Annotated in this window: 46 protein-coding genes and 1 pseudogene (1 of these 47 running past the window's edge); 16 read left to right on the top strand and 31 right to left on the bottom strand. The window is 66.5% G+C overall.

All coding sequences use genetic code 11. The features are described from left to right. From PV773_RS03285 to PV773_RS03275, 3 genes are all read right to left on the bottom strand, one after another. Positions 1-308 carry the 5' portion of a DUF559 domain-containing protein gene (locus PV773_RS03285; protein ID WP_347964977.1) on the bottom strand. Its footprint begins 58 nt before the window's first position, so 308 of the gene's 366 nt are visible here — the first part of the coding sequence; the start codon lies at positions 306-308; its stop codon lies beyond the left edge, outside the window. A 166-nt stretch (positions 309-474) separates the two neighbouring features. Beyond that, complete coding sequence (locus tag PV773_RS03280) at positions 475-1,725, bottom strand: Zn-dependent hydrolase (RefSeq protein ID WP_347964976.1); 1,251 nt, start codon at positions 1,723-1,725, stop codon at positions 475-477. Positions 1,726-1,984: 259 nt separating this feature from the next. After that, positions 1,985-3,313 carry an aspartate aminotransferase family protein gene (locus tag PV773_RS03275; RefSeq protein ID WP_347964975.1) on the bottom strand — a complete coding sequence of 443 codons (1,329 nt, stop codon included), beginning with the start codon at positions 3,311-3,313 and terminating at the stop codon, positions 1,985-1,987. A gap of 239 nt (positions 3,314-3,552) precedes the next feature. On the opposite strand from PV773_RS03275, the gene PV773_RS03270 reads away from it, so the two are divergent. After that, positions 3,553-4,185, top strand: coding sequence for a TetR family transcriptional regulator C-terminal domain-containing protein (locus PV773_RS03270; protein WP_347965416.1), 633 nt, complete (start codon positions 3,553-3,555; stop codon positions 4,183-4,185). 18 nt (positions 4,186-4,203) lie between these two features. Here PV773_RS03270 and PV773_RS03265 read toward each other — a convergent pair whose 3' ends face one another. The 6 genes from PV773_RS03265 to PV773_RS03240 all read right to left on the bottom strand — a co-directional run bounded on the left by PV773_RS03265 (position 4,204) and on the right by PV773_RS03240 (position 8,838). Then, positions 4,204-4,578, bottom strand: coding sequence for a DoxX family protein (locus PV773_RS03265; protein ID WP_347964974.1), 375 nt, complete (start codon positions 4,576-4,578; stop codon positions 4,204-4,206). Positions 4,579-4,653: 75 nt separating this feature from the next. Then, the gene (locus tag PV773_RS03260) at positions 4,654-5,112 is read right to left on the bottom strand and encodes a carboxymuconolactone decarboxylase family protein (protein WP_347964973.1); all 459 of its coding nucleotides are present in this window, start codon (positions 5,110-5,112) and stop codon (positions 4,654-4,656) included. Beyond that, complete coding sequence (locus tag PV773_RS03255) at positions 5,109-5,636, bottom strand: Rrf2 family transcriptional regulator (protein WP_347964972.1); 528 nt, start codon at positions 5,634-5,636, stop codon at positions 5,109-5,111. The genes PV773_RS03260 and PV773_RS03255 overlap by 4 nt, the downstream gene beginning before the upstream one ends. Before the next feature lie 92 nt (positions 5,637-5,728). Then, the gene (locus tag PV773_RS03250; RefSeq protein ID WP_347964971.1) at positions 5,729-6,151 is read right to left on the bottom strand and encodes an AprI/Inh family metalloprotease inhibitor; all 423 of its coding nucleotides are present in this window, start codon (positions 6,149-6,151) and stop codon (positions 5,729-5,731) included. A gap of 9 nt (positions 6,152-6,160) precedes the next feature. Further along, positions 6,161-7,474 (bottom strand): NAD-dependent dihydropyrimidine dehydrogenase subunit PreA, encoded by a 1,314-nt coding sequence (preA, locus tag PV773_RS03245; protein WP_347964970.1) that lies wholly within the window; start codon positions 7,472-7,474, stop codon positions 6,161-6,163. 11 nt (positions 7,475-7,485) lie between these two features. Then, on the bottom strand, positions 7,486-8,838 hold the full coding sequence (locus PV773_RS03240) for an NAD(P)-dependent oxidoreductase (protein ID WP_347964969.1): 1,353 nt from the start codon (positions 8,836-8,838) through the stop codon (positions 7,486-7,488). A 267-nt stretch (positions 8,839-9,105) separates the two neighbouring features. Between PV773_RS03240 and PV773_RS03235 the strand changes: the two genes are divergently transcribed. Further along, complete coding sequence (locus PV773_RS03235; RefSeq protein WP_347964968.1) at positions 9,106-9,882, top strand: VOC family protein; 777 nt, start codon at positions 9,106-9,108, stop codon at positions 9,880-9,882. A gap of 594 nt (positions 9,883-10,476) precedes the next feature. Here the strand turns inward: PV773_RS03235 and PV773_RS03230 are convergent. The 7 genes from PV773_RS03230 to PV773_RS03200 form a co-directional block, all read right to left on the bottom strand. Further along, positions 10,477-11,052, bottom strand: coding sequence for a hypothetical protein (locus PV773_RS03230; protein ID WP_347964967.1), 576 nt, complete (start codon positions 11,050-11,052; stop codon positions 10,477-10,479). A 257-nt stretch (positions 11,053-11,309) separates the two neighbouring features. Further along, on the bottom strand, positions 11,310-13,445 hold the full coding sequence (locus tag PV773_RS03225) for an ABC transporter ATP-binding protein (protein ID WP_347964966.1): 2,136 nt from the start codon (positions 13,443-13,445) through the stop codon (positions 11,310-11,312). Between the two features lie 233 nt (positions 13,446-13,678). Next, positions 13,679-14,836, bottom strand: coding sequence for an ABC transporter permease (locus PV773_RS03220; RefSeq protein ID WP_347964965.1), 1,158 nt, complete (start codon positions 14,834-14,836; stop codon positions 13,679-13,681). A gap of 12 nt (positions 14,837-14,848) precedes the next feature. Continuing rightward, on the bottom strand, positions 14,849-15,883 hold the full coding sequence (locus tag PV773_RS03215) for an ABC transporter permease (RefSeq protein ID WP_347964964.1): 1,035 nt from the start codon (positions 15,881-15,883) through the stop codon (positions 14,849-14,851). Between the two features lie 101 nt (positions 15,884-15,984). Continuing rightward, positions 15,985-17,637 (bottom strand): ABC transporter substrate-binding protein, encoded by a 1,653-nt coding sequence (locus PV773_RS03210; protein WP_347964963.1) that lies wholly within the window; start codon positions 17,635-17,637, stop codon positions 15,985-15,987. 298 nt (positions 17,638-17,935) lie between these two features. Beyond that, on the bottom strand, positions 17,936-22,111 hold the full coding sequence (locus PV773_RS03205; RefSeq protein ID WP_347964962.1) for a translocation/assembly module TamB domain-containing protein: 4,176 nt from the start codon (positions 22,109-22,111) through the stop codon (positions 17,936-17,938). 9 nt (positions 22,112-22,120) lie between these two features. Then, entirely contained in the window at positions 22,121-24,055 is a 1,935-nt protein-coding gene (locus tag PV773_RS03200; protein WP_347964961.1) for an autotransporter assembly complex family protein, read from the bottom strand. Between the two features lie 282 nt (positions 24,056-24,337). Here PV773_RS03200 and PV773_RS03195 point away from each other — a divergent pair, with 282 nt between their 5' ends. From PV773_RS03195 to PV773_RS03170, 6 genes are all read left to right on the top strand, one after another. Continuing rightward, positions 24,338-29,797, top strand: a complete 5,460-nt coding sequence (locus PV773_RS03195; RefSeq protein WP_347965415.1) for an alpha-2-macroglobulin family protein — start codon at positions 24,338-24,340, stop codon at positions 29,795-29,797. Positions 29,798-29,969: 172 nt separating this feature from the next. Then, entirely contained in the window at positions 29,970-32,069 is a 2,100-nt protein-coding gene (gene pbpC, locus PV773_RS03190) for a penicillin-binding protein 1C (RefSeq protein ID WP_347964960.1), read from the top strand. Positions 32,070-32,376: 307 nt separating this feature from the next. Next, positions 32,377-33,402, top strand: coding sequence for a sulfate ABC transporter substrate-binding protein (locus PV773_RS03185; protein ID WP_347964959.1), 1,026 nt, complete (start codon positions 32,377-32,379; stop codon positions 33,400-33,402). A 24-nt stretch (positions 33,403-33,426) separates the two neighbouring features. Further along, positions 33,427-34,278, top strand: a complete 852-nt coding sequence (cysT, locus tag PV773_RS03180; protein WP_347964958.1) for a sulfate ABC transporter permease subunit CysT — start codon at positions 33,427-33,429, stop codon at positions 34,276-34,278. Then, positions 34,271-35,155 (top strand): sulfate ABC transporter permease subunit CysW, encoded by an 885-nt coding sequence (cysW, locus tag PV773_RS03175; RefSeq protein WP_340038671.1) that lies wholly within the window; start codon positions 34,271-34,273, stop codon positions 35,153-35,155. Before cysT ends, cysW begins: the two co-directional genes overlap by 8 nt. A 13-nt stretch (positions 35,156-35,168) precedes the next feature. Further along, positions 35,169-36,218: a sulfate/molybdate ABC transporter ATP-binding protein gene (locus PV773_RS03170; RefSeq protein WP_347964957.1), complete on the top strand. Its 1,050-nt coding sequence runs from the start codon at positions 35,169-35,171 to the stop codon at positions 36,216-36,218. Between the two features lie 67 nt (positions 36,219-36,285). Here the strand turns inward: PV773_RS03170 and PV773_RS03165 are convergent, their stop codons facing one another. From PV773_RS03165 to PV773_RS03140, 6 genes are all read right to left on the bottom strand, one after another. Next, on the bottom strand, positions 36,286-36,501 hold the full coding sequence (locus tag PV773_RS03165) for a hypothetical protein (protein WP_347964956.1): 216 nt from the start codon (positions 36,499-36,501) through the stop codon (positions 36,286-36,288). 136 nt (positions 36,502-36,637) lie between these two features. Continuing rightward, entirely contained in the window at positions 36,638-36,841 is a 204-nt protein-coding gene (locus tag PV773_RS03160; RefSeq protein WP_347964955.1) for a hypothetical protein, read from the bottom strand. A gap of 460 nt (positions 36,842-37,301) precedes the next feature. Beyond that, entirely contained in the window at positions 37,302-37,811 is a 510-nt protein-coding gene (locus PV773_RS03155) for a hypothetical protein (protein ID WP_347964954.1), read from the bottom strand. A 293-nt stretch (positions 37,812-38,104) separates the two neighbouring features. Next, entirely contained in the window at positions 38,105-39,199 is a 1,095-nt protein-coding gene (locus PV773_RS03150; RefSeq protein ID WP_347964953.1) for an amino acid ABC transporter permease, read from the bottom strand. A gap of 1 nt (position 39,200) precedes the next feature. Continuing rightward, positions 39,201-40,349, bottom strand: coding sequence for an ABC transporter permease subunit (locus PV773_RS03145; RefSeq protein ID WP_347964952.1), 1,149 nt, complete (start codon positions 40,347-40,349; stop codon positions 39,201-39,203). A 67-nt stretch (positions 40,350-40,416) separates the two neighbouring features. Further along, complete coding sequence (locus PV773_RS03140) at positions 40,417-41,436, bottom strand: amino acid ABC transporter substrate-binding protein (RefSeq protein WP_347964951.1); 1,020 nt, start codon at positions 41,434-41,436, stop codon at positions 40,417-40,419. A 331-nt stretch (positions 41,437-41,767) separates the two neighbouring features. Between PV773_RS03140 and PV773_RS03135 the strand changes: the two genes are divergently transcribed. Next, a complete protein-coding gene (locus PV773_RS03135; protein ID WP_347964950.1) occupies positions 41,768-42,559 on the top strand; it encodes an alpha/beta hydrolase in 792 nt (263 codons plus the stop codon). 64 nt (positions 42,560-42,623) lie between these two features. On the opposite strand, the gene PV773_RS03130 is transcribed toward PV773_RS03135, so the two are convergent. From PV773_RS03130 to PV773_RS03115, 4 genes are all read right to left on the bottom strand, one after another. Further along, entirely contained in the window at positions 42,624-42,908 is a 285-nt protein-coding gene (locus PV773_RS03130) for a hypothetical protein (protein WP_347964949.1), read from the bottom strand. A gap of 25 nt (positions 42,909-42,933) precedes the next feature. Beyond that, positions 42,934-44,106, bottom strand: coding sequence for a Gfo/Idh/MocA family oxidoreductase (locus PV773_RS03125; RefSeq protein ID WP_347964948.1), 1,173 nt, complete (start codon positions 44,104-44,106; stop codon positions 42,934-42,936). A 110-nt stretch (positions 44,107-44,216) separates the two neighbouring features. After that, positions 44,217-45,272, bottom strand: a complete 1,056-nt coding sequence (locus PV773_RS03120) for a sugar phosphate isomerase/epimerase (protein ID WP_347964947.1) — start codon at positions 45,270-45,272, stop codon at positions 44,217-44,219. 178 nt (positions 45,273-45,450) lie between these two features. Then, complete coding sequence (locus PV773_RS03115; RefSeq protein WP_347964946.1) at positions 45,451-46,743, bottom strand: amidase; 1,293 nt, start codon at positions 46,741-46,743, stop codon at positions 45,451-45,453. A gap of 125 nt (positions 46,744-46,868) precedes the next feature. On the opposite strand from PV773_RS03115, the gene PV773_RS03110 reads away from it, so the two are divergent. Continuing rightward, on the top strand, positions 46,869-47,972 hold the full coding sequence (locus PV773_RS03110; protein ID WP_347964945.1) for an NADH:flavin oxidoreductase/NADH oxidase: 1,104 nt from the start codon (positions 46,869-46,871) through the stop codon (positions 47,970-47,972). Between the two features lie 94 nt (positions 47,973-48,066). After that, positions 48,067-49,125 (top strand): succinylglutamate desuccinylase/aspartoacylase family protein, encoded by a 1,059-nt coding sequence (locus PV773_RS03105; protein WP_347964944.1) that lies wholly within the window; start codon positions 48,067-48,069, stop codon positions 49,123-49,125. A gap of 57 nt (positions 49,126-49,182) precedes the next feature. Here PV773_RS03105 and PV773_RS03100 read toward each other — a convergent pair whose 3' ends face one another. Continuing rightward, positions 49,183-50,097, bottom strand: coding sequence for a LysR family transcriptional regulator (locus PV773_RS03100; RefSeq protein ID WP_347964943.1), 915 nt, complete (start codon positions 50,095-50,097; stop codon positions 49,183-49,185). A gap of 84 nt (positions 50,098-50,181) precedes the next feature. Between PV773_RS03100 and PV773_RS03095 the strand changes: the two genes are divergently transcribed. Further along, a complete protein-coding gene (locus PV773_RS03095; protein ID WP_347964942.1) occupies positions 50,182-50,979 on the top strand; it encodes a phytanoyl-CoA dioxygenase family protein in 798 nt (265 codons plus the stop codon). A gap of 110 nt (positions 50,980-51,089) precedes the next feature. After that, entirely contained in the window at positions 51,090-51,857 is a 768-nt protein-coding gene (locus tag PV773_RS03090) for a fumarylacetoacetate hydrolase (protein WP_347964941.1), read from the top strand. A gap of 93 nt (positions 51,858-51,950) precedes the next feature. Here the strand turns inward: PV773_RS03090 and PV773_RS03085 are convergent, their stop codons facing one another. Then, on the bottom strand, positions 51,951-52,643 hold the full coding sequence (locus PV773_RS03085) for a YafY family protein (protein WP_347964940.1): 693 nt from the start codon (positions 52,641-52,643) through the stop codon (positions 51,951-51,953). Positions 52,644-52,745: 102 nt separating this feature from the next. Between PV773_RS03085 and PV773_RS03080 the strand changes: the two genes are divergently transcribed. Both PV773_RS03080 and PV773_RS03075 read left to right on the top strand, forming a co-directional pair. Continuing rightward, positions 52,746-53,213, top strand: coding sequence for a hypothetical protein (locus PV773_RS03080; protein ID WP_347964939.1), 468 nt, complete (start codon positions 52,746-52,748; stop codon positions 53,211-53,213). Further along, the gene (locus PV773_RS03075; RefSeq protein ID WP_347964938.1) at positions 53,210-54,109 is read left to right on the top strand and encodes a DMT family transporter; all 900 of its coding nucleotides are present in this window, start codon (positions 53,210-53,212) and stop codon (positions 54,107-54,109) included. The genes PV773_RS03080 and PV773_RS03075 overlap by 4 nt, the downstream gene beginning before the upstream one ends. A gap of 52 nt (positions 54,110-54,161) precedes the next feature. Here the strand turns inward: PV773_RS03075 and PV773_RS03070 are convergent, their stop codons facing one another. After that, a complete protein-coding gene (locus tag PV773_RS03070; protein WP_347964937.1) occupies positions 54,162-54,776 on the bottom strand; it encodes a LysE family translocator in 615 nt (204 codons plus the stop codon). Positions 54,777-54,891: 115 nt separating this feature from the next. Continuing rightward, positions 54,892-55,545 carry a response regulator transcription factor gene (locus PV773_RS03065; RefSeq protein ID WP_347964936.1) on the bottom strand — a complete coding sequence of 218 codons (654 nt, stop codon included), beginning with the start codon at positions 55,543-55,545 and terminating at the stop codon, positions 54,892-54,894. A gap of 110 nt (positions 55,546-55,655) precedes the next feature. Between PV773_RS03065 and PV773_RS03060 the strand changes: the two genes are divergently transcribed. Then, positions 55,656-57,401, top strand: a complete 1,746-nt coding sequence (locus PV773_RS03060) for an ATP-binding protein (RefSeq protein ID WP_347964935.1) — start codon at positions 55,656-55,658, stop codon at positions 57,399-57,401. A 141-nt stretch (positions 57,402-57,542) separates the two neighbouring features. Here PV773_RS03060 and PV773_RS03055 read toward each other — a convergent pair. After that, positions 57,543-57,671 (bottom strand): annotated as a pseudogene (locus PV773_RS03055) (homoserine dehydrogenase); the annotation flags it as partial.

Here is a 57,671-nt window from a genome sequence, read left to right as displayed (position 1 = left end):
AGTTCTCCGGTAGAATACCGCAATACGCGATATCCCTGCTCTAGAAGCCAAGCATCCCGAATGCGGTCTCTTGCGAGTCCCTCCGGTTCAAAATGGTGTTGGCCATCGACTTCGATCACGATGCCTTTGTCGTGAACAACGAAGTCAACCACATAGGGTCCAATCGGCGCCTGCCTGCGGACATGCAGTCCATAAAGACGGCGAAACTCTTTCAGTTCGGACCACAACTTGCACTCGCCTTCCGTCATGTTCCGGCGCAACGATCTAGCGCGCTTTATCGCTGCCGGATCGATTGCGGTTGGAGCCATGACAGAGACCCCCACCCTCAATCCCTCCCCACAAGGGGGAGGGAGGCCTGGCGTCGCGCCATCAGCGCCCGACCTGCGGCATCGAACCGATCATGCGGCGCCGACGATGGTTGTCCCCCTCCCCCTTGTGGGGAGGGGTTGGGGGTGGGGGTATGAACCCAAAAACTCACTCGACGATCTCCGCGGTCTCCACCACGGCGTGGAACAGCACGTCGCAGCCGGCGGCGGCCCATTCCGGATAGATCTCCTCGGCCTCGTTGTGGCTGAGCCCGTCGACGCACGGACAAAAGACCATCGCCGTCGGCGCCACGCGGTTGATCCAGCAGGCATCGTGGCCGGCGCCGGAGACGATGTTGCGGTGGCTGTAGCCCAGGCGGTCGGCCGCATCGCGCACCGCCTTGACGCAGTTCTCGTCAAAGGCCACCGGGTCGAAATGCCCGACCTGCTCGACCTCGAAGGAGATGTCCAGCGCCTCGCAGATGGTGGCGATCCCCTCGCGGATGCGCGCGTCCATCGTGTCCAGCACCTCCTTGTCGGGGGAGCGGATGTCGATGGTGAAGACGGTGCGCCCGGCGATGATGTTGCGCGAGTTGGGATAGACCTCCATGTGGCCCACGGCGCCCACGGCGTCGGGCTGGTAGTCCATCGCCACCTCGTGCACCAGTTCCGTCACGCGCGCCATGCCGAGGCCTGCGTTGCGGCGCTTGGGCATCGGCGTCGAGCCGGTGTGGCTCTCGCGGCCGGTCAGCGTCACCTGCAGCCACTTCAAGCCCTGGCCATGGGTGACCACGCCGATGTCGATGTCCTCGTCCTCCAGGATCGGTCCCTGCTCGATGTGCAGTTCGAAGAAGGCCTTCATCTTGCGGGCGCCGACCTTCTCGGTGCCCTTCCAGCCGATGCGCCCCAGTTCGTCGCCGAACAGCTTGCCGTGCGCATCTTTGCGTTCATAGGCCCAGTCCTGGTCGAGCACGCCCGCGAACACGCCCGACGCCAGCATGGCCGGGGCAAAGCGCGTGCCCTCCTCGTTCGTCCAGTTGGTCACGACGATCGGGTGCTTGGTCTTGATGCCGAGGTCGTTCAGGCTGCGGATCACCTCGAGGCCGCCGAGCACGCCGAGCACGCCGTCGAACTTGCCGCCCGTCGGCTGGGTGTCGAGATGGCTGCCGACATAGACCGGCAGAGCCTCGGGGTCGGTCCCCTCGCGGCGGGCGAACATGGTGCCCATCTCGTCGATGCCCATGTCGAGCCCGGCGGCGTCGCACCATTTCTTGAAGAGATGACGGCCCTCGCCGTCCTCGTCGGTCAGCGTCTGGCGATTGTTGCCGCCGGCGATGCCGGGGCCGATCTTCGCCATCTCCATCAGCGAATCCCACAAACGCTCTGAATTGATTCGCAGATTTTCGCCGGGGGCGGCCATCGCAAACGTCCTCTCATTTTCTTGTTCTGCCCGGAAACCCCAGCGGTTCCCGGCGCCGGATCTCCTTCGGTCGGCTTTCGCCCGGAGCCCCATGCCTTCGGAACGGGGCCCCTGTCTTCGTCGGAGCGATACCCGCAGAGCACGGACGCACTGCGGGTTCAAGCTCCAGAGCGACGTGCGTCCACTTTGACGCCGACAGACGCTCTGACGTCTTCAATCGCATCGCCGAAGACCGAACCCGATCTTCGGATCGGATGCGTCAGTCGATCATCCTCAGCACCTCGCGGACGTGATCGATCAGTTCGTTGATCTGGCCCTTCGTGATGATCAGCGGCGGCGACAGCGCGATGATGTCGCCCGTCGTGCGGATCAGCGCACCACGCTCGAATGCCTTCACGAAGGCCGAGAACGCACGCTTGGTCGGCGCGCCGGCAATCGGCTGCAGCTCGATCGCGCCGATCAGGCCGATGTTGCGGATGTCGATGACATGCGGCTCGCCCTTGAGCGAGTGCAGCGCCTCTTCCCAGTAGGCGCCGATCTCGGCGCCGCGCGTGAGCAGCCCCTCGTCCTTGTAGGTGTCGAGCGTGGCGAGTGCCGCGGCCGAGGCGATCGGGTTGCCCGAATAGGTGTAGCCGTGGAAGAACTCGATCATGTGCTCGGGGCCGGTCATGAAGGCGTCGTGGATCTCCTTCTTCACGAACACCGCGCCCATCGGGATGACGCCGTTGGAGACGCCTTTTGCAGTGGTGATGATGTCGGGTGTAACGCCGAAATAGTCGGCCGCGAACGGCGTGCCGAGACGGCCGAAGCCGGTGATGACTTCGTCGAAGATCAAAAGGATGCCGTGCTTGGTGCAGATGTCGCGCAGCCTCTGCAGGTAGCCCTTCGGCGGGATCAGCACGCCGGTGGAGCCGGCGACCGGCTCGACGATCACGGCGGCGATGGTCGAGGCGTCATGCAGGGTGACGATGCGCTCGAGCTCGTCGGCCAGTTCCGCGCCATGTTCCGGCTCGCCCTTGGTGAAGGCGTTCTTGCCCGGCAGGTGGGTATGCGGCAGATGATCGACGCCAGTCAGCAGCGTGCCGAACATCTTGCGGTTGGTGACGATGCCGCCCACCGAGATGCCGCCGAAATTGACGCCGTGATAGCCGCGCTCGCGGCCGATGAGGCGGGTGCGCGCGCCCTCGCCCTTCACGCGGTGGTAGGCGAGCGCCATCTTCAGCGCGGTGTCGACCGATTCCGAACCGGAATTGGTGAAGAACACATGGTCCATGCCCTTGGGCGCGATGTCGACCAGGCGGTTCGCCAGTTCGAAGACGATCGGATGCCCCATCTGGAAGGCCGGCGCGTAGTCGAGCTCGGCCGCCTGGCGCTGGATCGCTTCGGTGATCTTGGGCCGGCAGTGGCCGGCATTGACGCACCAGAGACCTGCGGTGCCGTCGAGGATCTTGCGGCCGTCGCTGGCCGTGTAGTGCATGTCCTTGGCCGCAACCATCATGCGCGGCGCCTGCTTGAACTGCCGGTTCGAGGTGAACGGCATCCAGAATGCGCTGAGATCGTTGGGCGTAACTTTTAGCCTGTCCGACATGACCAAGCTTTCCTTTCTTCCCCTGTTTCGGTACGGCCAACGCTTGGTCTTCGGTGCGTTTTCGTGCTACGCAATTTTTTGACCGATTGGACAAACGTTAGCACCGCCGCATTGGCGGTCAAGGGATTACTACCGGAAATGCGGCTTCTGAGGCGCGCTCCACAGGTCGGCAAGAACTGGTCCAGCGGATTGGTCCAGATACGATCGCTGTCCACCCTCGAATGCGGAACGTCATGACCATGGAAGGCTCGACACCGCGCGGCCGCACCCGCATCCAGAAGGAGAAGCGCGAGGTCATCCTCGAGGCGGCACTCGAGGTGTTTTCGGCCAACGGTTTCCGCGGCTCGACCATCGACCAGATCGCCGAGGCGGCGGGCATGTCCAAGCCCAACCTGCTCTATTATTTCCGCCGCAAGGAAGACATCCACGAGACGCTGATGCACCGGCTGCTCGACACCTGGCTGGCGCCGCTGAAGGAACTCGACAACATCGGCGACCCGATGACCGAGCTCAGGAGCTACATCCGCCGCAAGCTCGAGATGGCGCGCGACTATCCGCGCGAGAGCCGGCTTTTCGCCAACGAGATCCTGCAGGGCGCGCCCCGCATCATGCCGATGCTGGAAGGCGAACTGAAGGATCTCGTCGACGAGAAGGTCGAAGTCATCAAGGGCTGGATGCGCTCGGGCAAGATCGCCAGAACGGACCCCTGGCACCTGATCTTCGCCATCTGGGCGACGACCCAGCACTATGCCGATTTCGACGTCCAGGTCCGCGCCGTGCTCGGCCCGGACCGCGGCGGCGAAGGCCGCTTCGAGGACGCCGCCCGCTTCCTCGAACAGCTTTTCCTCGAAGGCCTTAGACCGAAAAGCTGAATCGGCTCTTCAGTTGGCCTACAGGCTGTTTGCGATCACCAGCAGGAAACTGCCGGCAAGCGCCACGTTGCTGACCACGCCGTTGATCCGCGAGGCGCGGTCCGGCCCCGCATGATCCCAGAAGTTGTGGAACATCAGCGTTCCGGCCACCAGGAAGGCGATCAGGGCCGCGGCCGCATAGGCTGCCTGAAAACCGATTGCCACCATCACGCCGGCAACGGTCTGCAGCACGATGCCTGCCCACAGCACCGGTCCCGCCTGCGGCACGCCGCGCGCCGTTATCATTCCCGTGAGCAGCTTCGCGTTGGCTATGTTGCGCAGGCCGGCAAAGACGAAGGCCCCGCCGAGAAGGAGGCGCCCCGCCAGGGCAAGCGCCGAAAAGTCGTTTTCCATGATGAATACCCCATGCGCGGCCGCCGGCGGCGCGCTGACAAACTGCTGTTTTGAAACGGATAAGGTCGACCGAACTCAGGCCGCCCTGGCTTCGGTTACCGGGTGGATGGAGCGGAACGAGACGCCGAGCCGGTTCCAGGTGTTGATCATGCCGACCGCGACGGTGAGCTTGACCAGCTCCGCATCGGAGAAATGCCGCAGGGCCTCGGCGTAGAGATCGTCCGGCACGCCGCCGTCGGCGATGCTGGTGACCGCTTCCGTCCAGGCGAAGGCCATGCGCTCGCGCCCGGTGAAGAGCGGCGATTCCTTCCAGGCGGCGACGAGATAGAGCCGCTGCTCGGTCTCGCCGTCCTGCCTCGCCTCGCGGCTGTGCATGTCGACGCAGTAGGAGCAGCCATTGATCTGCGAGGCGCGCAGCTTGATCAGGTGCAGCAGGCTCTTTTCGAGGCCGCATTCGTCGACGGCGAGGTGGAGCGCCCGCACCGACTTCATCAGGTCGGGGGCGGCGGCGAAATAGTTCAGCCTTGGCGTCACGATGTCTTCCTTTCACTTCTGGTTCTTGAATTCTGCGGCCGCTGGTTCTGCGCCACGAAGGTGCAGCTCGCGGCGACGACGCGCCGGTCGGCGGTGGCGGTGAAGTCGGCGACGATGTCGGAGAGCCGCGTCTCGGCGAGTGCCGCGCGATAGGCGCGCTCGGCCTTGAGCATCGCGACATTGATGCCGCAGGGCTTCACATAGGCCGACGGGTCGAGCGCCTTGGAGCCCTTCTGCCTGATCTCGCCGCAGCGGAAGGCCGGCTCCCTGCCCTCGGCGGCCAGCACGATGTCGAGCAGCGTGATCCGGTCTGCCGACCGCGCCAGCCGGTAGCCGCCAGCCGGGCCGGGCACCGATTCCAGCAGCTTGGCCGCCGTCAGCGCCTTGAGGTGCTTGAACAGGTAGCTCGGCGACAGGCCGAAGGCCTCCGCCATCGCGTTGCCCGGCAACGTGCCGTCGCCATCGATGCCGGCCAGCATCGCCGCGCAATGGATCGCCGCCTCCACGTCGTCACCCAGCTTCATGGTCAACCTTCCAATTCATGGATAGTTGTTATCGTGGATATTTATTATCCACGATAGCCGGATGCGAGATTTCCACATGTGCGGCTCGGAGATCACTCTTTGGGAAGCTGCGCGATGGTGAAGATGCCGTCGATGTCCTGGACGGCGACATAGGTGACGTCGGGCACCTCGAAGCGCAGGCGCATCTGGCGGACGCCATCGACCAGGTCGATCGCCCAGCCTTCCTTGAGCCGCCAGGCGGCGATCTCGTCCATGATCGGAAACACCTTGGCGCAGGCGGAATCTACGTCGATCTGCATGCCGCCGATGGTCGGCTCTCGCTTGAGCACCACCCGGCAACGCTTGTCGCCGGCCTCGTTGCGGATCTCCCACGGTCGCCCGAGGAAACCCTCGACCTCGGCCTTGTCGAGCGTGTCGAGGTCGAGCGGCTTGAGGTCGTCGGCAAGGGCACCGCCGGCCGAGAGGCCGGCGGCAAACGCAAGAGTGAGACTGGAAAGACGCAGCCTCCGGCTCACCGGGCTCCCCTACTCCGCGGCCGCCTTGGCCATCGGGTTGTTGGGATGCGTCGTCCAGTTGGCGTAGGTCGGCGACACCGGCTTGCCGGTGCGCTTGTCCATGGCGCCGGCTGCCAGCGGCTCCATGGTGATGCAGCCCTCGACAGGGCAGACGTTGACGCAGAGATTGCAGCCGACGCATTCCTCCTCGATCACCTCGAAGTGGCGCGCGCCGTCGACCATGCTGGTGATCGCCTGGTGCGAGGTGTCCTCGCAGGCGATGTGGCAGCGGCCGCACTTGATGCAGGCGTCCTGGTCGATATGCGCCTTGGCGACGTAGTTGAGGTTGAGATACTGCCAGTCGGTGACGTTGGGTGTGGCGCGGCCGATGATGTCGTCGAGCGAGCGGTGGCCCTTCTCGTCCATCCAGTTCTCGAGGCCGGCGATCATCTCCTGCACGATCTTGAAGCCGTAGGTCATGGCCGCCGTGCAGACCTGCACGTTGCCGGCGCCGAGCGCCATGAATTCGGCCGCGTCGCGCCAGGTGGTGATGCCGCCGATGCCCGAAATGGGCAGGCCGCGGGTCTCGGGATCGCGCGCGATCTCGGCCACCATGTTCATGGCGATCGGCTTCACCGCCGGGCCGCAATAGCCGCCGTGGCTGCCCTTGCCGTCGATGGTCGGCTGGGGCGCGAAGCTGTCGAGGTCGACGCCAGTGATCGAGTTGATGGTGTTGATCAGCGACACCGCGTCGGTGCCGCCGGCATTGGCCGCCCGCGCCGGCTTGCGGATGTCGGTGATGTTGGGCGTCAGCTTGGTGATGACGGGCATGCGCGTGTACTGCTTGCACCAGCGCACCACCATCTCGATGTATTCCGGCACCTGGCCGACCGCCGAGCCCATGCCGCGCTCGCTCATGCCGTGCGGGCAGCCGAAGTTGAGCTCGATGCCATCGGCGCCGGTCTCCTCGACCAGCGGCAGGATCGCCTTCCAGGCGTTTTCCTCGCACGGCACCATGATCGAGGCGACCAGCGCCCGATCCGGCCAGTTCATCTTGACCTGCTTCATCTCGCGCAGATTGGTCTGCAGGTCGCGGTCGGTGATGAGCTCGATGTTGTTGAGGCCGAGCAGGCGGCGGTCGGCGCCCCAGATCGCGCCGTAGCGCGGGCCGTTGACGTTGACGACGGGCGGGCCTTCCTCGCCCAGCGTCTTCCACACCACGCCGCCCCAGCCCGCCTTGAAGGCGCGCTCGACGTTGTAGGCCTTGTCGGTGGGCGGCGCGGACGCCAGCCAGAACGGGTTGGGCGACTTGATGCCGACGAAGTTGTTGCGGATGTCTGCCATCTTGTCCTCCCTCAGCCGATCAGGGCGCGGTTGATGGATTCCGCCGCGTCGCGCCCTTGCGCCACGGCCGAGACGGTCAGGTCGTCGCCGCCGGCGATGCAGTCGCCGCCGGCCCAGACCATGGCGAGCGAGGTCCGTCCCTCCCCGTCGACCTTGATGCGGCCGCCTTCCATGGCGACCGACGGGCCGCTGCCGTTGAGCGCCGACGGCTCGAAGCTCTGGCCGATGGCCTTGAACACCTGGTCGGCGGCGAGCCGCACGGTCTCGCCGGTGCCCGCGAGCTTGTCGCCCTTCATGGCGGTGTATTCGAGCTCGATGGCAGTGACCTTGCCGCCTTCGGAAATGACCTTCTTCGGCTGCAGCCAGTGGCGGATGACGACGCCGTTGGCAGCCGCCAGATCCTGTTCGAAGACGGAGGCGTTCATGTGCTCCTGGCCGCGGCGGTAGCAGATCGTCACCTCCTCGGCGCCGAGCAGCTTGGACTGCACGGCGGCGTCGATCGCCGTCATGCCGCCGCCGATGACGACGACGCGGCGTCCGACCGGCAGGCTCGAAAGGTCGCTCGCCTGGCGCAGCGTCGAGATGAAGTCGACGGCGTTGGCGACGCCGTCGGCGTCCTCGCCCTCGGCGCGCAGCGCGTTGACGCCGGCGAGGCCGAGACCCAGGAACACCGCGTCGTACGATGCGGTGAGATCGGCGAGGTGGTAGTCCCGGCCGAGCGCCTTGCCGTTCTCGGTCTTGATGCCGCCGATGGCGGTGACGTAGTCGACCTCGGCCTGGGCGAAGTCGTCGGTGCTCTTGTAGGCGGCGATGCCGTATTCGTTGAGGCCGCCGGCCTTGGGATGTGCCTCTAGGATGGTCACGTCATGGCCGTGGCGGGCGAGACGGTGAGCGGCGGCGAGGCCGGCCGGACCGGCGCCGACGACGGCGACCTTCTTGCCGGTCGAAGCGGCGCGGCTGTAGAACTGCTTGCCCTCCTCCATGGCGACGTCGGTGGCGTAGCGCTGCAGGCGGCCGATCTGCACCGGCTTGCCCTCCGCCACCTCGCGCACACAGACTTCCTCGCACAGCGTCTCGGTCGGGCAGACGCGGGCGCACATGCCGCCGAGGATGTTCTGGTCGAAAATGGTCTTGGCCGATCCCAGCGGATTGCCGGTCGCGATCTGGCGGATGAACATCGGGATGTCGATCGAGGTCGGACATGCCTGCATGCACGGCGCGTCGTAGCAGAAATAGCAACGATCAGCCTCGACCAGCGCCTCGTGATTGTCGAGCGGCGGGTGCAGGTCAGAGAAATTCTCGGCGTATTGAGCGGTGTCAAGGCGGCCGCCGACGATGCCTTCCTTGAAAAGACCTTCTGCCATTCCAGTTCCCCAGTTTTTATTGGTTTTGAGGAAGCGTAGCACGTTCCGGTTTTTTATCAATTGGTCAATTTTCTAGCCAACCAATTGAAAACGCTTTAATATAACATGACTTTCGTAGTCATGATTTGAATCGAATGTTTGCTGCGTCGCGGTAAATTTCACAATGCTGTCGGAATTCCGTCCGGGTCGGCGTCCTATGATGGTTCCGCTGCGTCACGGTGATCCATGCGCCGGCAAAAGACGGCAGCAATGCAAGGGAGCCAGATCATGCCCGATACCCCGCAATCCTTCTTCTGGTACGAACTGATGACCACCGACCTCGACGCCGCCGAGGCCTTCTACACCGCCGTGGTGGGCTGGCGCGCCGAGCCCTTCGACAAGACGCCGGGCATGCCCCGCTACATCGTCGTCAATGCCGGCGACCGCGGCGTCGGCGGCCTGATGACCCTGCCGGAGGATGCCAAGGCGATGGGCATGCCGCCCGCCTGGCTCGGCTACATCTACACCGGCGATGTCGATGCCTCGGTGGCGTCGCTGACCAAGGCCGGCGGCACGGTCCACAGGGCCCCCGACGATATCCCCGGCGTCGGCCGCTTTGCCGTCGTCGCCGACCCGCAAGGGGCCACCTTCATGTTCCTGCAACCGAACGGGCCCGACCAGCCGGCCGTGCCGCTCGACACGCCCGGCCATGTCGGCTGGCACGAGCTCTTCACCACCGACTGGCGGAAGGCGCTGGAGTTCTATTCCGGCCAGTTCGGCTGGGGCAAGGACGAGCAGTTCGACATGGGCGCGATGGGCATCTACCAGATGTTCAACGCCGGCAAAGGCATGATCGGCGGCATGATGAACAAGCCGGAGCAGATTCCGGTGCCGGTCTGGCAATTCTACTTCAACGTCGCCTCGATCGACGCCGCCACCAAACGCGTGACCGACAATGGCGGCAAGGCGCTGATGGGGCCGATGCAGGTCCCCGGCGGCCAGTGGATCGTCCAATGCCAGGACCCGCAGGGTGCCCATTTCGCCTTGCTGGCGCCGGTGAAGTAGGCCCGGTGCTGCGCCTCGGACAGGCTCAGGATGAGGGTTGTGCTGGGGGCACAACTATTCATTGCCACGCTCGCTTTCGCGCCTGGCCATTGTCAAAGAACGCTCCCGTTGCCGGGAGGTAGTTCGGGAAGCGGGGCGCGAGGCCGAGCCTGCCGATAGTCTGATAACGTGGCGCGACGTCCGCGCCCCGCCCGGCTGCTTGCCCCGCTCAGTCGCCGCGATGCGTTGCACCGCTGGCCGCCGCAAGGCCCGGGCTTGGGGGCTCATCACCCAGCGAGGAGAACCGACCTCCCGCCAGCCCGGCACCGGCGCTTCCCCCCGATGCCCGGTGCGCACCGGGGTCCCGTGGAAGATCGCGAGGAGAATGATACGGGAGGTTTTCAGGGGGGTGGAAAAACGCGGCGGTTTTTCCACGCGCTCTGCTGACAGAGATACTGACAAATTGGCGTTGGTTGTGATTCACGACCTGCAATGTCACGATCCGTCCCACCCCTCTGCCCTGCCGGCGTTCGTCGTTCGAAAAGCCAAGCAACCGGCTTTTCGTCGCCTCCAGCGACCCCTCACCCTCCCGCAAGGCTATCGCCGTGCCTCGATTCACTGGGTCATCATACCAAGGGGACCAGTGCCTTCCGTGTAGACAAGGAGTTGAACTCCAAGCAGCACCGTGAGCAACGGGAATGCCGGCGCGTTGCGATCGTGCGCGGAGGGCTTCGTGATGGCCTCGAGCAGGACCGCCAAGGCAGCGACCGCAAGCGTCGCCGCGATCATGCGATGCTGCGTCATCAGGAGCAGCATCGGGGCGCCGCCATGCTGTGCGTGCAAAGCAAAAATTCCAGCAGTGACCACCAGCGCCGCGACAAGGGGCAGCCGCCACGCGAACGATTGACCCGATCTCGCGAGCCTGACGAATTCGGCAGCAGACGCGCCGAGCAGCACCACGCTGACGATGAAGTGCTGCGTCATCTCCGCGGCATAGTTCGTCGGCATCGCCTCTCCGTGCACGAGCGGATCAAGCGCGAACTCGGTCCCGAAGATGGCCAAGGCCGTGGGAACGACATAGTCCAGCCAACGACCTTTCATCCCCGCAATGTGACGGAGAAGCAGCAACATGCCCGTCGCAACTATAACGACGCCAAACATCCAGTGGACTTGCTCCGACGTGAATCCCATGCCGGCCTCCAAGATTTGCCCGCCTGCCCATCAAAACCGAGGAGCAGAACATGCAGGCACCCCAAGATGATCAGTGAAATCCTGCCATGTTCAACGATCCAACAGAGCACTGGTTCCAGTCTAGAACAATTGACCGACTTGCGGCAATATTCTGGAGCATGAAGCAAGAGCCTGGCACCACGGCGAATACTCGAAAGGTGCCACGCCGATACGCCAGGCGCTCAGCTCAAATCTCCGACATTCGGGTCATACACTTCTCACGCCTCGGGCGTGACGTCGTGCGCGCCGGGGGCAGCGCCCTTGCCGAGGCTGATGACCGGTTCCATGGCGTCGAAGACGCTTTGCGGCAGGTGGCACTTGATCTGGTGGCCGCCGCCCATGTCGCGCACCGGCGGCACCTCGCGCTCGCACAGATTGCCCGGCACCTGGCTCTTGTAGCGGCAGCGCGTCTGGAACGGGCAGCCCGACGGCGGGTTCATCGCCGAGGGGATGTCGCCCTCGAGCACGATGTGCTTCTTGACCACGGAGGTGTCGGCGATCGGGATCGCCGACAGCAGCGCCTCCGTGTAGGGATGGTAGGGCGGCGAGAAGATCTGGTCGGTCGTGCCCTGCTCGACGATATGGCCGAGATACATGACCACCACGCGGTCGGCGATGTAGCGCACCACCGACAGGTCGTGGCTGATGAACAGCATCGTGGTCTTCGACTTGCGCTGGATGTCCATCAGAAGCTCGGTGACCGCCGCCTGGACGGAGACGTCGAGCGCCGACACCGGCTCGTCGGCGACGACGACCCGGGCGTTGCCGGCGAAGGCGCGGGCGACGCCGATGCGCTGCTTCTGGCCGCCCGAGAGCTGGCGCGGCATGCGCTCGGCAAAGGCGCGAGGCAGCTTCACGAGGTCCAGAAGCTCCAGCATGCGCTGCTTGCGCTCGCCGGCGTTCCTGCCGACCTTGAACTTCTCCAGCGTACGGACGATCTGCGAACCGACCGAATGGCTGGGGTTCAGCGTGTCGAACGGGTTCTGGAACACCATCTGGATCGACGACACGGTGTCGACGTCGCGGGATTCGATGCCGGTCGACTGGATCTCCTTGTTGCCCAGCACCACCTTGCCGGAGCTCGCAGTCTCCAGGCCGAGCAGCACTTTCGCGAGCGTGGACTTGCCGCAGCCGCTCTCGCCGACGATGGCGACGGTCTCGGATTCGCGCGCCTCGAAGCTGACGGTCTCGTTGGCCTTGACCACCCTGCCCTCGCCGCCGCCGAACACCTCGTTGCCGCCGACGCGGTAGTATTTCTTGAGGTCGTCGATCTTGAGCACCGGCGCGCCAGGTTTGACCGGCTCCTGGGCCGCCTTGGCGCCGGGCGGAAGCGCTGCCCAGTCGATCTCGTTGAAGCGCACGCAGCGGCTGAAATGGCCGTCATGGCCGGCGACCGGGATCATCGGAATCTCGGCGGCGTTGCACAGCCCCTCGACGAAATGGTGGCAGCGCGGGCCGAAGTTGCAGCCCTTGGGCCGCTGGTGCGGCAAGGGCAGCTGGCCGGGGATGGCGACCAGCGGCCGCTCGTTCTTGTCGGCGCCGGGCAGCGGGATCGAGCGGAACAGCCCCTGCGTATAGGGGTGGCGCATGCGGTCGAACACGTCCTTGATCGAGCCGGTCTCGACCGCCTCGCCCGAATACATGACGGTGATGCGGTCGCAGGTCTCGAGGATCAGGCCGAGATTGTGCGACACGAAGATCATCGACGTGCCGAACTGCTTGCCGAGCCCCTTGACCAGCTGCACGATGCCGGCCTCGACGGTGACGTCGAGCGCCGTGGTCGGCTCGTCGAGCAGGAGCAGCGCCGGCTTGGACAGGAGCGCCATGGCGATGACGATGCGCTGCTGCTGGCCGCCGGAGAGCTGGTGCGGGAACGAGCGCATCATGCGCTCGGGGTCGGGCAGCTTGACCGCGCGCACCATGTCGAGCGCTCTGTTGTAGGCCTCCTCCTTCGACACCTTGTCGTGGATCAGCGGCACTTCCATCAGCTGCTTGCCGATCTTCATGGCCGGGTTGAGGCTCGCCATCGGCTCCTGGTAGATCATGGCGATCTTGTTGCCGCGCACGGCGCGCAACTCGGCCTCGGACATCTCGCCCATGTCCCTGCCCTGGAACAGGATGCGCCCGCCGACGATCCTTCCGATGTTGGACAGGTCGCGCATGATGCCGAGCGAGACGGTGGACTTGCCGCAGCCGCTCTCGCCGACGATGCCCATGGCCTCGCCCGGCATGACGGTGCAGGAGAAATCCATCACCGCCGGGATCTCGCCGGCGCGGGTGAAGAAGGAGATGGAGAGGTTCTCGATCTCGAGGATGGGTTCCTGGGCGGTGGCGTTTCTGACGGTCTCGTTCATCGACGTCTCTCCTGGCGGTGGAGGTCCCTTGTCGCGGAATGGTCGACCCCCACTCCGTCTCGCTTCGCTCGACACCTCTCCCCCGTTCGACGGGGGAGAGAAAAGGGTTCGCTTCCTGCGCGGTCCAAACTTCTGATGGAGCTGCGACGTTGCGGCCGCCACTTCCTCTCCCCCGTCGAACGGGGGAGAGGTGGCCCGCAGGGCCGGAGCGGGGGTCGACCGAACATCAAGCTTCAATCCTTCATCGATTGTTCGCGCAGCGCATCGGCGAGCAGATTGAGGCCGAGCACGAAGGACATCAGCGCGATCGTCGGCGGCAATGCCGGGTGGATGAAGGAGCGCAGCAGGCGGCTGGCATCCTTGATCGCAGTGCCCCAGTCGGGGCTTTCGGGCGCCAGCCCCAGGCCGAAATAGCCGAGCGTGCCGAGCAGGATCGTGGTGTAGCCGATGCGCAGGCAGGCATCGACGATCAGCGGGCCGCGGGCGTTGGGCAGGATTTCCCACAGCATGATGTACCACGGGCTCTCGCCGCGGGTCTGGGCGGCGGCGACGTAGTCGCGCGTCTTGATGTCCATGGTCAGCCCGCGGACGATGCGGAATACGCCGGGGCTGGAGGCGAAGACGACGGCGACGAAGATGTTGAGCTGGTTGGGGTCGATCGAGACGATGCCGAGCGGATCGGCGTCGAAGACCAGGCCGGCATAGACCCAGCCGCCGAGGACCAGGGTGAGGCCGACCAGGACGTAGAGCCGTTCCGGCCGCGCCTTGAAGCGCGTGTAGAACAGCGTGACGAAGAAGATGATCGGGAACAGGAAGAACACGCCCGCCATGGCATAGGGGATGGGCGTGTCCATGATGCCGGGCGTGACCAAGAGGTAGAACAGCAGGATGACCGGGAAGGCCAGCACGAGGTTGGCCAGGAACGACAGGATCGCATCGATCCGCCCGCCGTAGTAGCCGGCCGGCAGGCCGAGCGTGATGCCGACCATTAGCGCGAACGCGGTGGCGGCGGGCGCGATGATCAGCACGATCTGGCTGCCGAACACCATGCGCGAGAACACGTCGCGGGCGAGCTTGTCGCCGCCGAGGAGATAGATCTGCTTCGACGTCGGCTCGATGGCGCCGGGCAGCGCGTCCTTCATCACCGGGATCTGGCTGAGCGGGTCGAAGGGCGCGATCCTTGTCGCGAAGATCGCCGTGAACAGCCAGAACAGGCAGATGAACACGCCGGCGATGCCGACGCCCGAATCGAAGAGCTGGCCGTAGAGCCCGAGATGCTTGCGGAAGTTGAAGCTGGCGACGAGCACGATGGCGAGCGCTGCCCAGACCGGCCAGAACCGCGCCAGCACGCCGAGGAAGACCTGGAAGCCGCCGATATATTCGATCTGCATCAAGCGTGCTCCCTACTGAACCCGGATGCGTGGATTGAGATAGGCATAGCCTATGTCGGAGATCAGCTGGGTGATCAGCACGATGAATACCGACACCAGCGAACAGCCGAGCAGAAGGTCGATGTCGTTGTTGCCGGCGGCCTCGACCAGCGTGTAGCCGAAGCCCTGGTAGCGGAACATCACCTCGACGATGACGACGCCGGTGAGCAGCCACGGGAACTGCAGCATGATGACGGTGAACGGCGCGATCAGCGCGTTGCGCAGCGCGTGCCTGACCACGACCGCGCCGAAGCCGAGGCCCTTGAGGCGCGCGGTGCGGATATATTGCTGCGTCATCACCTCGACCATCGAGGCGCGCGTCATGCGGGCGATATAGCCGATGCCGTAGATGGCGAGCGTCATCACCGGCAGGGTGAAGTTGTAGAAGGTGATGCCCTGGCTGGCGGAGGCCGCCGAGCCGTTGAGCCAGCCCAGCCACGAGGCGAAGACGACGGTGAAGATGACGCCCGAGACATATTCGGGCGTCGCCGTCGTGGCGATCGAGGCGACCGACAGCGTGCGGTCGGTGCGCGAGCCCTCGCGCATGCCGGCGAGGATGCCGATGAGCAGGGCGATCGGCACCATGGTCGCCAGCACCCAGAACATCAGGATGCCGGTGGAGCCGAGTGCCGGGAACAGCTTGGTCGCGACCGGGGTCTTGAACTTGGTCGAGCAGCCGAAATCGCCCTGCAGGATGCCGGAATAGGTGGGCTCCGCCGGCTCGTTGCAGAAGCGGAAGCGCGGCACCGCCTGGCCGGTGGCCGGGTCCATGTTGGGCTGCTTCTGGACGACGCCGAGCCACTGGCCGTAGCGGACGAAGAAGTTCTGGCGGTAGCCGTTGCGCTGCAGCCAGCTTTCGAGCTGGTCGGCGGTGGTGCGCATCTCGGTCTGGCTGATCGCGAGCTTCTTGAGGTTGGGCTCGAGGTTGATCAGGAAGAACACCACGAGCGTCAGGCACAGCATGGTGAGTGCCATCGTGCCCAGCCGGCGCATGATGAAAGATAGCATGTGCGTCCCCTGCCTTTGCGGGTTTGGGGTCCGGTGCGGTCAGACCGCTCGCGATGGGAGGGAGGGGTGTCGGGCACCCCTCCCCGGCTCGTGGCCTGAGGTCATGCCTCCTCGAGCCAGACCTTGCCGTAGTCGGCCTCGAAGGTCGGGTGCATGCCGTGGTTCTTCACCGCTGCCACCGAGTGGTTGTAGAGCTTGCGCCAGAACGGCTGGATGATGATGCCGGAGTCCTGCAGGATCTGCTCGATGTCCTTCATCATCTCGCGACGCTTGTCGGCGTCGGCCACCGCGAGCGCCGCGTTGAGCTTGGCGTCCCAGTCCGGGTTGGACCAGGCGGTCTCGTTCCACGCCTCGCCGGTGCGGTAGGCGAGCGCCAGAACCTGCACGCCGAGCGGGCGCATGTTCCAGTTGGTCATCGAGAACGGGTACTTGGTCCAGTCGTTCCAGAAGGTCGAGCCCGGCAGCACCGTGCGCTTGACCTTGATGCCGGCCTCGCGGAGCTGCGCGGCGATGGCGTCGCCGGTGTTCTTGTGCCAGTCCTCGTCGACGGTGATGAGCTCGTGCTCGAAGTCGGCCTGGCCGGCCTCCTCCATCATCTTCTTGGCCGCCGCCATGTCGCGGACCTGCTTGGGCAGCTCGAAATATTCCGGATGGATGCGGGCGACGTGGTGGTTCTCCGCCGCCTCGCCGGCATTGCCGTAGCCGAGCTGCAGCACCACCGCGTTGTCGACCGCCTTGTGCAGCGCCTGGCGCACCTTCTGATCGTCATAGGGCTTGTTGGCGACGTTGGTGCGCGCCACGATCGTCGCGGCGGTCACGACCTCCGACTTCACCAGGCCGAGGTCGTCGAGGATCTTGACGTAGTCGGCCGAGGTTTCGAAGTTGGTATGGACCTCGCCGGACTCGAAGGCGCTGACCATGGCGGCCGGGTCGGTGCCGTAGTCGATCATCTCGATGCCGTCGAGATAGACCTCGCCGTTCCACCACTTGTTGTCCTCGCGGCGCTTGTAGACCACCTTCTGGCCGACGTCGTAGGAGACGAGCTCGAACGGACCGGTGCCGATCGGGCAGGATTTGAAGTCGCCGCCCTTCTCGTCGAACGTCTTGTGGACCACCAGGCCCGGGTAGTCGCACAGGTTCGGGATGATCGAGATGTCGGACTTGGTGAGCTTGAGCTTGACCGTCTTGTCGTCGACCTTTTCGACCGCGCCTTCGCGCAGCTTGCCGGTCTTGTCGTCGAACAGCGTGCCGAGGCGGCCGGGCATCGAGTTGCCTTCGGCGCTCTTGTCGGCCCAGCGGGTGAAATTGAAGATCACGTCGTCGGCGGTGAACGGGTCGCCGTTGTTCCAGGTCACGCCCGGGCGCACGTGCAGGACGTATTCGGTGGCGTCGTCGTTCACTTCCCAGCTCTCGAGCAGGTAGGGCTCGAAGGTGTATTTGGCGGTGTACTTGACCAGCGGCTCGAGCGCCTGGCGCTCGGCGTTGGCGATCTCGGACCAGTCGGCCTTGCGCGGGTCCTTGGGATCCTTGATCCACTGCGCGACCTTGAGGATGCCGCCCTTCTTGGCTTCCTGCGCCCGCGCCTCGGTCGGCGCGGCAAGGCCGATCATGCCATAGGCCATGGCGGCCGAGGCGCCGAAGGTGGATGCCATCGCGAGAAACTCGCGGCGGTCCATCTTGCCGTCGATGACGTCCCGCGCCAGCTCACGGATGTGGCCGGGGACAAGATCAGAGTTGCTCTTGTAGAATGCCATTTGTTTCTCCCATTGTATTGGCCTGTTGGCTACCATTCCGCATCCAACTGCCGTTGTCAAAAACGGGTGGATGTCGTTGTTCCCGGATCAACTTTGCAATTTTGGGAGTGGAGCAGTTCGCGCGATAGCGACAGGATTGGCGCAAAAATGGTAGTGCGCGGCGGATTCCAGGGAATATTCTCCTTTGTTCATGTTCGCCATGAGACCACCCTCCGCGACAGGGCTGCGGCCGGTGTCAGACATTGTCAGCGAAGTGTCGAAACACCTCTGACAAGCCGATCTCGCGATCCCGGCGGGATCAGTATTCGCGCTCGTAGAAGATGCCGCCCTTGGCCTCGCCATCGTCCGACGCCTGACCGCGCAGCTTGACGCCGCGGCCAATGGTCAGGTCGATGGTGGCCTTGCCGGAGCCGGGCTTGTCGCCCTTCTCGATGGTCATGTAGGTCCGGTCGTTGAGGTACTTGCCGACGGCGACCGAGGTGTCGCCCTTCTCGTTGGTCCTGACATCGAGATCGTCGACGCCGAGCGTGGCGCGCAGGCTGGAGAGCAGCGATGTGGAGCCGCCGATGCCGGCCATGGTCGCGGCCGCGTCAGCGAGCTGGGCGATCTGCAGCGGCGACAGGTTCGACATCGAGCGGCCGAAGATCAGCCGCGCCAGAACCTCGTCCTCGGGCAGCGCCGGCACCGACGAGAAGGTGAACTTCGGATTGTTGGCCTGGCCGCTGATGCCCACCGTCACGGTGGCGTCGGTGGCAGTCGTCTCAGCGGCAAAATCGATCGTCGGCACCAGCGAGCCGGCGAAGCCGACGGAGCCGCGCGTGAAGTTGAGGCGCTTGCCGAGGATCGACAGGCGGCCGCGCCTGAGATCGAACTTGCCCACCGCCTGAGGCGAGGCCGACGATCCGGTCAGGCGCAGCGAGCCGCCGAGCTCGGCGTCGAGGCCGCGGCCCTGCACGAAGATCTGATTGGGCGCATTGACGGTGACGTCGAGGCTGAGCGCGCCGCTGCCGCCGCTGGCCTTGGCCGGCGGGCGCATCGCCTCCTGCTGGGCGACGACCGCCTTGGGGGCGTTCTTGTGCTTGACGTCGACGGCGGTCAGCGAGCCGGGAATCTTCTCGGGGATGCTGATGACCGTGCGCGCGAGGTTGATCGTCCCGCTCAGCACCGGCGCCGTGGTCAGCGGCCCCTTGATGGCGATGTCGCCGCCGAGATTGGCGGTGACGACGCGGCCGTCGGTGTAGCGGCCGTCGGTCAGCTTGACGGAAATGTCGGCCGGCAGCCCCTTCGCCGCATCGATGCCCACAGTACCGCTGGCCGACAGCGAGCCGCCGGTCGACAGCGAGCCAGTGAGCCGGTTGATGGTGGCCACGCCGGAGGCGATGCCGATGTCGAGGGCGATGTCGTTGATGGCGAGCCCCATCTGCGCCGCCACCAGGCGGGCGCCGGCGGAGCGGACGCTGCCGCCTATGACGGGCGACGTCGCGGGCCCGCGCACCTGCACATTGACGTCGGCCGTGCCGGTCAGCGCCATGCCCTGCGCCGCGAGCGTGCGGGTGAGGAAGGCAAACGGCACGGGCCCCGAGAAATTCAAGTCGAGCGCGACGGGTTTGTTGGTGACGACAGTGCCCCCGCCCTTCAGCGCCAGGCCCGAGCCGTCGCCGATGGTCGACTGGAAGGCTAGCTTGCCGCCGGCGAAGGTTCCGGTCGAACCGATGTTCATGGCGCCGAAACCGGCGCCGCGGGTCTGGGATGTGGCGGCGCCGGCGACCTTGAGATCGTAGCCGACCGTCGGATTGGCCGCGGCACCGGAAACCTTTACGGTGCCGGAGATCGAGCCGGCCGCGTCCAGACCCGGTGCGAACGAATTGGCAAGCGACGCAGGCACGTTGGCGAGCGCCACGTTGAGGTTGAGCGCCGAGCCGGCGGTGCCGGAAACGGTCGCCGTGCCGCCGCCGAGGTTGAGCGCGAGGCGGTCGAGCGTCGTCGTGCCGCCGGCGATCGCCACAGTGGTGGGCCGGGCGATGGCGGCGCGGATGCCACGCATGATCGCCTCGCCGGAGGCAAGCTCGATGGTGGTCGTGCCGCCGCCCACCTTGAGGCGGCCCACGGCCTTGGCCGGAATGTCGGCGACGGTCGCGCCGCCGGAGAAGCCGGTCCACTCGCCGTCGCGCTCGAGATCGACGCCGATGCCGGAAATGACGGTCTTGCCCGAGATGACCGACTTGGCCTTGACCGTTCCCGAGATGGCCGGCGCCTTGAGGTAGTTCAGCACGTCGGCGCTGACGGCGACCGAGTTTGCGGCGAGGTCGCCGCGCTTGAGCTGAGCCGTGTCGAGCGCGACCTTGACCTGCGGGACGCCGCCGCCGCGGGTGAAGTCGATCCTGCCGCGGATGTCGCCCTCGGCCTTCTCCAGGGCGAGTGCGGCCAGCGGACCGATGTCCGGGATGTCGATGTCGATGCTGCCGAGCGGGACGAAGCCCTTGTCGAGCACCAGGTCGCCCGACAGCCTGTTCTGGCCGAGCGACAGCGACAGGCCCTTGATCTGGCTCGAACCGCCGGCGGTGGCAAGCACCGCGCTGCCCTGGAGCTTCTGGCCCGCGACGTCGCCCGATAGCGCGACATTGGCGGCGGGATTGGCCGGGTCGACCTTGCCGGTGGCGGTCAGGTTCAGCCCGGTGATTTCACGCGCGGCCGCCTCGATGCGATCGCTGGTGACGGTCAGCGACACGTCGGGCGCGGTGCGCGCACCCTTGGCGGTGACGGCAAATTCGATGGCGCCCTTGGCGTCCTTCGACAGCAGCGAGACGTCGGCGAAGGCGCCCTTGAGATCGGCGTCGATCTCGCTGCCCTTCATCCGTGCGGTGCCCTGGGCCTTGAGCGCGCCGGAAGTCAGCTCGATGGCGTTGGCGGCGAAGCTGCCTTCGGCGTCGCGGCTCGCGGTGGCCGACAGCTGCACCCGCTCGGCAAGCGCGATGCGGACGCCGGCGGGCAGCGCGTTCGAAGCGACGTCGGCGTTCAGGCCCAGCGTCAGCGCCAGGTCGGCCAGCGCCAGGCGGGCGTTCATCTCGCCGTTGAGCGCATCGCTGCGGACTGTACCGCGGTCGACGACCACCGCGTCCTTGTTGATGGAACCGACCATGTCGACCGAGACGCGGCCGGCAACGAGCGGCGCCAGCGTGGCGATGTCGGTCTTGAGTTCGGCCACGCCGAGCTTGATCGATACCGGGCCGCTACGGTCGGCGATGTCGAAACCGTCGGACTGGGCCGAGGCGGCGATGTCGCGCAGCTCGGTGTTGCCGGCAATGACCGAAAGCAGCGAGGCACTGAAATCGACGGCCGGCGCCTTGCCGGCGCCGAGCGCACGCAGGCTGGCCGCGTTGATGGCGACGGTGACCGGCTGGGCCTCGCTGCCGAGGCTGAGCACGATCGGCCCCTCATTGGCCTTGACGTCGAGCGCGAGGTCGGCGGCGCCTTGCGGATCGAGCGAGCCCGTGGCGGTGGCGGTCAGCGCGCCGCTGGCGATGGTGGCGCGCTCGATGTCGAGGCCGCCGGTGGCGGTGCGGGTGCCGGCGATGTCGAAGCTGGTGCTGCCGGCAAGCAGCGGCTTGAGGGCAGCGGGCAGGAAATCCTCGAAGGCGCCGTCGCCGATGGCGGTGACGACGTTGCCCTGGTCGGTGAGCCGGTGCGTGCCGGAGACGCGTGTGACGACGTTGCCGTCGACGGCGAAGGTGCCGTTGCCGCTCCAGTCGGCCAGGGGCCCCTCGCCCGCGACGACCAGTTCCACCGCCGGCTGGTCGGGCAGCTTGAGGATGTTGGCGATGATGCCGCCGGCCGGCTCGGCGGCGCGGACGTTCAGCGTCAGCCGGTTGTCCTGGGGCGCGAACGCGATGTCGGCGTCGACGCTGCCCTGCCTGCCGTCGCTGCGCGCGACATTGAGCCTGGTCTCGACCGCCAGCGGCGAACCACCGGCGCGCAGCATGCCCTTGGCCGAAAGCTCGGCGATGCCGGCGCCGGCGAGCTCCTCGCCGAGCGCGATCTCGGGCAGGTCGACCTGCCTGATGTCAAGCGCCACCGGCAGCGAGAAGCCGCCACTTTCGCTCTTCGCCTGCCGGGTGCCCGGCCTGGGCAGCCGCGCGGCCTCGATCCGCTCCGCCGCGATGCGGTCGGCGCGGAAGGTGAACGACAGCAGCGCCAGCGGCGACCAGTCCACCGAAACCCCGCGCAGGGCGAGCCAGGCGCCCTCCTTGTCCTCGATCACGACGTTGTCGAGGCGGAGATTGCCCGACCAGATGCCGCTCAGGCCGCTCAGCTTGATCTTCTGGTCGTCGCTGGAGGCGACGCTGGAGATCAGCCCGGCGAGGTTTTCCCGTCCCTTGGCGGTGAGCGTGAGGACGGCCGCCGCGCCGATGGCCAGTGCCAGCACGACGAGGACGGCGATGCGGAGGAAGCGCAGGATGATCTTCAGCATGGCCATTGAGCGAGCCTAGAACGACTGGCCGACGCCGGCATAGATGCCGTAGCTCGGATCGCCGGGGCCGGGGTTGAGCGGCACGGCGACGTCGACGCGCAGCGGGCCGAACGGCGTGAGGTAGCGCACGCCGATGCCGGCGCCGACCTTCACGCTCGAGAAGTTCGGGAACTGCTTGGTCGAAACCGTGCCGGCGTCGATGAAGGGCACGATGCCGAACTTGTCGTTGACGGCATAGCGCATCTCCACCGAGGTCTCGGCATAGGACAGGCCGCCGGTGGGCTGGTCGCCGGACTTGGGGCCGATGCCCTGGTAGGCGTAGCCGCGCACCGACCCGCCGCCGCCGGAATAGAAGCGCCGGTCGGCCGGCACGTCCTCGAGGCTGGCGCCGAGGATCGAGCCCATGCCGACGCGGCCGGCGAGCACGAAGCGGTTGTCGGCGCCGAGGCCGTAATAGGCCGAGCCCTCGCCCTTCAGCTTGACGAAGGCCTTGCCGTTGAGCGTGTCGTAGGTGGGCTCGATATAGGCGAGCGCGCGGAAGCCGCTGGTCGGGTTCAGCTTGTCGTCGCGGCTGTCGTAGACATATTGCAGCGGCAGGCTGACCAGGAGGTAGCGCTTGCCGTCGGGATTGAGCGCGTCCTCGATGTCGGAATAGTCGACCGCGACCTCGGCCGAAACGGTCTGCTGCTGGGTCAGCTCGTAGGAGACGCCAGCGCCGCCCTTGACCGAGAAGCGGTCGTAGGCGTCGGGATGCTCGAACACCACCTTGGCGTTGGCGAAGAACTTCGACGCCGGGCCGATTACCCCCGGCTTCTCGAACATGATGCCGGCATTGTAGTTGAGCTGGCCGAGTTCGGTGGTGTCGCCGATGCGGCTGATGGCGCCGCCGATGCGCAGCTTCTCGGCGCGCCCGAACAGGTTGCGGTGGCCCCAATAGCCTTCGATGCCGGCGCCCTCGGTGTTGGAGAAGGTGGCGCCGGCGCCGAAATAGCGCATCTTGCGCTCGCTGACGCGGACGTCGATGGGGATCTGGCCGGCAGGATCGAGCGCCGCCGCCTCGCTGATCGAGACGCTGGAGAAGACGTCGAGCGCCAGAAGACGGTCGCGCGCGTCGTCGATTTCCTTGGGCGAGTAGCGGCGGCCGCGCTCCAGCCCGGTCATGTAGACGGTGAAGTCGCGGTCGACCGCCTCGGTGCCCTCCACGGAGGTGTCGCCGTAGCCGGCGATGGGGCCCGCCTCGACGCCGAGCGTGACATCGAGCGTGGTGGTGGCGTGGTCGGCGACGATTGCGCGGTCGGTGACGCGCGCCAGCGGCCGGCCTTCCTCCTTCAGCGCCCGCACGATCTCGGCCTCGGCCTTGAGGATGGCGTCGGACGAGGCGTCGCCGCCAGCGATCAGGCCGAAGTCGGCGCCGCGGATGCCGGCCGCGTCGCCCTTGAGCACGATGTCGCCCAGGGTGAACTGCGATCCCGGCTGGATGCGGACGGTGACCGGGACGGGCTGGGGGCCGTCGAACACGGCGTCGGGTTCGAGCTCGTCGAGCGCCCTGCCGGCGATGGAGATCTCGACGACGCCGTCGTAGCGCGCCCGGGAGAAGAGTGCCGCGATCAGCCGCTCGCGGTCGCTGCGCGCCTTGGCGAGCAGGCCGAGCGAACCGGAGACCGGACGCTCCTCCTCGCTCTTGAGCAGGGAGACGTTCTCGAGCGCCTCGCGCAGGTCGTCGTCGTCACCAGTGACCTCGAAGGTGACGGCATAGTCGAGCGGATCGACGATGTCGGCGTCCTCGTCCTTGTCCGAGCCCCAAAGCCTGATGCCGAAGATCTCGAGCGCCGACGCCTGGCGCGCTTCGACGGCGAGAATCGTTGTGGCCAACAGCGCTGCCATCGCCGCGCGCCAAAGCACGCGGGCGCGGGCAGGACCATCGATTCCACGCTTACGCCGCACAAACATCAAGCCAACGTAACCTTCAAATCTAAAATTGGAATGAAGTTTCTGTGCATTCGTAAAGCAGACACAATCGAGGCGCGAGATTCCAGTGGGCGAAAGGTCGGGCCCCGCGATAGGGATTCGGCGGTTCATCGGGGCAACCGCATGGTGGGGGCAATACCATGCACGGCTTCCAAGACAAACGACAACCTTGGCGAGCACTCGCCTGCAGGCTTCCGTATTGCCTGTAGTGAGGCTAGCCTGAATGCGACTTGAACGGCGACGAGCCTGTCGGAGGGACTGATGATGCGTGCGGCGCGTGTTTTTCCGGTATTCGTTCTTTTCCTGCTCGGCTGGACACTTGGGGCGGCGGCGCTCGAGGCCCGGCGCGTGGTGACCACCGACAACAGCGACTATTTCGGCTTCGACCTGAGGTCGGAGCAGAACGTGACGCTCGACCAGTGCCAGACCTCCTGCCTGGGCGATTCGGCCTGCCGCGCCTTCACCTACAGCACCAAGGCCAAGTGGTGCTTCCTCAAGTCCGACTTCGCGACCATCAAGCCGTTCAGCGGCGCGGTCGCCGGCAAGGTGGTGCCGGTCAATGGCGATCCCGACATCGGCGCGCCGGCCGGACTGTCGTTCTTCCCCGCCGCGTTCGCGGAGGAAGCCCGCAAGTTTCGCGCCGAGGTCACCGGCGGCCAGATCGACGGCAGCGAAGGCCTGGCCGGGCTGATCGATACCGGCGAGGCCGCCGTCCGGGGCGGCGACGGCCGCGCGGCCAGCCAGAAATTCCGCGCCGCGCTGAAGATCCTGCCCGACGACACCGCGATCTGGAACCGGCTGGCCAATGCCGTGCTTTCGATCCAGCCCAACGACGGCAACGAGACGGCCAACCAGCAGCGCGACGCCACCGCCAGCGCCTATAACGCCTACCTGCTGTCGCGCACCGCCAAGGTGCGCGCCGAGAGCCTGACGCTCATCGCCCGCGCCCTCGACAAGCGCGACATGTTTCGCCCGGCGCTGCAGGCCTACGAGGCGGGCCTCGCCCTCGACAACTCGGCCTCGGTGCGCGCCGAGTACGAAGATCTCAAGGCCCGCAAGGGCTTCCGCGTCGTCGACCACTCGATCGACGCCGACACCACCTCGCCGCGCGTCTGCGCCCAGTTCTCCGAGGCGCTCGTCAAGGCCGGCGTCGACTACACCCCCTTCGTGACCGTCGACGATGCCGCCCCGAAGGCCGTCGAGGCCAAGGGCCAGCAGATCTGCGTCGAGGGGCTGGAGCACGGCAAGCACTATCGCGTCACCTTCCGCCCCGGCCTGCCGGCGGCGATCGGCGAGGTGCTGGAGGCGCCGGTGGTGCTCAGCGTCTACATCCAGGACCGGGCGCAGTCGGCCCGCTTCACCGGCGACAGCTTCGTGCTGCCCTCGACCGCCCGCCGCGGCATCCCGGTGGTGACGGTCAACATGGACGCGGCGGCGATGAAGCTCTACCGCATCGGCGACCGCTCGCTGGCGCAGCTGCTCTCCGGCTACCAGTTCCTGCGCCAGCTCGACAGCTATGACCTGTCGAGCATCTCCGACCAGATGGGCGAACCCATCTGGGAGGGCCAGCTGGTCATCGCCAACGAGCTCAACAAGGAAGTGACGACCTCCTTCCCCGTCGACGAGGCGCTGCCCAGCCGCAAGCCGGGCGTCTATGTGCTGACGGCCCAGCCGCTCGACGACAGGAGCGAGGAGTGGGCGACCAAGGCAACGCAATGGTTCGTGGTCTCCGACATCGGGCTTTCGACCTATACCGGCCAGGACGGGCTCAACGTCTTCGTCCGCTCGCTGGCGACCGCAAAGCCCATCGCCGACACGGAAGTGACCCTGCTCGCCCGCAACAACGAGGTCCTCGGCACCGCCAGGACCGACGCCGAGGGCCGCGCCACCTTCAATCCCGGCCTGACCCGCGGCGACTCCGGCCTTGCGCCGGCGGTACTGATGGCGGGCAAGGGGGGCGACGACTTCGTCTTCCTCGACATGACCAGGGCCGGCTTCGACCTGTCCGACCGCGGCGTGACCGGCCGCGCCGCACCCGGCGCGCTCGACGTCTATGCCTGGACCGAGCGCGGCATCTACCGCGTCGGCGAGACTGTGCATGCGGCGGCCCTTGCCCGCGACGACGCGGCCCGCGCCAACGACCTGCCGCTGACCTTCATCTTCACCCGTCCCGACGGCGTCGAGGACCGGCGCATCGTCAGCCAGGGCGGCAATGCCGGCGGCCACGCCGTCGACCTGCCCCTGTCCAGCGCCGCCATGCGCGGCACCTGGAGCCTCGGCATCCACACCGATCCCAAGCAGCCGGCGGTCGCCAGCCAGATGTTCCTTGTCGAGGACTTCGTTCCCGACCGCATCGAGTTCGACCTCACCGCCGACCGCAAGGAGATCGCGGTGGGCGAGACAGCCACGGCCACCGTCGACGGGCGCTTCCTCTATGGCGCGCCGGCCGCGGGCCTGGCGATCGAGGGTGAGGTGACGCTGTCGACCAAGCGCGAGTGGGACGCCTTCAAAGGCTACTATTTCGGCCTCGCCGACGAACAGGAAGGCGAAGCGACCCGCATTCCGCTGACCGGCCTGCCCGTGATCGGCGACGACGGCAAGGCAACCTTCCCCGTCGAGATCGGCTCGGTGCCCTCGACCACGCGCCTGATCAACGCGGCGCTGACGCTGCGCATGCGCGAGACCGGCGGCCGCGCCGTCGAGGAGCGGCTCGACATCGGCATCCTGCCGCAGGGCACGATGATCGGCATCCGTCCCGACTTCTCCGGCGAGGAGGTGCCGCAGGGCGGCACCGCCAAGTTCAGCCTGATCGCGGCCCAGCCCGACGGCAAGCGCGCCGAACTCAAGGGCGCGCAGTGGTCGCTGGTCAAGGTCGAGCGGAACTACCAGTGGTACCGCTCGGGCAGTTCTTGGAACTACGAGCCGGTGACCTTCACCAAGTCGATCGCGACCGGCCAGGTGGACCTCGACGCCAACGGCGAGCCGAGCGTTTCGCTGCCGGTCGACTGGGGCCGCTACCGCCTGGAGGTGGAGACCGCCGACCCGGCCGGACCGGCCTCGAGCTACGAGTTCGATGCCGGCTGGTACGTTGCCGCAACCTCGACCGAAACGCCCGACGGCCTCGAAGTGGCGCTCGACAAGGAGAGCTATGCCGCCGGCGAGGTGGCCAAGCTGAAGGTTTCGCCGCGCTTCGCCGGCGAGCTTCTGGTCACCATCGGCGCCGAGAAGCTGATCAGGACCGTCACCGCCAGCGTGCCGGCCGACGGCGCCACCATCGACATCCCGGTCGGCGACGACTGGGGCGCCGGCGCCTATGTGACGGCCACGCTCTACCGGCCCGGCGAGGCGCAGGAATCGCGCATGCCGGCCCGCGCCATCGGCCTGAAATGGCTGGCGGTCGACCCCGCCGACAAGAAGCTCGGCGTGGCACTCACGCTTCCCGAGAAGACCGAGCCGCGCAAGACGCTGTCGATCCCGGTCGCCGTGACCGGGGCGAAGGCCGGCGACAAGGCCTATGTGATGGTCGCCGCCGTCGACGTCGGCATCCTCAACCTCACCAACTACAGGGCGCCCGACCCCGAGGACTGGTATTTCGGCCAGCGCATGATGGGGCTCGAGATCCGCGACCTCTACGGCCGGCTGATCGACGGCTCGCTGGGGGCGACGGGCAAGCTGCGCACCGGCGGCGACGGCGCCTCCATGACCTCGCAGGGCAGCCCGCCCAAGGAGAAGCTGGTCGCCTTCTTCTCCGGCGTCGTCGAGCTCGATGCAGACGGCAAGGCCACCGTCGACTTCGACATTCCTCAGTTCAACGGGACGGTGCGCGTGATGAGCGTGGCCTGGACCAGGGATGCCGTGGGACGCGCCGTCGGCGACGTGATCGTGCGCGATCCGATCGTGCTGACCGCCGGCATGCCGCGCTTCATGGCCCCCGGCGATTTCGCCGAGATGACGCTCGACGTCGCCAACACCGATGCCCCGTCGGGCGACTACACGCTGTCGGTCGACACCACCGGCGATCTTTCCACCGGCGATGCCGCCCTGCCGCAGAAGCTTGCGCTGGAGCCCGGCAAGCGCCAGACGGTGAAAATCCCGCTGATGCCGGTGACGGCGGGCACGGCAGGCTTGACGATCCGCCTCGCCAATGCCGAGGGCCTGACGGTCGAGCAGGAGCTTTCCATCCCCGTGCGGCCCGGCCAGTTGCCGGTGACCACGCGCATGGTCGTCGACCTCAAGCCCAACGCATCGCTGCGCATCGACAAGGAGCTGCTCGCGGCGAGCCTGCTGCAGGATGCCCATGTCAGCGTGGGCGTGTCGCAGGCCTCGGCCTTCGACGTGCCGTCGCTCCTGATGACGCTCGACCGCTACCCCTATGGCTGCGCCGAGCAGACGACCAGCCGGGCCTTGCCGCTGCTCTATCTCAGCGAGCTCAGCGGCGACTACGGCATGGCCGGCGATCCGCAGCTGCGCGAACGCATCCAGGGCGCGATCTACCGCGTGCTCAACTACCAGGCTTCTTCGGGCAGCTTCGGCCTGTGGGGGCCGGGCTCCGGCGACCTCTGGCTCGACGCCTATGTCTCCGACTTCCTGACCCGGGCGCGTGAAAAGGGCTTCGAGGTGCCGCAGCAGGCGATGATGCAGGCGCTCAACAACCTGCAGAACTCGATCGGCTACGACGTCGACGTCGAGGACCGCGGCTCGGAGATCGCCTATGCGCTCTACGTGCTGGCGCGCAACAAGCAGGCCTCGGTGGGCGACCTGCGCTACTTCGCCGACACCAAGCTGGAGGCCTTCACCAGCCCGATGGCAGTGGCCCAGCTGGGCGCCAGCCTCGCGCTCTATGGCGACGCCCAGCGCTCGGAGCAGACCTTCGACGCAGCACTTCAGCTCGCCAAGGCCGCGACCGACTACGACTGGTACCGCTCGGACTACGGTTCGCGCCTGCGCGACGGCGCTGCCATGCTGGCGCTGGCCGCCGAGAGCAAGCCGATGCCGTCGGTGGTGCCGGCACTGGTGAAGATGGTCGCGGCGGACCGCGTCACCGCGAACTGGACCAGCACCCAGGACGATGCCTGGATGCTGCTTGCGGCACGCGCGCTCAAGTCCGGCAACGAGGCGATCTCGCTCGACGTCAACGGTACGGCGCGCAGCGGCGCCTATTCGGAGCGGGTCGGCGGGGCGGACCTTTTGGTCAACCCGATCGTGGTGTCGAACACCGGCAAGGATGCGCTTCAGGCGGTGGTGACGACGGTGGCGCCGCCGGTGCAGCCGCTGCCGGCGGGCGGCGACGGCTTCACCATCGAGCGCACCTACTACCGGCTCGACGGCAGCGAGGCCAACGTGACCGAGGTGAAGCAGAACGAACGCTTCGTCGTCGTGCTCAAGGTCGGCGAGCTCAACGACTGGCCCTCGCGCATCGTCGTCGCCGACATGCTGCCCGCCGGCTTCGAGATCGACAATCCGGGGCTGGTCAACAGCGCCAACCTGTCGAACTTCCCGTGGCTGGAACAGACGGAGGCCGCACATCTCGAATTCCGCAACGACCGCTTCGTCGCCGCCATGGACAGCGGCGAAGGCGCCGACCAGGAATTCACCCTGGCCTATGTCGTCCGCGCGGTGACGCCGGGCGTCTATGCCCACCCGGCGGCGAATGTCGAGGACATGTACCGTCCGCAATATTCGGCGCGCACGGCCACCGGCATGATGGAGGTGAAGGCGGAGTAGCCATGTCTGCTTTCAGTCCGGCGCCGATTTTGATGGCAAGGTCTGCGCCGCCCCTCATCCGCCTGCCGGCACCTTCTCCCCGTCAAGAACGGGGAGAAGGGACAAGCGGCCACGCCGACGCCCCCCTCTCTCCGTTTTTCACGGGGAGAGGGTAAGGGTGAGGGGCAGAGCAATGCTCTCCGCACAGATCATCCGCAGGATCGCCCTCTGGACGACAGGTGCAGTCACCCTGGCTATGCTGGCCGTCGGCGGCCTTGTCGTGCTCGACCGAGCCTTCCCCCCGCCCCTGCCCGAAAAACTCGTCGTCTCGGACGAGGTCGTCGACCGCGACGGCCAGCTGTTGCGCGCCTATGCGACGCCGTCCGGGCATTGGCGGCTCGGCGTCGGCCTCGACGACGTCGACCCGGAACTGGTGAAGATGCTGGTCGCCTATGAGGACAAGCGCTTCTGGGAGCATGAGGGGGTCGATTTCCTGGCACTCGGCCGCGCCGCCTGGCAGTTCGCCAGCAACGGCAGGATCGTCTCCGGCGGTTCGACGCTGTCGATGCAGCTGGCGCGGCTGATCGAGCCGCGCGCCGAACGCAGCTTCGGCTCCAAGCTCAGGCAGCTTGCCCGCGCCGTGCAGATCGAGCGACGGCTGTCGAAAGAGCAAATCCTAGAACGCTATCTCACGCTCGCCCCCTATGGCGGCAACCTGGAAGGCGTGCGCGCCGCTGCGCTCGCCTATTTCGGCAAGGAGCCGAAGCGCCTGACCGTGTCCGAGGCGGCGCTGCTGGTGGCGCTGCCGCAACTGCCGGAGCGGCGCCGGCCCGACAGGAACCCGGACAACGCCCAGGTGGCGCGCGACCGGGTGCTGGGGCGGATGGTGACGGCGGGGCTGCTCGGCGAGGCCGAGGCGGCGCGCGCGGCGCTCGAGGACGTCGGCACCACCCGTCTCGCGCTGCCCGCCATGGCGCCGCACGCGGCCGACCTGGCGTTGCGCAATGCGCCCGGCATCGTCAGGCACCGGCTCACCTTGCGCAAGAGCGTGCAGGCCGGGCTCGAGGCGGTGGCGCGCGAGGCCGGACAACGGCTCGGGCCGCGCATATCGGTCGCCCTGGTGATGGCCGACGCCATGACCGGCGAGATCCTCGGCGAGGTCGGCTCGGCCGACTATCTCGATGCGTCCCGCTCCGGCTGGATCGACATGACCCGGACGGTGCGCTCGCCCGGCTCGACGCTGAAGCCCTTCATCTACGGGCTCGCCTTCGAGCAGGGGCTGGTGGCGCAGGAAACGCTGATCGAGGACCGGCCGGCCGATTTCGCCGGCTACCGGCCGAAGAACTTCGACATGAGCTACCAGGGCGACGTGTCGGTGCGCCAGGCGCTGCAGCTGTCGCTCAACGTGCCGGCGATCCGCCTGCTCGATGCGGTCGGGCCGCAGCGGCTGACGGCGCGCTTCCGCCAGGCCGGCGTGACGCCTTCGCTGCCGCCGGGCGAGGTGCCGGGGCTCGCCATCGGACTGGGTGGCGTCGGCGTTTCGCTGCGCGACCTCGTCCAGCTCTACACCGGGCTCGCCAATGGCGGCCGCGCCAAGGTTCTCCGCGACGGCACGGAGACACAGACTCCTGCCCCGCTTGCCAACGGCACGATCCTCGAGGAGCAGGCGGCCTGGCAGGTGGCGGACATCCTTGCCGGCGTGCGCGCGCCCGAAGGGGCGGCCAAGCGCAGCATCGCCTACAAGACCGGCACCTCCTACGGCTACCGCGACGCCTGGTCGGTCGGCTATGACGGCCGCTACGTGCTGGGCGTGTGGGCCGGACGCGCCGATGCCGGCGCGGTGCCCGGCCTGTCCGGCTACGTCTCGGCCGCGCCGATCCTGTTCGAGGGCTTTGCCCGTTCGGGCCTGCCGGCGATGCCGCTGCCGCAGGCGCCCGCAGGTGCCCTGCGCCTGGCCCGCGCCGACCTGCCGGTGACGCTCGAACGCTTCTCCTCGGCCGGCCAGCTGCCGACGGTCGTCACTGCCGCCGTCACCGAGCCCGCGCCGCAGATCGTGTTCCCGCCCGACGGCGCCAGGGTCGAGCTCGGCGCGGCGAGCGGCGGCACGAGCCCGCTGGTGCTCAAGCTGCAGGGCGGCCGCGCGCCGTTCCGCTGGCTCGCCAACGGCAAGCCGCTCAACACGGTCGAGCGTCGCCGCGAGGCCACCTGGCAGCCCGACGGCGCGGGCTATTCGACGCTGACCGTGATCGACGCGGCGGGACGTGCGGCGAGCGTGCGGGTGTTCGTGGAGTAGATCGATCCATGCCGTGACGGCTGCACCAATGCCCGTGCAGAATATTTCGACTGGGCGCAAATTCCGTGGGGCTGCAACCAAGCTCATCCCCGGCCGCGGCCCCTTGCCCGCCCCAACAACTCCGCTAGCTGTCATGGTCTGTGGCGAATCGTTGCTCCGCCGGTCAGGACTTTTTGGGCGAGCAAAAAAATTTCGCGACCGGTCCCGGTGTGGCCGAAAATTGCCCCGCGGCGGCAAAATTCGGAACATTCGCCGCATCTAATTTCTACCAGTTCGATAGACTATGCCTATTCGAACGGAGGCGGAAATGACCACTTCACGCAGAACGCTGCTCCTGTCGGCGCTGGTCGCCGGGGCCGTGCAACTCGGCAGCCTGAGCGTTGCCCATGCCGAGACGACGCTGCTCAACGTCTCCTACGATCCCACCCGCGAGCTCTACAAGGACTACAACGAGGCCTTCGCCAAGCACTGGAAGGCCGAGACCGGAGAGACGGTGACGATCCAGCAGTCGCATGGCGGCTCGGGCAAGCAGGCGCGTGCGGTGATCGACGGCCTCGACGCCGACGTCGTCACGCTGGCGCTCGAAAGCGACATCAACGCCATCGTCGAGAAATCCAAGGCGATCAATCCCGACTGGCGCGGCAGGCTGCCCAACAATTCCTCGCCCTACACCTCGACCATCATCTTCCTCGTCCGCAAGGGCAACCCCAAGGGCATCAAGGACTGGGGCGACCTGGTGAAGGAAGGCGTGCAGGTGATCACGCCCAACCCCAAGACCTCCGGCGGCGCGCGCTGGAACTACCTCGCCGCCTGGGCCTGGGCCAACGGCCGGTTCGGCGGCGACGAGGGCAAGATCAAGCAGTATGTCGGCAACCTCTACGCCCACGTGCCGGTGCTCGACACCGGCGCACGCGGCTCGACGGTGACCTTCGCCGAGCGCGGCCTGGGCGACGTGCTGCTGGCCTGGGAGAACGAGGCCTATCTCGCCCTCGACGAATTCGGCGCCGACAATTTCGACATCGTCATCCCGCCCGCGTCGATCCTGGCCGAGCCGCCGGTTGCCGTGGTCGACGCCAATGTCGACGCCAAGGGCTCGCGCAAGGTGGCCGAGGCCTATCTCGACTACCTCTATTCGGCGGAAGGCCAGACGATCATCGCCAAGCACCACTACCGGCCGTCCAAGCCGGAGCTGGTTCCGGCCGACGTGGAAAAGCTTCCCGAACTCAAGCTGGTGACCATCGACGATCCGATCTTCGGCGGCTGGGCAAAAGCGCAGCCCTATCATTTCGGAGATGGTGGTATATTCGACCAGATCTACAAGCCAGCGCAGTAAGCCAGCAGGGAAGTTCCAAACGACATGAGTTCAGCACCCGCTGCGGCGGGGTGGCGGTTCAGACAGCCGAGCGTCATTCCAGGCTTTGGATTGACGCTCGGCTTCTCGCTTGCCTACCTCACCCTCATCATCCTCATCCCGCTGGCGGCTCTCGTCTGGCGCTCGGCGGCGCTCGGCTGGAGCGACTTCCTCGCCATCGCCACGGACCGGCGCACGCTCAAGGCGCTCGAGATCAGCTTCGGCACCGCTTTCATCGCAGCCCTGGTCAATGTCGTGTTCGGCACGCTGGTCGCCTGGGTGCTGGTGCGCTACCGCTTTCCCGGGCGCCGCGTCGTCGACGCCATGGTCGACCTGCCCTTCGCGCTGCCGACCGCGGTGGCCGGCATCGCGCTGACCACGCTCTATTCGACGCAAGGCTGGATCGGCCGCCTGCTCGAGCCCCTGGGCATCAAGGTCGCCTACACCCCGCTCGGCATCGTCATCGCGCTGATCTTCATCGGCCTGCCCTTCGTCGTCCGCACCGTGCAGCCGATCATCGAGGAGATCGACAAGGAGGTCGAGGAAGCGGCCGCCACGCTGGGCGCAAACCGCTTCCAGACGATCACCAGGGTGCTGTTCCCGGGGCTGGCGCCGGCCGTCACCACCGGCTTCGCGCTGGCCTTCGCCCGCGGCGTCGGCGAATACGGCTCGGTCATCTTCATCGCCGGCAACCTGCCCTACGTGTCGGAGATCACGCCGCTGCTGATCATCATCCGGCTGGAGGAATACGACTACGCCGCCGCCACCGCGATCGCCGCGATCATGCTGCTGCTGTCCTTCAGCCTGCTCTTCATCATCAACCTCATCCAGGCGTGGACCCGCAAACGTTATGGCTGATCCGGAGCTTTACCCCGCAGACCAACTGCACGAGCACGTCTCGCTGGCCACCAGCGAAGCGCCGGTGGCACGCTTCCTGCTGATGGCGACGGCCTTCGCCTTCCTCGGCATCTTCCTGGTCGTGCCGCTGATCGTGGTCTTCGAGCAGGCCTTCGCCAAGGGCATCGGCGCCTTCCTGGAAGCCGTCAACGAACCGGACACGATCGCCGCGATCAAGCTGACGCTGCTGGTGGCGGCGATCTCGGTGCCGCTCAACCTCGTCTTCGGCGTCGCCGCCGCCTGGGCCATCGCCAAGTTCGAATTCAAGGGAAAGGCCTTCCTCATCACCTTGATCGACCTGCCCTTTTCGGTGTCGCCGGTGATCTCGGGCCTGGTCTATGTGCTGCTGTTCGGCGCATCGAGCCTGCTCGGGCCGTGGCTCAAGGCGCAGGGCATCGTCATCCTGTTCGCGGTCCCCGGCATCGTGCTCGCCACGATCTTCGTGACCTTCCCCTTCGTCGCGCGCGAACTGATCCCGCTGATGCAGGAACAGGGCACCGGCGACGAGGAAGCCGCCCTTTCGCTCGGCGCCAATGGTTGGCAGACCTTCTGGCACGTGACGCTGCCCAACATCAAATGGGGCCTGTTCTACGGCGTGCTGCTCTGCAACGCGCGCGCCATGGGCGAGTTCGGCGCCGTATCGGTGGTCTCGGGCCACATCAGGGGCCAGACCAACACCATGCCGCTGCAGGTCGAAATTCTCTACAATGAGTACAATGCCGTGGGCGCCTTCGCCGTCGCTTCCGTTCTCGCCGGCCTGGCGCTGGTGACGCTCGTGCTGAAAACCATACTTGAAATGCGCTACGGCGCCGAACTTGCCGCTACGCGCGGACATTGACCGAGGTTGTTTCATGGATGTTCGCGTTGCCAATGTGCGCAAGGAATTCGACCGGTTTCCGGCGCTTCGCGATGTTTCGCTCGACATACGCTCCGGCGAGCTGATCGCGCTGCTCGGCCCGTCGGGCTCGGGCAAGACGACGCTGCTGCGCCTGATCGCGGGCCTGGAGCGGCCGACCCGGGGCACCATCTACTTCGGCGACGAGGATGCCTCGAACAGGACGATCCAGGAGCGCAATGTCGGGTTCGTGTTCCAGCACTACGCCCTGTTCCGCCACATGACGGTGGCCGACAACATCGGCTTCGGCCTCAAGGTGCGGCCGGGCGGCAAGCGCCCGCCCAAGGCTGAAATCCGCCGCCGCGCCTCCGAGCTGCTCGACCTGGTGCAGCTTTCGGGCCTCGAAAAGCGCTATCCGGCGCAACTGTCCGGCGGCCAGCGGCAGCGCGTGGCGCTCGCCCGCGCCATGGCGATCGAGCCGCGGGTGCTTCTGCTCGACGAGCCATTCGGCGCGCTCGACGCGCAGGTCAGGCGCGAACTCAGGCGCTGGCTGCGCGAGATCCACGACGCCACCGGCCACACCACCGTGTTCGTGACCCACGACCAGGAGGAGGCGCTCGAGCTCGCCGACCGCGTGGTGGTGATGAGCCAGGGCCGCATCGAGCAGGTCGGCACCGCCGACGAGGTCTACGACCAGCCCAACTCGCCCTTCGTCTACGGCTTCATCGGCGAATCGAGCTCGCTGCCGGTGAAGGTCGAGGACGGCCATGTCTGGATCGCCGACCGGCCGATCGGGCTTGCGACGCCCGACCTGCCGAATGGCGAGGCGACGCTTTATTTCCGTCCGCACCATGTCGAGCTGCTCGACGAATGCAACGGCTGCATCGCCGGCACTGTGGCGTCGAGCCGCCGCGTCGCCGGCACGCGCCGCGTCGAGCTCGAGATCGGCGGCGGCCGCGAGCGCGTCGAGATCGAGCTGCCGGTCGGCCATCCGGCCGCCCACAAGAGCCGGGTGACCTTCCGGCCCAATCGCTGGAAGGTGTTTCCGAAAAATTCGGAGGGCTGAGGGGCAGCCTACGCCCCGAGAACTGTCGGAGGCAGAGCATGCTAAGCCGCTCTGGCGTGGAAGCGGCCTACTTCGTGAATCCCAGCACGGTTACTTCGCCGTTCTCGGGATCGATGCTTACGCGATAACCGCTCCACGTTCCTGCGGTAAGATTTTGGCCATCCCACTGTACTTCAGTGAAGCAGTCTTGCATGCCCTTGATAGGCGGGGAGGCTTTCCAGAGGATGTGGCTTTCGGCATCCATCCGCATGAGATTGCAGCCGTCCTGCATATCTTCCGCCATCCAGTCTTAAAGCACGATGCTTCCTGCCTTCCCGGCAAGATCTACACGGTCGATTGCCTGCGCTGACATTTGCGCCCCTGCTTTAAGTTGGTTTCCCCCAGGTCGGGGTGGGAAACGAGCGGTCCAGACGTCCCGATCACCACCAGCCGAATGACTGGCCGAATGGGTGAATGCCCGATAGCAGCGCACCAAGTGTTCCGAGGGTCAAAAGGATAATCTGGTAGGTCTGAAGCGTGAGCTTCTTCTCCAGTATGACTGCTTCACCCTTCCAGTAGAGGCGACCGTGCTCATCAAGCTGGAAATTATCGAGCGCTTCCATGCTGATAGTCTGAAAGCTCATGCCCGTTCTCCCTCCATGCGCCTCATTTCAAAGTGTCAACGACTGCGTTGCGGATCAATGACGAAATTGATCGATGCTCCGACACGTCATCGGGAAGATATATCTCTGATGCCGTCCAAAGGGCGAAGGCTTGCGATCACCCATGAGTACAGCCGCGACCGGGCCAGGCAGTCTATCGTTGAAACTTCCCACCAAAGGTTCGAAACGCGAAAAAGCCGGCCAACGGTAACGTGGCGCCTGTGATGATCGACACAACATCCTTGAGTTCGCCGGAGAGAATTGCAGAGACCCACGCGGCGCACGACAGACAAAACAGAACAAGGACGAGGAACCTCAGCCATGTTGGGTTCGGTTTGTCGCCTGCCATTGCCCACCCCCATTTCGACAACAGCCGAGGGTAACCAGACGTGGCGCCAACTGACAAGCAGCAGCGCTTCGTCGCCTACCTCCTTGCCGCCAATCAATCAGCTCGACGCATATACCTTGCATAGACGCCTAGACTGGTCCCGCGGCCAGAAACTACGACGCGTGTACCTGGGGTGAGGCTGTCCCTGAAGTCACTCGGAACGCCGCAAGCGCTATTGAACAGGAGCGGCAGCCCCTGCAGCTCCACCTGCGAACGACAGCCTTTGGGTCCGAAGCTGTCAGTGCGTTCTACAGTGAACTGCAGCTCGGTCTCCTCGCCCGCGATCAGCGCAACGGCCATCGGGCCGGTAACGTCCACGACGTTCTTGCCGATCATGAAGCCCAAGAACAGCACGCCAAAGACAGCACCGAACTTGCTTAGGTCACTGCGCGAAGGCCAATCGTCGGCGCTCCATACCAACCAAAGCCACAGCATCACGGTCCCTAGACCGGCAATCAGTCCAGGGCCGCGTGTTGTGGTTGCCCATTCAGTCGAGGGTACGAAGCCGCCGCCGAACATCTTGGCAAGCATGGGCAACAGGCCGAGCCACATCCAAGCGATCATCAAGAACTTCGCTAATCTGCCAAGCGCCCCCCTTGCCTCAGCCACATGCGCCCCTTTGAACGACAATCAAACCCCGATGCAGGAAATCAAACATGTCGCCCGGCGGCAATAGGCCGGGTGCTGGGCGCAAGCGTGGCGCACCGAACAAAGCGCCAGTAGAGCGCCAGAATAACGCGGCTTAGACCGACGAAGCGCACGGATACATTTTACCGGCTCTGAGCCCCTCGGATGCCAAGGGAACTCCGGGTCCAGAACGGCTGCTGCGCGCGCCGACTCCCCTCGCGCGCACCCCCCTACCGATACGACGTATTGAAATGCCTTTCGAGGAAACGGCTGTAGGCGCCCATCACGGCACTGAACAGGAAGTAGACCGCGGCGGCGAAGATATAACCTTCGAGCACCGCGATGCCCTGCCATTCGGGGTCGCGCAGCGCCGTGCGCACGGTGTCGAGGAAATCGAGCAGGCCGATGATCGTCACCAGCGTGGTGTCCTGGAAGAAGGCGATGAACAGGCCGACCAGCGCCGGGATGACCTTCTTCAGCGCCTGCGGCAGCACGATCTTGAACATGACCTGCCAGTAGTGCAGCCCGAGCGAGCGGCCGGCCTCGAACTGGCCCTTGGGCACGTCCTGCAGGCCGCCGCGCACCACCTCGGCGATGTAGGCCGCGGCAAACAGGATGATCGCCACCTGGGCGCGCAGCAGCTTGTCGATGGTGACGCCGTCGGGCATGAACAGCGGCAGCATCACTGCCGCCATGAACAGGATGCTGATCAGCGGCACGCCGCGCACGATCTCGATGAAGCCCGTGCCGAGCACGCGGATGGCGGGCAGCTCCGAGGCGCGCGCCAGCGCAAGGCCGATGCCGAGCGGCAGCGCAAACGCCAGGCCGACGAAGGACAGCGTGAAGGACAGCGGCAGGCCGCCCCATTTCGACGTCGGCACGGGGGTGAGGCCGAAGACGCCGCCGGCCATCAGCACATAGAGCAGCGGCAGGATGACGAACGCCCAGGCGAGCAGCAGGCCCCTGCCCCACAGCCGTGGAACCATTGACACGGCGCAGCTGCCGACGAACAGGATGAGTGCGGCGAGCGGCCGCCACTGCTCCTCGAAGGGATAGAAGCCGAAAAGCATGTAGCGCAGCTTGCCGGCCAGGAACGGCCAGCAGGCGCCCGAGCTCTGCTTGCAGTCTTCGGAGCTGCCGTCGAACACGGCATCGACGAAAAGCCAGCCGATGGCGAGCTTGGCCAAGAGCAGGATGACCGCACCGGAAACCAGCGTGACGACGGCATTGCCCGGCGTGCCGAAATAGGCCTCGCGCCAGCGTGACCGACGCGGCGGCCGGGCGACCTTCTCCGCCGCTGTGGGGAGTGCCTGGACGTCGGTCATGTCAGCGCTCCTTCAGCGCGACACGCGCGTTGTACCAGTTCATGAAGACGGAGATCAGCACCGACAGGCCGAGATAGACGCCCATGAAGATGGCGATGGTCTCGATGGCCTGGCCGGTCTGGTTCATGACCGTGTTCGACACCATCACCAGGTCGGGATAGCCGATGGCGATGGCGAGCGAGCTGTTCTTGAAGACGCTGAGATAGTTGTTGGTGAGCGGCGGCACGATGACCCTGAGCGCCTGCGGCAGCACGACCAGCCGAAGCGCCAGCGAGCGCGATAGGCCGAGCGCCATCGCTGCCTCCCACTGCCCCCGGTTCACCGCCTGGATGCCGCCGCGGACGATTTCGGCGACGCTGGCCGACAGGCTGAGCGCCAGGCCGAAGAGCAGTGCCACGAATTCGGGACGAATGTGCAGCCCGCCGGTGAGCCGGAACCGCCCGAGTTCCGGCACCTCCCAGGTGACCGCGACCTGGCCGCTGGCCCAGACGGCAATGATGGGCAGAAGCAAAAGCAGCGCGGCCATGGCCCAGCCCGAGCCGCCCGTTCCGCTGGTGATCCGCCGCCGGCGGGCGATCGCGTGCGCAATGGAGGCTGCCGCCAGGCCGATCGCCACGGCGCCGAGCAGCGCGTAGAAGCCGCTCTGCCACTGGATGGCCGGAACGGCGAGGCCGCTGTTGGACAGGAAGAAGCCGGGCAGGAACTGGATCGCCTGCTTGACCGGCGGAAACACCAGGATGATCAGCGAGTACCAGAGCAGAAGGTACAGCAGCAGCGGCACGTTGCGCAGCACCTCGACATAGGCGAGCATGAGGCGGCTGAGCAGCGGGTTGGTCGACAGCCGGCCGATGCCGACGAACAGGCCGATGATGGTGCCAAACACCACCGCCAGGAACGACACCTTTACGGTATTGGCGATGCCGACCAGGATGGCGCGTCCGACGCTGTCGGTCGACTGGAAGGCGATGGCCGCCTCGCTGATCTCGAAGCCGGCCTGCCGCGACAGGAAGCCGAAGCCGGTGGCGATGTCCTGCTTGGCGAGATTGGCGCTCGCGGTGCTGTACATCGCCCATCCGGCGAGCAGCACGGCGGAAATGGCGACGAATTGGTAGAAAGCGGCGCGGAATCGCGCGTCGTTCAGGAAAAGCATGGGCGCGCCGAGAGGTGGAGCAGAAGGAAAGGTCCGCGCCGGCTTGCGGCGGCGCGGACCGGTGTCGTCAGCGCACCGGCGGCGCGTAGAGCAGGCCTCCGGCGTTCCACTGCGTGTTCGGGCCGCGGGTCATGCCGAGCTTGGTCTTCTCGCCGAGATTGCGGTCGAACACCTCGCCGTAGTTGCCGACGGCCTTGATGACGTTGTAGCCCCACTTGTTGTCGAGCCCGAGCATCTTGCCGAGTTCGTCGGCGCCGCCCAGCATGCGCTGCACTTCGGGGTCCTCGCTCTTCAGCTTCTCGTCGACATTGGCCTGGGTGATGCCCTTCTCCTCGGCGGCCATGAGCATCCACACCGACCACGAGACGATGTCGCGCCAGTTGGAATCGTTCTGGCGCACGGCCGGCGCCAGCGGCTCCTTGGAGATCGTCTCCGGCAGGAGCACGTAGTCGTCCGGATTGTTGGCGACCGCGCGGATCGACGCCAGGTCGGAGCGGTCCGACGAGATCGCCTCGCAGCGGCCGGAATAGAAGGCGGCGCGGTTCTCGTCCGGGCTCTCGAACACGACCAGCTCGAACTTGCCGCCGATCGTGCGGAAGAAGTCGGTCAGGTTCTGGGCGGTGGTGGTGCCGGGCAGCGTGCAGATCGCCGCGTCGGTCAGTTCCTTGGCGCTGGAGACGCCGAGCGACTTGGGCACCAGCAGGCCCTGGCCGTCGTAGAACACGGTCGGGCCGAAATCGAGGCCGAGCGAGGTCTCGCGCGAGAAGGTGTTGGTGGTCTGGCGCGACAGAACGTCGATCTCGCCCGACTGCAGCGCCTGGAAGCGGGTGTTGATGTTGGTCAGGACGAAATCGACCTTTTCCGGATCGCCGAACACGGCGGCGGCCACGGCGCGGCAGACGTCCGCGTCAAAGCCCTCCATCCGGCCCTTTTCGTCCGCGGCCGCGAAGCCCGGCGTGCTGAGCGACACGCCGCAGATCAGCTTGCCGCGGCTCTTGACGGTGTCGATCGTCGCGGCCTGCGCCGCCCCGACGACGCCGGCAAGTGCTGCGGTTGCGGCGCACAGCGCCAGAAATCCACGTTTCATTCATCCCTCCCTAGGTGTTGATCCTCGTAAGATCCGCCCGCGCCTACCTTCCCCGGAGCGCGGCGCCGGAGCTTCGCCGGGCTATGTATGCATAGATTGTGTACGATTAGGAAGAGGGTGCAACGAAGTAGTGTATACAATTGTTCGTGCTTGTGAATAAGGCCGGAAAAGGCCAACGCCGGATCGACTGAATCCTGTTCTGCCCCGGAGCCAAATGCGACTGCGATGTCGGGCGATCTCCGAGAAATCGTGAAGATTCGGGAAAGTGCTTGACCCTCCATCGCCGGGAACGCGCAGCCTCACACCTACGCCAACCCGCCAGGAGACCGACATGACCGACAGACAGTTCGCCGCAGAAGGGGCCACCATCGCCTACAGCCTGACCGGCGGTGCGGGGATTCCGATCGGATATGCCCACGGCATCCTGTTGAGCAGGGCCGCCGTGCGGGGCCTGGGCATCTTCGACCTCGACCTCATCGCGGCCGGTCGCCCGCTGCTCACCTACGACCAGCGCGCGCACGGCCACTCGACGGGTCGGCCCAAATCCGCCGACTACCGGTTCGAACAGGTCGCTGCCGACCTGCTCGGCCTTCTCGACGAGGTCGGGATCGACCAACCCATCGACTTCGCCGGCTCCTCCTGGGGCGCAGCCGCTGCCCTCCATGCGGCCATTGCCGCGCCGCACCGCTTCAGGCGCCTGGCGCTGCTGATCCCGCCGGTTGCCTGGGAGTCCGGCCCCGATCAGCTGAGGCAATGGTATTTCGATACCGCCGACACCATCGAGGAGATCGGGTCGGCCGCATGGCGGCGCCAATGGGCCGAGATGCCGCCGCTGCCGATCTTCGCCGACTATCCGCAGGCGAAGTTCAGTCCGGACGTCGACGACGAACTGGTGCCGGCCGTGCTGCGCGGTGTCGGGCGCTCGGACCTGCCCGATCCGGCCGCGTTGGCCGTACTGCCGCACCCCACGCTGATTCTCGCCTGGGACACCGACCCGCTGCATCCCGTGACCACCGCCGAACGGCTGGCCGAGCTGATCCCCAATGCAACCCTTCACGTTGCCCGCAGCATCGACGACGTGAAGACCTGGACGCAGCGAACCGCCGCGTTTTTCGCCGAGTGATCGGCTGCACACTGCCAGGCGGCGCTAAGCCCGCGTTACAGCCGGAAGGTCGCTTCACGCGCGGTCATTTCAGCAGGGCTCTCAACGCACGGACCTCGGCAACGGGCGCGGGGATGTCCTGGCGGGCTTCGGCGATGAAATCCTGATCCGCAGCCGTGGCGCCGGTCAGTTCCATATCGTCCTGCCGACCAGCACCTTCGCCGACCATGATGAAACTCGAACCGCCAACGCGATCCCGGCCTTCAACATACGATTTCCACGGCCCCGTGCTCGCACGCCGGAATCTAGCTTCGATGATGTCGAGGTCGGCATCGGAAAGCGGTTTCTCATGCCCGTACCCTTTTGCCATCGAGGGGCGCCGGCGAACCGGCCCCCTAGAGTTTCGTCCAGGCGGCGTTCTTCCTCGACGAGCGCACGCAGGCCTCGATGAAGGCCACGCCCTCGACCCCGTCCTGAACGGTCGGATAGACGACATCCCTGCCCGGCTTGCCGCCCTTTTTCCGAGCCGCGCGGATGGCCCGGGCGGCTTCCTGGTAGATGTTGGCAAAACCTTCGAGGTAGCCTTCCGGGTGGCCCGAAGGCACGCGCGTCACCCGCGCTGCCGCAGCAACCGCGCCGACGCCGCCTCGGGTGATCAGCTGCCTGGGCTGGCCGAAGGGCGTGTACCAGAGGTAGTTCGGATCAGCCTGCACCCACTCGATGCCGCCCTTGGAGCCGTAGACGCGCAGCTTCAGCCCGTTTTCGTGACCCGGCGCCACCTGGCTCGCCCAGATCATGCCCTTGGCGCCCCCCTTGAAGCGCAGCATGACGTTGACGTTGTCGTCGAGCAGCCGGCCCGGCACGAAGGCGTCGAGGTCGGCCGACAGGCTGTCGAGTTCGAGGCCGGAGACGAAGCGGGCGAGATTGTATGCGTGGGTGCCGATGTCGCCAGTGGCGCCGCCGGCGCCCGACTGTTTCGGGTCGGCGCGCCACGACGCCTGCTTCTGGCCGGTGGCGGCGAGGTCCTCGGTCAGCCAGTCCTGCGGATACTCGGCCTGGACGACTCGGATGTCACCCAGAAGGCCCTTGGCGACCATCTCGCGCGCCTGCCGGATCATCGGATAGCCGGTGTAGTTGTGGGTCAGCACGAAGACCTTGCCGGTCTTCTCGACCAGCGCGGCAAGCTTCTTCGCCTCGGCCAGCGTCGCCGTCAGCGGCTTGTCGCAGATGACGTGGATGCCGGCCTCGAGGAAGGCCTTGGCCGCCGGATAGTGGACGTTGTTGGGCGTGACGATGGCCACCGCCTCGATGCCGTCGGGGCGCCTGGCCTCGGCCTTGGCCATCTCGGCATAGGAAGCGTAGCTGCGCTCGGGGTCGAGGCCGATCTCGGCGGCTGACGCCCTGGCGCGCTCGGGATTGGACGACAGCGCACCCGCGACGAGCTGGAAGTCGCCGTCCATACGGGCGGCGATGCGGTGGACGGCGCCGATGAAGGCGCCCTGCCCGCCGCCGACCATGCCGTAGCGGATCGGGCCGTTGCCGTTCCCCGAATTCGATGCACCGACCATGTAGTGTCCTCCCTTGAAAATGTTGGCGCTGCCCCTCATCCCCTGCCGGACCTTCTCCCCGTATAGTGACGGGGAGAAGGTCCGGCAGGGGATGAGGGGCAGCGCGACGTTCAGATCCCCATCATCTTCCTCAGCATCGCCCGGTCGCTCGTCCCGCCGGCGAAATCGTCGAACGCCTTGTCGGTGACGCGGATGATGTGGCTTTCGATGAACGGCGCGCCTTCGGCGGCGCCGTCCTCCGGATGCTTGAGGCAGCACTCCCATTCGAGCACCGCCCAGCCGTCGTAGCCGTACTGCGCGAGCCCGGAGAAGATGCCGGTGAAATCGACCTGGCCGTCGCCGAGGGAACGGAAGCGGCCGGCACGATTGAGCCAGCCCTGGTAGCCGGAATAGACGCCCTGGCGCCCGGTCGGATTGAACTCGGCGTCCTTGACGTGAAACGCCTTGATGCGCTCGTGGTAGATGTCGATGAAGGCGAGATAGTCGAGCTGCTGCAAAAGGAAGTGCGACGGGTCGTAGTTGATGTTGCAGCGCTTGTGGCCCTTCACCGCGTCGAGGAACATCTCGAAGCTAATGCCGTCGAAGGTATCCTCGCCCGGATGCAGCTCGAAGCAGAGGTCGACGCCGGCCGCGTCATAGGCGTCGAGGATAGGCCGCCAGCGCTTGCCGAGTTCGGCAAAAGCCTCCTCGATCAGCCCGGCCGGCCGCTGCGGCCAGGGATAGAGATAGGGAAAGGCGAGCGCCCCGGTGAAGGACACGCAGGCCTTGAGGCCGAGGTTCTGCGAGGCTTTTGCGCCAAGCTTCATCTGCTCGACCGCCCATTGCTGCCGCGCCTTGGGATTGCCTTGGAGTGCTGCAGGCGCAAAGCCGTCGAACTGGGCATCGTAGGCCGGGTGGACGGCGACGAGCTGGCCCTGCAGGTGGGTGGAGAGCTCGGTGATCTCGACGCCGGCATCAGCGCAGATGCCCTTGATCTCGTCGCAATAGGTCTTCGACGTCGCCGCCTTCTGCAGGTCGAACAGCCGCGTATCGGGTGTCGGGATCTGCACGCCCTTGTAGCCCAGGCTGCCGGCCCAGGATGTAATCGATTTCAGGCTATTGAACGGCGCCGCGTCGCCGGCGAACTGGGCGAGGAAGATCGCTGGTCCCTTCATTGTCGACGGCATCTCACATCCTCCCGATTCCGATCCTGCAACGTCCTGGGGCAGATGACCATCATTTGAGCCGGCTCCGCAAGAGGCGGCAGCGGGCCGTCTACCGAACCAGTGCCGGCCATGGATCCCGAGCCGGGCGTCGTGCGAAAAGCGGCCGGCGCGCCGAGCCGCCGAAGCGCGGGACCATGAATTACCCTCGCAGCAGGCGCTCGACCGCGAGACCCGCTGCAAGCACACGGCGGTCGTGGCCGTGGCGACCGACCAGCATGAGGCCGGCCGGCAGCGCCGTGCCCGCCATGGGCAGCGACAGGGCGCAGAGGTCGAACTGGTTGGCGACCTGGGTGTTGCGCAGCAAAAGCCCCTCGATGCGGTTGCCGTGCATCCCGTCGGCCAGCATCTCGGCGATGGGCTGGGCGACGACCGGCGTCGCCGGCAGCACGATCATATCGACGGCGGAGAGGCGCTCGTCCATCGCCGCAGCAAGCTCGGCGCGGCGGCGCATGGTGCGGATGTAGGTGACGGCCGGAACCTGCATGGCGCGGCCGAGCGAGCCGCTGACATGGTGGTCGACCGCGACCCTGGCGCCGGCGGACAGCCAGTCGGCATGGATCTCGGCGCCCTCGATTGCCGCGATCGAGGCCGCGCGGGTGGCGTCGCGCATGCCGGCGAGCAGGTCGTCGAGCGCAAGATCGCCAACGCGGGCGCCCGCGGCCGCAAGCCGCTTCAGCGATTGGTCGAAGGCGGCGGTGACGACGGCATCGCAGTTTTCCATCAGCCGCCCGTGCGGCACGCCGATGCGCAGGCCGGCAAGCGAAAGCGGCGCGAGGCCGGCGGGCTCCTTGCCGGCCATGACGGCGTCGGCGGCTATGCAGGCACTGACCGTCCTTGCCAGCGGCCCGAGCGAATCGAGCGACGGCGACAGCGGGAAGGCGCCGTCGAGCGGCACGCGGCGCGCCGTCGGCTTGAAGCCGACGACGCCGTTGAGCGCCGCCGGCACGCGCACCGAGCCGCCGGTGTCCGAGCCGATGGCGATGTCGGACGTGCCCTCCGCGGCCGACACGCCTGCGCCGGACGACGAGCCGCCAGGGATGAGCGTGGGGTCGGCGGCATTGCCGGGCGTGCCGTAGTGCGGATTGATGCCGAGCGCGGTGAAGGCGAATTCGGTCATCGCCGTCTTGCCGACGATGACGGCGCCGGCGCGGCGCAGGCGCTTCACCACCAGGGCGTCCTCCTGCGCGGGCGCCGCGTCGCGGCGCATCAGCGATCCGGCGAGCGTCGGCTCGCCCCTGACGTCGAGCAGGTCCTTGATCGAGACGATGGCCCCGTCGAGCGGGCCGAGCGAAAGGCCCGCCCTCGCCCGCGCATCGGCGGCATCGGCCGCGGCCCGGGCGGCTTCCGCGTAGAGCTTCATGAACACGCGCTCTTCGCCGGCGCGCGCGGCGAGACGCTCAAGGATGGCTTCGAGCCGGTCTCTGGACTTCATGGGTGCATCCGATTCTGAGCGATACGCGGTCGTCTAGGCTCCGAATAGCACGCGCTGGCCCCATGCAACACGGTTGTCGCGGCCAGCAAACATCCTACATTGCCCTGCCTGATTTCGGAGCCGCCATGACCACCCATCTGTTTTCGCCGATCAGCCTCGGCAAGCTCGAATTCCCCAACCGCATCGCCGTCGCCCCCATGTGCCAGTATTCGGCCGACGACGGCTCGGCATCGGACTGGCACCTGCAGCACTGGATGAACCTCGCCATGTCGGGCGCCGGCATGATCACCGTCGAGATGACCGACGTGGAACGGCGCGGCCGCATCAGCCATGGCTGCATGGGGCTCTATTCGGATGCCAACGAGGCAGCGGCGAAACGGACGCTGGATGCCGCCAGGCGTGTCGCGACGCCCGGAGCGAAGTTCGGCGTGCAACTGGCCCATGCCGGCCGCAAGGCCGCGAACCGCAGGCCGTGGAAAGGCGGCGGCCCGCTGGCGCCAAACGAGGATGCCTGGCCGGTGGTGTCGGCCTCGGCACTCGCCTATGCCGACGGCTGGCAGGTGCCGCACGCGCTGACGGAGGACGAGATCGAACAGACCATCGGCCATTTCGTCGAAGCGGCGAAGCGGGCCGAGCGCGCCGGCTTCGACTTCATCGAGCTGCATTCGGCGCATGGCTACTTGCTGCACCAGTTCCTGTCGCCGCTCTCCAACCACCGCACCGACCGGTGGGGCGGATCGCTCGACAACCGCATGCGCTTTGCCATCGAAATCGCCCGCCGGGTCGTCGAGGCCGTGCCCGGGCTGATGATCGGGGCGCGCATGTCGCTGACCGACTGGGTCGAGGGCGGCTTCACGCTCGAGGAAGGCATCGAGGTGGCGAGGGCCTACGCCGCAGCGGGCATCGCCTACATCTGCTGTTCCAGCGGCGGCAACTCGCCCCACCAGAGCCTGCGCACCGGCCCCGGCTACCAGGTGCATCTGGCGGAAGCGGTGAAGCGGGCGACCGGCATTCCGGTGCGGGCTGTCGGCATGATCGACCAGCCGCGCCAGGCGGACGCGATCGTCCGCGACGGCCAGGCCGACATGGTGGCGCTCGGCCGCGCGCTGCTCGCCGACCCGCGCTGGCCCTGGCGGGCGGCGGCCACGCTCGGCCACGAGTTCCATGCCGCACCGCAGCTGGCGCGCTCCGTGCAGTTGATGAAGCAGTGGGGTGCGGCAGTGGCTTGAGCCGCCTGGCGCGGCGGACGGGTGCGGCTGGATCAGGACGGCGCAGCCGCGGTCTGCTCTACCGCTCAGGCAAAAGAATCGAGGGGTCGAAAAGTTGGAAAAGAGCGTCGAGACGATCAGGGGCGACCGCGACGGCATCGCTTATGAATTTGCGGTGCTGCGCCTGAAGGGCTCGGCGGCGGACGCGCCCTCGGCCTATATCCAAGCCGCGCTCCATGGCGACGAGCTGCCCGGCGTGGTCGCCATCGACGCGCTGATGCCGCGCCTGCGCAAGGCTGAGAAAGAAGGCCGCATCCGCGGCAACCTCACCGTCGTGCCGCGCGCCAACCCCATCGGCGGCACGCAGCAGCTGTTCCATTCGACGCAGGGCCGCTTCGACCTCGGCACGCGCGTCAACTACAATCGCGATTTCCCCCTGCTCGACCGGCCCGACGTGTCGCTCCTGCCCGGCGACGAGGTGGCGATGACCGCCGACAGGCGGCTCAAGGCGCGGCTCCTGAAGCTGTCGGTCGGCCACGAGATCGTGCTCGACCTGCACTGCGACGACGAGGGCGTGGCCTATCTCTACGTGCCCGAGGAACTGTGGCCGGCGATGGCCGATTGCGCCGCGGCCATGGGTGTCGACGCAGTCATCCTGTGGGGCGGCCAGTCGGGCGCCTCCTTCGACGAGGCTTCGCTGCATCCCTGGCTGAAGCTGCCGCGCAAGGAGGCCCGCCTCGAAAGCCGCGTCATCTCCACGGTTGAATATCGCGGCACGTCGGACGTCTATGCCGGCACGGCCGAGCACGATGCCGACGGCATCTACCGCCTGCTGGTGGCGCGCGGCGTGGTCGCCGATCAATCGGTCGAAGCGCCGAAGCCGTTCGCCGGCGTGGTCGCGCCCATCGACCATATCGAAATGATGCCCGCGCCCTGCTCCGGCGCCATCCTCTACGACGTCAAGCCCGGCGACCGGGTCAAGGCCGGTGCGCGGCTGGCGACAATCGTGCGCGCGCCCGGCGAGGACGGCGGCCGCGTCGAAATCTTCGCGCCCCAGGACGGCTACATCCTCACCCGCCGCTCGCACCGCTTCACTGGCGCCGGCGACGATCTCGTCAAGCTGGTCGGGATCGGCCCGAGCAAGCGCGCCCGCTCCGGCGCGCTGGAGGCGTAGGCCGCGCCCGCGGTGGAGCGCCGGCCGTCTGCGCTTCGCCGAGCCGATCTCGACCTGTCATCCGACTGAATGGCTGGCGGGCTCTTGCGCGGCAGTGGCCAGGATGGCGGCGCGGATCTCGGGCAACGGTGCCGGCTGGTCGCCGCAATGGACCAGGACGATGGGCTCCCTGGCCTCGGCGTCGGCGACCGGCACCCGCGCGAGCGGCCTGCCGTCATAGCTCACCGCACCTGCCGGGTTGGTGTAGCTGATGCCCACGCCCTCGCCATTCGCCGCCAGGCTGCGCATCACCTCGACGGAGGCTGCCCGGTGCGCCACCAGCGGCGTCAGCCCCTGCGACCGGAACAGCCCCAGCATGTGGCGGATCGACAGGCCCTGATCCGAAAGGATCAGCGGCCGGCCGGCGAGCTCGGCGAGGCTGACCTCGACGCGCCCCGCCAGCGGATCATCCGGCGCAAACCACGCCTGCGGCGTCACCAGGGAATAGAGATCGCGCCGGAAACTGGCGTCGAGCCCGAGATCGTAGGTCAGCGCCAGGTCGATCTGGCCCGCCGGCACGGCTTCGGCGAGGGTCTCGAAACTCGCCACCCGCGTCCTGATCTCGACATCGGGGAAGCCTTCGCGCAACCGCCGCAGCAGCGGCGCGAGACAGGTCGGCGCCAGGTCCTCGAAGATGCCGAGCGTGACGCGCGCCAGCCGTCGCCGCCCCAACGCCCCGGGGTCCTCCAGCCGCGCCGCATCGGCCAGCAGCGCCTCGGCATCCGCCAGGAAAAGCCGCCCGAAGCCGGTGAGCATCACCGGCACGCCCTTACGGCGCAGGAAGAGTTTGCGCCCCAGATGCGCCTCGACCTGGGTCACGGCCACCGACAGCGCCGGCTGCGAGACGTTCACCTGCTGCGCGGCAACGGTCAGGCTGCCGGCATGGGCCACCGCCACCACATATTCGAGCTGCCTGAGCGAGATATATAACACCTGATTATATCTATCTTATTCATATATTATTGGAAGTTAAAATCCATCGGCCGCATATGATCGGGGCGCATTGAGGAGACAGCCATGCCCCACCCGCTCATCACCCAGGATCATATCGACAGCTACCGGCGCGACGGTGTCGTGCTCATCAAGGGCCTCTTCCGCGACCACGTGGAGGCGCTGCGGAAGGGCGTCGAGACCAACATGGCCGAGCCCGGCGAATACGCCGCCGAGAACCTGAAGGCGGGCGAAGGCGGCCGCTTCTTCGACGACTACTGCAATTGGCAGCGCATCCCGGAATTCGAGGCGGTGATCCGCACGTCGCCCGCCGCCGAGGTCGCCGCCGACCTGATGCAGTCGGACACCGTGCAACTGTTCCACGACCATGTGCTGGTCAAGGAGCCGGGAACGTCGAAACCCACCCCCTGGCACCAGGACTCGCCCTACTATTTCGTCGAGGGCCGGCAGACGGTCAGCTTCTGGTCGCCGCTCGACCCGGTACGGGAAGCCTCGCTGCGCTGCGTCGCCGGCTCGCATCTGTGGGAGAAGCCGGTGCTGCCGACGCGCTGGCTGTCGGAGCAGAATTTCTACCCCGACGCCGATACCTACATGCCGGTGCCCGATCCGGATGCCGAGGGGATGAAGATCGTGGAATGGGAGATGGAGCCTGGCGATGCCGTGGCCTTCGACTACAAGACGCTGCACGGCGCCCGCGGCAACGAGAGCAAGTCGCGGCGCCGCGCCTTCTCGCTGCGACTGATGGGCGACGACGCGCATTACGTCGAGCGTCCCGGGCGCACCTCGCCGCCCTTCCCGGGCCACGGCATGCAGCCGGGCGAGAAGCTGCGCGAAGACTGGTTCCCGGTGATCTTCCAGCGCTGAGATGCGCGAGACGGGACGGCGTCGCGAAGGCATTATCCTCAGCGGATTTTAATGTTTTCGCCGCGCCTCCCATCTCGAATTTTTATGCGTTGCCGATGTAGCCTCGCCGCATGGACGACATGCTGGACAGGCTCGGGGAGCAACTGGCGCAAAATCGCAATGCCGGCGTGGTTGGCGGGCTGGCGCTGTCCGCCATTGCGGACGAGGCGGAGGCTCTGGCTGTTCAGCAGACGGCCCTCGACGCCTATGACAGCGACTTCAAGGGCTATGCACTCGTCGGCACCAGCCATGCGACGCGCCGGACGCTGGGGTTGCGCGAGCCGATTTACGCCCCCATTCCGCGCAAGGCCTTCCACGACAAGCTGGCAGCCTACACCCTGCCGGCCGGAATGATCGGCGCGCAGTGCGAGCTGGCGCTGACGCTCGGCCGCACCTTCCCCGACCCCGGTGAAACGATCGGCATCGAATCCTGCGCGGATGCGGTGGTCGCCTGCCAGCCGGCGATCGGCCTCCTCGGCCGCCGCACCAGGCCGATTGGCGACGCGCACCTGGCGGCCATTGCGGATTTCGGTCTGCACGTGGCCACCATCTGCGGCGCCTCGACCAGACATCTCGATCCGCTGGCGACGGCCAGGCTCTCGGTGCGGGCGACGATCGACGGAAACACCGTGGCGAAGGCCGACCTGACGGGAGCCGACGAACACCCGCTGTTGGCCCTCGCCTGGCTCGCGCGGCAATTGCGCATGCAGCATGCCGCGCTGAGTGCCGGCGACATCGTGACGCTCGGTTCGTTCACCCCGATCCTGCAGGTCTTGCCCGACCAGGAGCTGGCCGTCGCATTCGCCGGCCTCGGCACGGTCTCCTGCGCATTCCGATAGGCTCCGGCCACTGGGACGCCGCAGTCCCGCTGCCGGACCATGGGTTTGACCCTCCCCGTCTGCAAGTCATTCCCGCCGGCATGCGCATGACGATCAAGAGGCCGAAAACAGTTCATGCCGCGCCTGCCATTCGGCCCTGAGGCGTTCGCCTTGGCCTTTGAACAGGCTTTCGGTGGCGACGCAGGCGGTCATCCTGTCGACGCGGAAATGCCGAAAATCCTGACGCAGCTCGCACCATGCTGCGAGCAGGACGTTGTCCACGTAGTAGACCAGCGCGATCGGGAGGACGGTGCGCTCGCTGGAGCGGGCTTCCGCGTCCCGATAGCGCAGGTGAAGCTTGCGCTCGTCCCTGATCGCCTCGCGTATGACCCGGTACTCCACCGAAGCGGGAGGAACGGCGTTCCAGTGCGATACGTGAAGAGGCGATCGTTCGATGCGTCTGCCCACGGCGTCGGGAAGGATGTCGGCGATCTTGCTGCCGACGCGGGCCGCCGCCGCCAGAAGCTCGGCATCGCCGGTACGCCCGATGAGCGACAGGCCGACGACGATGGCCTCCACCTCGTCGGCCGTGAACATCATGGGCGGCAGGTCGAAGCCCGGCTGCATGACGTAGCCGACGCCGGCCTCGCCTTCGATGGGAACCCGCATTGCCTGCAGCGCCACGATGTCGCGATAGATGGTCCTCTGGCTGACCTCCAGAACATCAGCGATGGCGCCCGCCGAGACCGGCCCCGCCGCCCGCCTCAGCATCTGGATGATCTCGAACAGCCGGCTCGATCGTCCCATCACGGTTCGTCCTGCACATGATTGACTATTAGCATGAGCATGCTGACACTAGGTGTCAGCATGGGGCAGCTAGGCTGACGATCATTCACCTGCGAGGCGGCAATGGTCGATCGGATATTTGAAACGAAGTCGGTACGGATGGAGCGGATGTGCCTGCTCACCTTCCAGGCGCCCTCCGAGGATGTGGACCGCATCATGGCCGAAGTGGTGAAGGTTGCGCCGCTGACCATGGGAAACTACGACAGCAATGCGTGGCAGTCCGGGCCAGGCATCGAACGCTACCGGCCGCTCGACGGCGCAGCAGCGGGGCCGGAGACGGACATTCGCAAGCGGCCGGGCACGCTGGAGGTGTCGTTCGAGCTTCCCGACGAGCAGCAGCTCGTCGAAAGGGTCATCGAGACGATTTTTGTAGTACACAGCTATCAGGAGCCGGTGATCAGGCTCCAGACCATAGTCACCGCGCGGTCCAAGGGTCTCGACGACAGCACCAACCCCAATCGCTGGTGGAATACGACCGGTGACTGGAAGAACAAGCCCGCCTCGCCCGGTACGGATCGAGGCCAGCCATGAATGTCACGGAATACAGGCTCGGCCTCGCCCTCGTCACCGCGTCGGCGATTGCCTGGAGCACGGCGGGATTCTTCACCCGCCTCGTTCCGCTGGATAGCTGGACGATGCTCGCCTGGCGCGGCATCTTCGGTGCCATCGGCATCGCCGTGGTGATCCTTGCCATGGAGCGGAGGAACGCATGGCGCGTCGTGCGCACCATGGCCTGGCCCGGCTGGCTGTACGCCATCGTCTCGGCGGTCGGCATGGTCCTGTTCATCACCTCGCTCAGGCACACGACGGTTGCCCATGTCGCGGTGATCTATGCGACGGTGCCGTTCATCGCGGCAGCGCTCGGCTGGCTGGTGATGCGGGAAAGGCCGTCGAGAAATGCCATAATCGCCAGCCTTGCCGCGCTCGCAGGCGTTGCCCTGATGGTCGGCCTGGGCGCCGAGGGCGGCCTGTTCGGAGATCTGCTGGCTCTTGGAATGACCTTCTGCATGGCTGCGATGATGGTCATTGCGCGGCGGTTCCACGACATTCCCACCATGCCGGCCGCCTGCCTCTCCGCGCTGCTGAGCGGATTGGTCTGCTGGCCATTTGGCGAGCCGCTCGCCGTCTCCGCGTACGACCTGACCATCCTGGCCATGTTCGGCCTGGTGAACTCGGCGGTCGGCCTTGCCATGTTCACGCTTGGCGCGCGGCTGCTGCCGGCGATCGAAACAGCCCTGATCGGCTCGCTCGATGCGCCGCTGGCTCCGCTCTGGGTCTGGCTCGCCTTTGGAGAGACGCCTGGCTTAAGCACTCTCGCCGGAGGGCTGATCGTGTTCATCGCCGTCGCCGTCCACATCCTGGTCGAAGCCCGAAGGCGGCAAGCGGTCGCCTCGCCTCCTGACGGAGAACCAGGTTTGGTTTCCTGAAGCCGACGCAGCCGACGATGACAGCATTTTGGCCTGATGCCGTGCCGGCATGTCACTGGTAATAGCCGACCAGAGCCACGCCAAGTCCGATCAGGATGGAGCCGCAGGCCTTGGGGATCACCCATTCCGCCCTGCCGGCCCTCAACCGGCCATGGGCGACGGAGGCGATGCCCACGGCGGCCACGTCGGCCGCCGAGAAGACGAGATTGACGATCATGCCGAGGATCATGAACTGAAGCCAGAGCGGCATCGACGCCGACGGGTCGACGAATTGCGGCAGGAAGGTCAGGAAGAACAGCGCCGTCTTTGGATTGAGAACTTCCACCACGATGCTGTCGCGCAGGGTGTTCGAGGCCGGGCTGCCCTTCTCGGATGCCTTGTTCCAGCCCAGCAACATGGTGAGCCCGAGCCAGACCAGATAGCCCGCGCCGGCCAGCTTGATTGCCGCGTAGACCGTCGGTGCCTGTACGATCAGCGACGCCAGGCCGATGGCGGCCGCAATGATATGCGCATAGCAGCCGATGTGGATGCCGAGGGCCGCCCTCAATCCCGCCCGCCGGCCATAGGTCAGGGTTTGAGCGGTCATGTAGAGTATCGCCGGCCCCGGCATGACAGCGAAAGCAAGCGTTGCGACGGCAAACGGAACCAACAGGACCAGCGACAGCATGACGGCTCCTCCCCGTACGACCAAGCCGCTGGGAGGAATAGGCGTGGGGCAGGTCGCGCGCGCTTTCGCCCACGCTTTGGATGGTTAAGGCAATGTATTCGGCGCGGCGATCGGGTCAGCCTGCCGGAAGCCCTAGGCGTACCGCGTAGCCGGTCAGTTCAGCGGCGCTGTGGAGATCGAGTTTTCGCATCAGGTTTTCCCGATGCTTCCGGGCAGTCAGCGGACTGATGCCCAGCCGTTCGGCGACCTCGCGTGCGGTCATGCCGTGCGCGACCAGCGCCAGGATTTGCCGCTCGCGCCGCGTCAGCGGGATCGGCGAGAGGGCCTCCTGCATGGGAACGGCCTGTCGGGACGGTTCGCTGACCGCGAAGCGAACGGTTCGCGCCAGATAGGTTCCGCCCTCCTTCACGGCCTCGATGGCCGCGCCGAGTTCCTCCGGGTCGCCGTCCTTGGTGAGATATGCACTCGCCCCCGCCTCCATCGCAGCGCGCACCGTCCTCGGCTCGACATTCGCGGTCAGCACCAGGACCTTCGTTCGAGGCGCAAGCTGCCTTATGTCGGAGATGAACTGGATTCCGGGAATGCCCGGCATGCCGAGGTCGAGGATCAAAAGGTCCGCGCGCGTGTCCCGCACTTGCCTCAACCGGGCCTCGCCATCCGCGGCCTCGGCAACGACCGTGACGTTGTCCATCACCGAAATAAGCAGCTTGAGGCCTTCACGGACTATGGCGTGGTCGTCGGCGATGATGGCGGTGAGCAAGCGATTCATCCAGTCGCTATCCACGAAATGGCAAGATAATGTCCAGTCGCCAACTTATGGAAAACAAGTTGCCGATAGATCAACCGTGCTAGCAGATATAGGGCAACTGGGGGAATACCATGCAGGAAGACAAGATACGCCAGGCTCTCGTCGAGCTTCTGTATCGTAATTCCTACGGCGTCGTCATCTCCAACATCGTCATCTCGCTCGCGGCCGTGTATGTCCTCAGCAGCGCCGTTTCCATAACCTGGCTCGCGGCATGGCTCGGCGCGCTGTATCTGCTGACCGCGATCCGCGTCCTGGCGTCCCGCCGCTTTTTCGGCCGCAAGCGGGATTCCGGATCGATGCTGCGATGGGCGTGGCTGGCGGCGGGCTTTTCGTGGGTTTCGGGCCTGCTGTGGGGCGGGCTCGGCTGGGCCGGCTTCCTTCCTGAGGCGCCCATCGTGCTTTCCTTCACCGTCATCGTGCTGACCGGCCTCGTCTGCGGCACCGTGCCGTCGCTCTCGGCGTTCCCGCCGGCCCTCGTCGGCTCGATCCTCGCCACGGCCCTGCCGGTCGCCGTCCGCACCATCACCACCGAAAGCGACATCTCCGGCGCCTTCCTGTTCCTGCTGGCGTCACTCGTGGCCATCAATTTCTACTATTGCCGCATCACCTATCGCATGTTGCGCGAAACCATCAGCCTGCGGCTGGAGAACGAGGACCTGGTCCTGAACCTGCAGGAGCAGCGCGACCGGGCACAATCGGCCGACCGTGCAAAGACGCGCTTTCTCGCCGCCGCCAGCCACGACCTGCGCCAGCCGATCCACGCCTTGAGCCTGCTGGTCTCCACGCTGGCCGTGCTGGGGCAGCGCGGCGACGTGCCTTCGGCCGATGCCCGCAGCCTGGCGGGCCGGGCAAAATCCGTCGTCGGCAACCTCAGCGGGCTGCTCAACGGGCTGCTCGACATCTCCAAGCTCGACGCCGGCATCGTCACGGTGACCCTGGAGACGGTGGCCCTGCGCGAGCTGTTCCGCGATCTTAACGGCGAGTTTGCCGAAGAGGCCAGGCAGCGCGGCCTGGAATGGCGCGTCGTCGACAGCAGCCTGCGGGTCGAGAGCGACCCGATGATGCCAAGGCGCGTCCTCAACAACCTGTTGTCGAATGCGTTTCGCTACACGACGCAAGGCCGCGTCCTGCTCGGCTGCCGCAGGCGTGGCGACATGGTGGAGATACAGGTCCTGGACACGGGCCCCGGCATTCCCGCGGAACAACAGGCGATGGTCTTCGAGGAGTTCGTGCAGCTGCAGAACCCGGCGCGGGACAGGACGCAAGGGCTGGGCCTGGGGCTGGCCATCGTGCGGCGCACGGCCGGCCTGCTGAAGCATCCGCTCAGGCTCGTCTCCAGGCCCGGCAGCGGCTCCCTGTTCGCGGTCACGGTCCCCATTGTCCGCACGGCGGCATCGCCCAGGCCGGTCGAGCAAGTCGCCCATGTCGGCGTCTCGGCCGGCATCATGGTCGTCGAGGACGAAGCCGACGTGCTCGACGCCATGGTGCAACTGCTCACCCTGGAGGGACACCGCGTCTATGCCGGCCGCTCCGCCGCCGAGGCGCAAAGCGCCCACGCGCAGGCTTCGAAAGCCGGACATGCGCCCGTCGACCTGATCGTCGCCGACTACCGCCTCGCGGACGGCGCCACCGGTTTCGAGGCGATCCAGGCCCTCACTGCCTATGTCGGCCGCCCCGTGCCGGCCATCATCATCACCGGCGACACCTCGCCGGAACGGCTGAAGGAAGTGAACGCGAGCGGCGCCCGCATCCTCCACAAGCCGATCGGCGGAGAGGATTTGCGGGAGGCCATCCTTGCAGCTTGCCGACAGGCCTAGAGCAACTCCAGGAAACCTGCGCAGCGGTTTTCCGTCCGGAATTGCGCAAAATCAAAAGCACAGAGCATTTCCGCGATTCGAAGAATAGCGGAAATGCTTTAGAGCCGAGCCGCCCGTCCGCCTCGACGCGCGGCGTACGGGCTATTCGCCATAGACCAGCCGGTCCTGGCGTGCCCTGAGTTCGGCGATCTTGGAGCCCGGTGCGACGGCGGCGTTGGCATAGGTGATGAGCTCGCCCTTCTTGATCGGGGCGGTGACGGTGCCGCCCTG

It is taken from the genome of Mesorhizobium sp. CC13 (assembly GCF_039907765.1).
Taxonomy (GTDB): Bacteria; Pseudomonadota; Alphaproteobacteria; order Rhizobiales; family Rhizobiaceae; genus Aminobacter.
The sequence above is the reverse complement of the archived record's forward strand: the minus strand, read 5'-3'. Positions and strand labels throughout refer to the sequence as shown.

Excerpts from the sequence above, each read along its gene's own strand:
- PV773_RS03205 (WP_347964962.1), bottom strand. The coding sequence starts at position 22,111 with ATGGCCATGCTGAAGATCATCCTGCGCTTCCTCCGCATCGCCGTCCTC.
- preA (WP_347964970.1), bottom strand. The coding sequence starts at position 7,474 with ATGGCAGACATCCGCAACAACTTCGTCGGCATCAAGTCGCCCAACCCG.
- cysW (WP_340038671.1), top strand. The coding sequence starts at position 34,271 with ATGGCTGATCCGGAGCTTTACCCCGCAGACCAACTGCACGAGCACGTC.
- PV773_RS03240 (WP_347964969.1), bottom strand. The coding sequence starts at position 8,838 with ATGGCAGAAGGTCTTTTCAAGGAAGGCATCGTCGGCGGCCGCCTTGAC.
- PV773_RS03110 (WP_347964945.1), top strand. The coding sequence starts at position 46,869 with ATGACCACCCATCTGTTTTCGCCGATCAGCCTCGGCAAGCTCGAATTC.
- PV773_RS03225 (WP_347964966.1), bottom strand. The coding sequence starts at position 13,445 with ATGAACGAGACCGTCAGAAACGCCACCGCCCAGGAACCCATCCTCGAG.
- PV773_RS03095 (WP_347964942.1), top strand. The coding sequence starts at position 50,182 with ATGCCCCACCCGCTCATCACCCAGGATCATATCGACAGCTACCGGCGC.
- PV773_RS03075 (WP_347964938.1), top strand. The coding sequence starts at position 53,210 with ATGAATGTCACGGAATACAGGCTCGGCCTCGCCCTCGTCACCGCGTCG.
- PV773_RS03125 (WP_347964948.1), bottom strand. The coding sequence starts at position 44,106 with ATGGTCGGTGCATCGAATTCGGGGAACGGCAACGGCCCGATCCGCTAC.
- PV773_RS03155 (WP_347964954.1), bottom strand. The coding sequence starts at position 37,811 with ATGATCGCTTGGATGTGGCTCGGCCTGTTGCCCATGCTTGCCAAGATG.
- PV773_RS03130 (WP_347964949.1), bottom strand. The coding sequence starts at position 42,908 with ATGGCAAAAGGGTACGGGCATGAGAAACCGCTTTCCGATGCCGACCTC.
- PV773_RS03170 (WP_347964957.1), top strand. The coding sequence starts at position 35,169 with ATGGATGTTCGCGTTGCCAATGTGCGCAAGGAATTCGACCGGTTTCCG.
- PV773_RS03070 (WP_347964937.1), bottom strand. The coding sequence starts at position 54,776 with ATGCTGTCGCTGGTCCTGTTGGTTCCGTTTGCCGTCGCAACGCTTGCT.
- PV773_RS03200 (WP_347964961.1), bottom strand. The coding sequence starts at position 24,055 with ATGTTTGTGCGGCGTAAGCGTGGAATCGATGGTCCTGCCCGCGCCCGC.
- PV773_RS03150 (WP_347964953.1), bottom strand. The coding sequence starts at position 39,199 with ATGACCGACGTCCAGGCACTCCCCACAGCGGCGGAGAAGGTCGCCCGG.
- PV773_RS03120 (WP_347964947.1), bottom strand. The coding sequence starts at position 45,272 with ATGCCGTCGACAATGAAGGGACCAGCGATCTTCCTCGCCCAGTTCGCC.
- PV773_RS03065 (WP_347964936.1), bottom strand. The coding sequence starts at position 55,545 with ATGAATCGCTTGCTCACCGCCATCATCGCCGACGACCACGCCATAGTC.
- PV773_RS03275 (WP_347964975.1), bottom strand. The coding sequence starts at position 3,313 with ATGTCGGACAGGCTAAAAGTTACGCCCAACGATCTCAGCGCATTCTGG.
- PV773_RS03165 (WP_347964956.1), bottom strand. The coding sequence starts at position 36,501 with ATGGCGGAAGATATGCAGGACGGCTGCAATCTCATGCGGATGGATGCC.
- PV773_RS03060 (WP_347964935.1), top strand. The coding sequence starts at position 55,656 with ATGCAGGAAGACAAGATACGCCAGGCTCTCGTCGAGCTTCTGTATCGT.
- PV773_RS03140 (WP_347964951.1), bottom strand. The coding sequence starts at position 41,436 with ATGAAACGTGGATTTCTGGCGCTGTGCGCCGCAACCGCAGCACTTGCC.
- PV773_RS03090 (WP_347964941.1), top strand. The coding sequence starts at position 51,090 with ATGGACGACATGCTGGACAGGCTCGGGGAGCAACTGGCGCAAAATCGC.
- PV773_RS03210 (WP_347964963.1), bottom strand. The coding sequence starts at position 17,637 with ATGGCATTCTACAAGAGCAACTCTGATCTTGTCCCCGGCCACATCCGT.
- PV773_RS03220 (WP_347964965.1), bottom strand. The coding sequence starts at position 14,836 with ATGCAGATCGAATATATCGGCGGCTTCCAGGTCTTCCTCGGCGTGCTG.
- PV773_RS03195 (WP_347965415.1), top strand. The coding sequence starts at position 24,338 with ATGCGTGCGGCGCGTGTTTTTCCGGTATTCGTTCTTTTCCTGCTCGGC.
- PV773_RS03185 (WP_347964959.1), top strand. The coding sequence starts at position 32,377 with ATGACCACTTCACGCAGAACGCTGCTCCTGTCGGCGCTGGTCGCCGGG.
- PV773_RS03230 (WP_347964967.1), bottom strand. The coding sequence starts at position 11,052 with ATGGGATTCACGTCGGAGCAAGTCCACTGGATGTTTGGCGTCGTTATA.
- PV773_RS03080 (WP_347964939.1), top strand. The coding sequence starts at position 52,746 with ATGGTCGATCGGATATTTGAAACGAAGTCGGTACGGATGGAGCGGATG.
- cysT (WP_347964958.1), top strand. The coding sequence starts at position 33,427 with ATGAGTTCAGCACCCGCTGCGGCGGGGTGGCGGTTCAGACAGCCGAGC.
- PV773_RS03280 (WP_347964976.1), bottom strand. The coding sequence starts at position 1,725 with ATGGCCGCCCCCGGCGAAAATCTGCGAATCAATTCAGAGCGTTTGTGG.
- PV773_RS03215 (WP_347964964.1), bottom strand. The coding sequence starts at position 15,883 with ATGCTATCTTTCATCATGCGCCGGCTGGGCACGATGGCACTCACCATG.
- PV773_RS03235 (WP_347964968.1), top strand. The coding sequence starts at position 9,106 with ATGCCCGATACCCCGCAATCCTTCTTCTGGTACGAACTGATGACCACC.
- PV773_RS03265 (WP_347964974.1), bottom strand. The coding sequence starts at position 4,578 with ATGGAAAACGACTTTTCGGCGCTTGCCCTGGCGGGGCGCCTCCTTCTC.
- PV773_RS03145 (WP_347964952.1), bottom strand. The coding sequence starts at position 40,349 with ATGCTTTTCCTGAACGACGCGCGATTCCGCGCCGCTTTCTACCAATTC.
- PV773_RS03160 (WP_347964955.1), bottom strand. The coding sequence starts at position 36,841 with ATGAGCTTTCAGACTATCAGCATGGAAGCGCTCGATAATTTCCAGCTT.
- pbpC (WP_347964960.1), top strand. The coding sequence starts at position 29,970 with ATGCTCTCCGCACAGATCATCCGCAGGATCGCCCTCTGGACGACAGGT.
- PV773_RS03085 (WP_347964940.1), bottom strand. The coding sequence starts at position 52,643 with ATGGGACGATCGAGCCGGCTGTTCGAGATCATCCAGATGCTGAGGCGG.
- PV773_RS03255 (WP_347964972.1), bottom strand. The coding sequence starts at position 5,636 with ATGAAGCTGGGTGACGACGTGGAGGCGGCGATCCATTGCGCGGCGATG.
- PV773_RS03270 (WP_347965416.1), top strand. The coding sequence starts at position 3,553 with ATGGAAGGCTCGACACCGCGCGGCCGCACCCGCATCCAGAAGGAGAAG.
- PV773_RS03115 (WP_347964946.1), bottom strand. The coding sequence starts at position 46,743 with ATGAAGTCCAGAGACCGGCTCGAAGCCATCCTTGAGCGTCTCGCCGCG.
- PV773_RS03135 (WP_347964950.1), top strand. The coding sequence starts at position 41,768 with ATGACCGACAGACAGTTCGCCGCAGAAGGGGCCACCATCGCCTACAGC.